The 57,671-nt window shown below is 61.5% G+C and carries 46 protein-coding genes (2 of these 46 only partly in view); 23 read left to right on the top strand and 23 right to left on the bottom strand.

Annotation, left to right across the window (positions count from 1 at the left end; all coding sequences use genetic code 11):
• The 4 genes in view from AC1RMD_RS01045 to AC1RMD_RS01030 are tightly spaced (at most 20 nt apart) and all read left to right on the top strand, a layout consistent with a single transcriptional unit that may run on beyond the window.
• Positions 1–214, top strand: the final stretch of a protein-coding gene (locus AC1RMD_RS01045; RefSeq protein ID WP_492922801.1) for an SGNH/GDSL hydrolase family protein. It extends 881 nt beyond the left edge of the window; only the last 214 of its 1,095 coding nucleotides appear in the window; its start codon lies beyond the left edge, outside the window; it ends in the stop codon at positions 212–214.
• Positions 215–234: 20 nt separating this feature from the next.
• Entirely contained in the window at positions 235–912 is a 678-nt protein-coding gene (locus AC1RMD_RS01040; RefSeq protein ID WP_492922799.1) for a hypothetical protein, read from the top strand.
• A gap of 5 nt (positions 913–917) precedes the next feature.
• Positions 918–3,374 (top strand): apolipoprotein N-acyltransferase, encoded by a 2,457-nt coding sequence (gene lnt / locus AC1RMD_RS01035; protein ID WP_492922797.1) that lies wholly within the window; start codon positions 918–920, stop codon positions 3,372–3,374.
• Positions 3,375–3,392: 18 nt separating this feature from the next.
• A complete protein-coding gene (locus tag AC1RMD_RS01030) occupies positions 3,393–3,521 on the top strand; it encodes a hypothetical protein (protein ID WP_492922795.1) in 129 nt (42 codons plus the stop codon).
• A gap of 25 nt (positions 3,522–3,546) precedes the next feature.
• Here the strand turns inward: AC1RMD_RS01030 and AC1RMD_RS01025 are convergent, their stop codons facing one another.
• Positions 3,547–5,712: a HAMP domain-containing methyl-accepting chemotaxis protein gene (locus AC1RMD_RS01025; RefSeq protein ID WP_492922793.1), complete on the bottom strand. Its 2,166-nt coding sequence runs from the start codon at positions 5,710–5,712 to the stop codon at positions 3,547–3,549.
• 165 nt (positions 5,713–5,877) lie between these two features.
• Between AC1RMD_RS01025 and AC1RMD_RS01020 the strand changes: the two genes are divergently transcribed.
• Complete coding sequence (locus AC1RMD_RS01020) at positions 5,878–6,702, top strand: arylamine N-acetyltransferase family protein (RefSeq protein WP_492922791.1); 825 nt, start codon at positions 5,878–5,880, stop codon at positions 6,700–6,702.
• Between the two features lie 118 nt (positions 6,703–6,820).
• On the opposite strand, the gene AC1RMD_RS01015 is transcribed toward AC1RMD_RS01020, so the two are convergent.
• From AC1RMD_RS01015 to AC1RMD_RS00960, 12 genes are all read right to left on the bottom strand, one after another.
• Positions 6,821–8,173 (bottom strand): TolC family protein, encoded by a 1,353-nt coding sequence (locus tag AC1RMD_RS01015; RefSeq protein WP_492922789.1) that lies wholly within the window; start codon positions 8,171–8,173, stop codon positions 6,821–6,823.
• A gap of 11 nt (positions 8,174–8,184) precedes the next feature.
• A complete protein-coding gene (locus tag AC1RMD_RS01010; protein ID WP_492922787.1) occupies positions 8,185–10,113 on the bottom strand; it encodes an ATP-binding cassette domain-containing protein in 1,929 nt (642 codons plus the stop codon).
• 2 nt (positions 10,114–10,115) lie between these two features.
• Entirely contained in the window at positions 10,116–11,225 is a 1,110-nt protein-coding gene (locus tag AC1RMD_RS01005) for an efflux RND transporter periplasmic adaptor subunit (RefSeq protein WP_492922785.1), read from the bottom strand.
• 144 nt (positions 11,226–11,369) lie between these two features.
• The gene (locus AC1RMD_RS01000; protein ID WP_492922783.1) at positions 11,370–12,044 is read right to left on the bottom strand and encodes a hypothetical protein; all 675 of its coding nucleotides are present in this window, start codon (positions 12,042–12,044) and stop codon (positions 11,370–11,372) included.
• A complete protein-coding gene (locus AC1RMD_RS00995) occupies positions 12,031–13,281 on the bottom strand; it encodes a glycosyltransferase family 4 protein (protein ID WP_492922781.1) in 1,251 nt (416 codons plus the stop codon). The genes AC1RMD_RS01000 and AC1RMD_RS00995 overlap by 14 nt, the downstream gene beginning before the upstream one ends.
• Before the next feature lie 9 nt (positions 13,282–13,290).
• Positions 13,291–14,823, bottom strand: a complete 1,533-nt coding sequence (locus AC1RMD_RS00990) for an alpha-amylase family glycosyl hydrolase (RefSeq protein ID WP_492922779.1) — start codon at positions 14,821–14,823, stop codon at positions 13,291–13,293.
• A 13-nt stretch (positions 14,824–14,836) separates the two neighbouring features.
• Positions 14,837–16,519, bottom strand: coding sequence for a protein adenylyltransferase SelO family protein (locus tag AC1RMD_RS00985; RefSeq protein WP_492922777.1), 1,683 nt, complete (start codon positions 16,517–16,519; stop codon positions 14,837–14,839).
• Positions 16,509–17,471 carry a toxin-activating lysine-acyltransferase gene (locus AC1RMD_RS00980; protein ID WP_492922775.1) on the bottom strand — a complete coding sequence of 321 codons (963 nt, stop codon included), beginning with the start codon at positions 17,469–17,471 and terminating at the stop codon, positions 16,509–16,511. The genes AC1RMD_RS00985 and AC1RMD_RS00980 overlap by 11 nt, the downstream gene beginning before the upstream one ends.
• The gene (locus tag AC1RMD_RS00975; protein WP_492922773.1) at positions 17,461–19,608 is read right to left on the bottom strand and encodes a peptidase domain-containing ABC transporter; all 2,148 of its coding nucleotides are present in this window, start codon (positions 19,606–19,608) and stop codon (positions 17,461–17,463) included. Before AC1RMD_RS00975 ends, AC1RMD_RS00980 begins: the two co-directional genes overlap by 11 nt.
• A gap of 104 nt (positions 19,609–19,712) precedes the next feature.
• Positions 19,713–19,955 (bottom strand): hypothetical protein, encoded by a 243-nt coding sequence (locus AC1RMD_RS00970; RefSeq protein ID WP_492922771.1) that lies wholly within the window; start codon positions 19,953–19,955, stop codon positions 19,713–19,715.
• A gap of 320 nt (positions 19,956–20,275) precedes the next feature.
• The gene (locus tag AC1RMD_RS00965; protein ID WP_492922769.1) at positions 20,276–21,460 is read right to left on the bottom strand and encodes a radical SAM protein; all 1,185 of its coding nucleotides are present in this window, start codon (positions 21,458–21,460) and stop codon (positions 20,276–20,278) included.
• Between the two features lie 593 nt (positions 21,461–22,053).
• Complete coding sequence (locus AC1RMD_RS00960) at positions 22,054–26,424, bottom strand: molybdopterin cofactor-binding domain-containing protein (protein WP_492922767.1); 4,371 nt, start codon at positions 26,422–26,424, stop codon at positions 22,054–22,056.
• 284 nt (positions 26,425–26,708) lie between these two features.
• Between AC1RMD_RS00960 and AC1RMD_RS00955 the strand changes: the two genes are divergently transcribed.
• The 3 genes from AC1RMD_RS00955 (at position 26,709) to AC1RMD_RS00945 (ending at position 32,414) form a co-directional block, all read left to right on the top strand.
• Complete coding sequence (locus AC1RMD_RS00955) at positions 26,709–28,208, top strand: glycoside hydrolase family 30 protein (protein ID WP_492922765.1); 1,500 nt, start codon at positions 26,709–26,711, stop codon at positions 28,206–28,208.
• Positions 28,209–28,282: 74 nt separating this feature from the next.
• Positions 28,283–29,653: a glycoside hydrolase family 5 protein gene (locus AC1RMD_RS00950; RefSeq protein ID WP_492922763.1), complete on the top strand. Its 1,371-nt coding sequence runs from the start codon at positions 28,283–28,285 to the stop codon at positions 29,651–29,653.
• Positions 29,654–29,696: 43 nt separating this feature from the next.
• Positions 29,697–32,414, top strand: a complete 2,718-nt coding sequence (locus tag AC1RMD_RS00945) for a TonB-dependent receptor (protein ID WP_492922761.1) — start codon at positions 29,697–29,699, stop codon at positions 32,412–32,414.
• Between the two features lie 34 nt (positions 32,415–32,448).
• On the opposite strand, the gene AC1RMD_RS00940 is transcribed toward AC1RMD_RS00945, so the two are convergent.
• From AC1RMD_RS00940 to AC1RMD_RS00915, 6 genes are all read right to left on the bottom strand, one after another.
• Positions 32,449–32,841 carry an EF-hand domain-containing protein gene (locus AC1RMD_RS00940; RefSeq protein WP_492922759.1) on the bottom strand — a complete coding sequence of 131 codons (393 nt, stop codon included), beginning with the start codon at positions 32,839–32,841 and terminating at the stop codon, positions 32,449–32,451.
• A 41-nt stretch (positions 32,842–32,882) separates the two neighbouring features.
• On the bottom strand, positions 32,883–34,487 hold the full coding sequence (locus AC1RMD_RS00935; protein ID WP_492922757.1) for a S10 family peptidase: 1,605 nt from the start codon (positions 34,485–34,487) through the stop codon (positions 32,883–32,885).
• A 58-nt stretch (positions 34,488–34,545) separates the two neighbouring features.
• Positions 34,546–35,025 carry a nucleoside deaminase gene (locus tag AC1RMD_RS00930; protein WP_492922755.1) on the bottom strand — a complete coding sequence of 160 codons (480 nt, stop codon included), beginning with the start codon at positions 35,023–35,025 and terminating at the stop codon, positions 34,546–34,548.
• A 107-nt stretch (positions 35,026–35,132) separates the two neighbouring features.
• A complete protein-coding gene (locus AC1RMD_RS00925; protein WP_492922753.1) occupies positions 35,133–36,215 on the bottom strand; it encodes a BMP family ABC transporter substrate-binding protein in 1,083 nt (360 codons plus the stop codon).
• Positions 36,216–36,238: 23 nt separating this feature from the next.
• Entirely contained in the window at positions 36,239–37,090 is an 852-nt protein-coding gene (locus tag AC1RMD_RS00920) for an outer envelope protein (protein ID WP_492923549.1), read from the bottom strand.
• A gap of 120 nt (positions 37,091–37,210) precedes the next feature.
• Entirely contained in the window at positions 37,211–37,963 is a 753-nt protein-coding gene (locus AC1RMD_RS00915) for a GntR family transcriptional regulator (RefSeq protein WP_492922751.1), read from the bottom strand.
• 288 nt (positions 37,964–38,251) lie between these two features.
• On the opposite strand from AC1RMD_RS00915, the gene AC1RMD_RS00910 reads away from it, so the two are divergent.
• The 5 genes from AC1RMD_RS00910 (at position 38,252) to AC1RMD_RS00890 (ending at position 43,950) form a co-directional block, all read left to right on the top strand.
• Positions 38,252–39,793, top strand: a complete 1,542-nt coding sequence (locus AC1RMD_RS00910) for an ABC transporter ATP-binding protein (RefSeq protein ID WP_492922749.1) — start codon at positions 38,252–38,254, stop codon at positions 39,791–39,793.
• Positions 39,780–40,868: an ABC transporter permease gene (locus AC1RMD_RS00905; protein ID WP_492922747.1), complete on the top strand. Its 1,089-nt coding sequence runs from the start codon at positions 39,780–39,782 to the stop codon at positions 40,866–40,868. The genes AC1RMD_RS00910 and AC1RMD_RS00905 overlap by 14 nt, the downstream gene beginning before the upstream one ends.
• Positions 40,865–41,791 (top strand): ABC transporter permease, encoded by a 927-nt coding sequence (locus AC1RMD_RS00900; RefSeq protein WP_492922745.1) that lies wholly within the window; start codon positions 40,865–40,867, stop codon positions 41,789–41,791. Before AC1RMD_RS00905 ends, AC1RMD_RS00900 begins: the two co-directional genes overlap by 4 nt.
• Positions 41,792–41,988: 197 nt before the next feature.
• Complete coding sequence (locus tag AC1RMD_RS00895; protein ID WP_492922743.1) at positions 41,989–43,635, top strand: methyl-accepting chemotaxis protein; 1,647 nt, start codon at positions 41,989–41,991, stop codon at positions 43,633–43,635.
• A 42-nt stretch (positions 43,636–43,677) separates the two neighbouring features.
• On the top strand, positions 43,678–43,950 hold the full coding sequence (locus AC1RMD_RS00890) for a 2Fe-2S iron-sulfur cluster-binding protein (RefSeq protein ID WP_492922741.1): 273 nt from the start codon (positions 43,678–43,680) through the stop codon (positions 43,948–43,950).
• A gap of 9 nt (positions 43,951–43,959) precedes the next feature.
• On the opposite strand, the gene AC1RMD_RS00885 is transcribed toward AC1RMD_RS00890, so the two are convergent.
• Positions 43,960–44,271 carry a hypothetical protein gene (locus AC1RMD_RS00885; RefSeq protein ID WP_492922739.1) on the bottom strand — a complete coding sequence of 104 codons (312 nt, stop codon included), beginning with the start codon at positions 44,269–44,271 and terminating at the stop codon, positions 43,960–43,962.
• 87 nt (positions 44,272–44,358) lie between these two features.
• On the opposite strand from AC1RMD_RS00885, the gene AC1RMD_RS00880 reads away from it, so the two are divergent.
• A complete protein-coding gene (locus AC1RMD_RS00880; protein ID WP_492922737.1) occupies positions 44,359–44,628 on the top strand; it encodes a ubiquitin family protein in 270 nt (89 codons plus the stop codon).
• 1 nt (position 44,629) lies between these two features.
• Positions 44,630–45,718, top strand: a complete 1,089-nt coding sequence (locus AC1RMD_RS00875; protein WP_492922735.1) for a WD40/YVTN/BNR-like repeat-containing protein — start codon at positions 44,630–44,632, stop codon at positions 45,716–45,718.
• 6 nt (positions 45,719–45,724) lie between these two features.
• Here AC1RMD_RS00875 and AC1RMD_RS00870 read toward each other — a convergent pair whose 3' ends face one another.
• Complete coding sequence (locus AC1RMD_RS00870) at positions 45,725–46,330, bottom strand: TetR/AcrR family transcriptional regulator (protein WP_492922733.1); 606 nt, start codon at positions 46,328–46,330, stop codon at positions 45,725–45,727.
• A gap of 87 nt (positions 46,331–46,417) precedes the next feature.
• Between AC1RMD_RS00870 and AC1RMD_RS00865 the strand changes: the two genes are divergently transcribed.
• Complete coding sequence (locus AC1RMD_RS00865; protein WP_492922731.1) at positions 46,418–47,482, top strand: MBL fold metallo-hydrolase; 1,065 nt, start codon at positions 46,418–46,420, stop codon at positions 47,480–47,482.
• A 3-nt stretch (positions 47,483–47,485) separates the two neighbouring features.
• Here AC1RMD_RS00865 and AC1RMD_RS00860 read toward each other — a convergent pair whose 3' ends face one another.
• Both AC1RMD_RS00860 and AC1RMD_RS00855 read right to left on the bottom strand, forming a co-directional pair.
• Entirely contained in the window at positions 47,486–47,827 is a 342-nt protein-coding gene (locus AC1RMD_RS00860) for a hypothetical protein (protein WP_492922729.1), read from the bottom strand.
• Positions 47,828–47,961: 134 nt separating this feature from the next.
• Positions 47,962–50,448 carry a TonB-dependent receptor gene (locus AC1RMD_RS00855; RefSeq protein ID WP_492922727.1) on the bottom strand — a complete coding sequence of 829 codons (2,487 nt, stop codon included), beginning with the start codon at positions 50,446–50,448 and terminating at the stop codon, positions 47,962–47,964.
• Between the two features lie 229 nt (positions 50,449–50,677).
• On the opposite strand from AC1RMD_RS00855, the gene AC1RMD_RS00850 reads away from it, so the two are divergent.
• From AC1RMD_RS00850 to AC1RMD_RS00820, 7 genes are all read left to right on the top strand, one after another.
• Positions 50,678–51,685, top strand: a complete 1,008-nt coding sequence (locus AC1RMD_RS00850) for a LacI family DNA-binding transcriptional regulator (RefSeq protein ID WP_036623020.1) — start codon at positions 50,678–50,680, stop codon at positions 51,683–51,685.
• Positions 51,686–51,792: 107 nt separating this feature from the next.
• Entirely contained in the window at positions 51,793–54,117 is a 2,325-nt protein-coding gene (locus AC1RMD_RS00845) for a glycoside hydrolase family 65 protein (RefSeq protein WP_492922725.1), read from the top strand.
• Positions 54,114–54,755, top strand: a complete 642-nt coding sequence (pgmB, locus tag AC1RMD_RS00840; RefSeq protein ID WP_492922723.1) for a beta-phosphoglucomutase — start codon at positions 54,114–54,116, stop codon at positions 54,753–54,755. Before AC1RMD_RS00845 ends, pgmB begins: the two co-directional genes overlap by 4 nt.
• A 30-nt stretch (positions 54,756–54,785) precedes the next feature.
• A complete protein-coding gene (locus AC1RMD_RS00835) occupies positions 54,786–56,054 on the top strand; it encodes an MFS transporter (RefSeq protein WP_492922721.1) in 1,269 nt (422 codons plus the stop codon).
• A gap of 10 nt (positions 56,055–56,064) precedes the next feature.
• A complete protein-coding gene (locus tag AC1RMD_RS00830; protein WP_492922719.1) occupies positions 56,065–57,078 on the top strand; it encodes a substrate-binding domain-containing protein in 1,014 nt (337 codons plus the stop codon).
• Between the two features lie 64 nt (positions 57,079–57,142).
• The gene (locus tag AC1RMD_RS00825; RefSeq protein WP_217941223.1) at positions 57,143–57,355 is read left to right on the top strand and encodes a FitA-like ribbon-helix-helix domain-containing protein; all 213 of its coding nucleotides are present in this window, start codon (positions 57,143–57,145) and stop codon (positions 57,353–57,355) included.
• Between the two features lie 14 nt (positions 57,356–57,369).
• A protein-coding gene (locus AC1RMD_RS00820) for a type II toxin-antitoxin system VapC family toxin (RefSeq protein ID WP_492922717.1) crosses the window boundary here: on the top strand, positions 57,370–57,671 show its 5' portion. 109 nt of this gene lie beyond the right edge of the window; 302 of the gene's 411 nt are visible here — the first part of the coding sequence; the start codon lies at positions 57,370–57,372; the stop codon falls past the right edge of the window.

Below are 57,671 nucleotides of genomic sequence, written 5' to 3'. Positions count from 1 at the left end.
GTCGGCCGGCAGCAGCTACGACTACATCCAGTCGGACGACACCCACCCGACCTACACCGGCGCCACCGTCACGGCCGGCCTGTTCGGCGGCAGCACCGGTTCCGGCGGGCCGCGCTACAGCTCTTTCAGCGGCGGCAAGAACCCGATCTGGAATCAGTACGGCCACGAGCGGATGGGCTGGGCGGTGTCGACCTACAACGTCGCGACGCCTTGATACACGGCTGAGTTGCTCCCTTGGCACAGCCTCCCAAGCGGCCTGAAGACGATAGCGGGACCTCGGGCGCGGGCCGCGCCTGGCGTCCGCGCGCCGGCTTGCTGGCGGTCGCGCTGGTGCTGGCCGTGATCGGCTTCGGCGTGCTGGTTTTCCTGGTCACGACGCCCGATCCCGGCATCCTCGCCGGCGCCGTGCCGCAGCCGCTCGCGGCCGGCGCGGCGCTGGCCTCCGGGCCGCCGCCATCGTCGTCCACCAACACGCCGCAGTCCGCGGCGCCGGATCCGCGGCGCGCGCCGGAAGGCGACGCCGACCCGACGCGCGACCTGAAAAGCTATGTCGCCCGTGGCGAGAAGCCGACCATGCCCGAAGTGATCGAACGGCTGCATGAGCGCGGCATTTATTCCGGCCTCGGCGCGTTTTCGCCGCCGGGCACCCGTCCGCCCATGGTCGGCCTGGCGGTGCCCGAAGACTTCGTGCTGCCGGAGGGCTACGTCCGCCACCACCAGGCCACCGACGACGGCCAGCGCATCGAAGCGATCCTGATGTTCGCGCCGGATTTCCAACTGTACGACGCCGCCCACAATCCGGTCGCCATGCCGAAGAACCGCGTCGTGCCGCCGGAGCTGGCGCCGACCGGACTGCCGATCCGGCGCATCGTCGTTCCCCCTCCCATTGAACCGGCCGGTCTCGGCCGTTGACCCGCATGCGACAACTTTTAACCTCTTCCACGGCGCGCATGGTTGCCGGCATCCTGGCGAGCGCCGTCCTGTCGGCGCTGTATGCGCGCGGCGGGCCGGCCTGGCTGCTGGGCTTGGTGATGCTGGCCCCGTGGTTGGCGACGCTGAACGCCAGCCGCTCGCTGGCCGCGACGCTGGGCTCGGCTTACCTGATGTCGCTGGCCTTCACGGCGGCCGTCTTCCCCTGGTTCGGCATCGCGCTCGGACGCTACACGCAGGTCGGCGCGGGCACCGGCCTGGCCGTGCTGCTGCTGGCCGCGCCCCTGTTCCAGCCGCAGTTCCTGGCGTTCGCGCTGGTGCGCCATGCGAGCGGACGCGGACATGGCCCGCTGCTGCGCGCGTTGGCGGCCGCTGCGGCCTGGGTGGCGGCCGAATGGCTGCTGCCCAAGCTGCTCGGCGACACGCTCGGCTACGGCCTGTATCCGTCGCCGCTGATGCGCCAGGGCGCGGCGGTGGGCGGCGGCGCCGGCCTGACCGTGCTGCTGTTGCTGGCCAACGAGGGCGTGGTGGCGGCCTGGGCGCAGCGGCGCGCTGGCTGGCGCGTGTTCGCCCAGCCGTTGGCGCTGGCGGCGCTGGGCCCGCTGCTGCTGGCGATCTACGGACTGGCGGCGCAGCCGGACAGCGGCACCGCCGCCACCGGCAAGCCATTGCGCATGGGCCTGGTCCAATCGAACATCGTCGACTACGAAGGTTTGCGGCGGCAGAAGGGCGCGGGCGCGGTGGTGCGCGAAGTGCTCGATGCCCACTTCGCCATGAGCTATGACGCGGTGGTGCGGCGCCAGGCGGACGCGGTGCTGTGGTCGGAGACCGCCTATCCCACCACGTTCGGCCATCCCAAGAGCGCAGCCGGCGCGGGCTTCGACCGCGAGATCGTCGCCACCGTCCGTGCCGCCGGCGTGCCCTTCGTGTTCGGCACCTACGACAGCGACGACGACGGCGAGTACAACGCGGCCGCCTTCGTGCAGCCCGGCGTCCCGCCGGCCTTCTATCGCAAGACGCATCTGTTCCCCTTCACCGAATACGTGCCGGCCTGGCTGGACGGGCCGCGCCTGCGAAGCCTGTTGCCGTGGACCGGCAACTGGAAGGCGGGCAATGGCGCGCGGGTGTTCCCGCTGCGCCTGGCCGACGGCCGCTCGATCCCGGTGCTGCCGCTGATCTGTCTCGACGATGTCGATGCCGGCCTGGCGATCGCCGGCGCCAGGCTGGGCGCGCAAGCCATCCTGACCATGTCGAACGATTCCTGGTTCAGCGACGCTCCCGAGGGCGCGCGCCTGCACCAGACGGTGGCGGCGTTCCGCAGCATCGAAACGCGGCTGCCGCAATTCCGCGTCACCAGCAACGGCTACAGCGCGGCGTTCGACGCCAGCGGCGCGCTGCTGGCGGGCACCCGCATGGGCGAGCCGGCGCTGGTGGTCGCCGACCTGGTGGTGCGCAAGCCGGCGCCGACCTTGATGGTCCGCTGGGGCGATTGGGTCGGGAAGGCCGCCTGCGCCTTCCTGCTGTTGCTGGCGGCCAGGGCGCTGATCCCGTCCTGGCGCTCGCCGGCGGCGGATGGCGTGTCGCCGGCGCAGCTGGCGATCACGTTCCCGGTGCGGGTCGCGGTGTTGCCGCCGGCGGCCCGGCTTGGCGCGGCGCTGTTGCGCATGCTGGCGCGCGCCGGCCTGCTCGGCATTTGCGTGGCCATGCTGTTGAACGAACCATTGAGGACCAACACCCTGGCGCAAATCCGCTGGTTCAGCGCCCTGTTCCTGGCGCCGGAAGCCGCCTCGTGGTGCGTGCTGCTGGCGTTCGCCGCGCAGGCGTCGATCAGCGACGGCGTGCTGGTGCTGACGCGGGGCGCCCAGCGGATCGAACTGGCGCTCGGCGAGATTGCCGCGGTCAGCTTGTGGCGCTTGCCGGTGCCGGCCGCCGGCCTGGCGTTGCGCCTGGCTTCAGGCCAGCGCTGGCGCTACGGACTGGCGCTGGCCAAGCCGCTGGCCCTGGCCGCCGCGCTGGCCGGCGCCGGCGGCCCCCAAGGGTTGGAACAGCCCGGCGCGACGATGGGGGTGTATGCGCGTGCCCGCCTGGCGCTGCACCGCCGCAAGCTCGACCGTCCACTGGTCAAGTTCGGTTTGCTGCCGCTGGCGCTGGCCATTCCCGCCTTCCACCTGCATCAGCACATCGCCTACGGCAGCGCCTTCGGCGAGTTCTACACCTTCGGCCTGAAGGCTTACCTGCTGGCGTTTGGCTTGTGGTGGGCGGCCTGGTCCATCGGCGTGGTGCTGAGCGCGGCCTTGCTGCGCGCGGCGATCGAAGCCGGCACGCTGCTGGCGGCCTTGCTGCATCCGGGGCGGGCGATCGCGGTGCGCCGCTGGCTGGAGCGCGCCGGCCGCGCGGCGCTGTACCTTGGCCTGCCAGGATGGCTGCTGGCGAACCTGTATTAACCGACCGCGCCGTTTTCAATGGCCGTGCGCCGGCGCTGCCATGCCAACACGGCCAACCCGGCGCCCAGCGGCAAGCCGGTGGCGGGTTGCGGCGCGGCGCTGACCGACCAGCGCGGCGTGTCGCCTATCAGGCCGGCGCAGGTATAGGGCGGGGTGGCCTGGCCGGTGATGCCTAGAACTTGGCGAACTTGCTCTCGTCGATTTCCTGCACGCTGCTGGACATGGTGTGGCGGTTCTGCGTCGGGCCCGGCCGTTGAGCGCCGCGCGCCGGCGGCGGCCGGCGGCCCTTGGCGGGCGCGCCGGCGCGGCCGCCACCTTCCAGCTTGAAGAAGGCCATCGCCGTTTGCAGCTGCTCGGCCTGGCCGCTCATTTCCTCGGCCGTGGCCGCCAGCTGTTCCGAGCTGGAGGCGTTCTGCTGGGTGGTCTGGCTCAGCTGGCCCACCGCGCTGTTGATCTGGCCCACGCCGGCCGACTGCTCCTCCGACGCGGCGGTGATTTCCTGCACCAGGTCCGAGGTCTTGCGGATGTTCGGCACCATCTGGTCGAGCAGGCGGCCGGCCTTCTCGGCCAGGTCGACGCTGCTGGTGGCGACCTGTTCGATCTCCTGCGCCGCCAACTGGCTGCGTTCGGCCAGCTTGCGCACCTCGGCGGCGACCACCGCGAAGCCCTTGCCGTGATCGCCGGCGCGCGCCGCCTCGATCGCCGCGTTCAGCGCCAGCAGATTGGTCTGGTAGGCGATGTCGTCGATGATCTGGATCTTCTTGGCGATCTGCTGCATCGCCGCCACGGTCGAGCGCACCGCGTCGCCGCCTTCGACCGCTTCCTTGGCGGCCTGGCTGGCCATGCCGTCGGTGATGCGGGCGTTCTCGGTGTTGGCCGAGATCGACGCCGTCATCTGCTCGATCGAGGCGCTGGTTTGCTCGGCGCCGGCGGCTTGCTCGCTGGCCGCCTGCGACAAGGTCTGCGCGGTCGCGCTGATTTGCTCGGAAGCGCTGGCCAGGGCCTCGGCGCTGCCGTTGACCTCGGTGACCACCTGGCCCAGCTTGTAGACGGTGTTGTTGCAGAACTCCTTCAGTTGGCCGAAGGAGCCCTCGTAGTCCTTGTCGATGCCGGTGCTGAGGTCGCCCTCGGACATGGCGCCCATCACCCGCACCACGTCGTCGATGCTGGCGCCGGTGGTGCTGACCAGGTTGTTCAATCCTTCGCCCATTTCTTTCTGGAAGCCTTGCAGTCCGGCCAGGTCGACGCGGTCGTTGAAGTTGCCGTGGTTGGCCGCCTCGACCACGCGGCGCTGGCCTTCGATCACTTGCTGGAGCTTGGCGATCATCTGGTTGGCGTAATCCTTCAGCTCGCCGAACGCGCCTTCATAGGGTTTCTCGATGCTCTTCGACAGGTCGCCGGCGGACAGCGCGCCCATCACCCGCACCACGTCGTCGATGCTGGCGCCGGTGGTTTGCATCAGCGCGTTCAGGCCGTCGGCCATGTCCTTCTGGAAGCCCTGCAGATCGGTGGCGCTGATGCGCATGGCGAAATTGCCGCGATTGGCCGCCTCCACCATGTTGCGCTGGCTTTCTATCATTTCGCGCAGCTTGACGATCATGTGCTTCATCGCCAGCAGCAGCTGGCCGGTCTCGTCGTTCGACTTGACCTGGATGTCCAGGTTGAGGTCGCCGCGCGCCAAGGTTTCGGCGGCCGTCACCGCCTGGCTGATCGGCCGGGTGATGCTGAGCGTGATGTAGATCCCGGCGGCGATGGTCAGCACCACGATCACCGCCAGCGTTTCGATCACCTTGGTCTGGGCGGCGGCGCTGACCTCGCTCATGACCTGGTCGGAATGCTTGAGGGTGGCCTCGGTCTTCTCGCGCAGGCTGGCGAGGGCGGCGCTGATCGGCTTGTCGGCGCCGGCCACCGCCTTGTCGAGCTCATTCGGATTGTCGGTCTTGGCGCGCAGCGCGACCAGCACCGCCATGTCCTTGCGGTAGGCGGTGGCGCCGTCGCGCAACTTGCTCAGCAGCTTGTCTTCGTCGGGCGTCAGGAAACCGGTGGCCTTGTAGTCGTCCAGCGTGCGGTCGACATCGGCCATGTCGGCTTCGAACTTCTTGTCGTAGTCGCCGCCGCGCAGGATGTAGTTCTTGAAATGGTGGATGCCGGCGCCCAAGGCGTTGGCGCCGCGGTTGATCGCGCCGCGCTTGGCCAGCGCATCCTCCTTGATGGTCTTCCACTGCTCGTTCATGGCGGAGGTCTCGTGGATGGCGATCCAGCCCAGCGCCACCGACAGCATAGTGAGCAGAAAAAATGCCAATCCTAAACGCGTGCCAACCTTTAAATTGGAAAACATTTACGCCTCCTCAGGGATTTGCGTTGCGCCAATAAGTGCAAGCTTGATACTACCTCCGTTTGACTTGCATTTGATATAGCGCCAGCAGGATCTGTGGGAATTGTGAAACGCCACAGCACTGTTATGATGATGGTTCTTTCGCTAACATTTCAAACAGGCGGGACCATGGAACTACTGGACGCATATTGCGCGCGCATCGGCTACACGGGCCCGCGCAGCCCCACGCTGGACACGCTGCGCGCCTTGCAGCAGCTGCACCCGGCCGTCATCCCTTTCGAGGCCATCGATGTGCTGCTGGAGCGGCCGGTGTTGCTGGCGCCGGAGGCGGTGGACGCCAAGTTGCTGCGGGCCGGGCGCGGCGGCTACTGCTTCGAGCAGAACAGCCTGTTCCAGCGCGTGCTGTGCGCGCTGGGCTACCAGGTCGAGCCCCTGATCGCCCAGGTGCAATGGATGGCCGGCCCCGAGGCGCGGCAGCGGCCGCGCACCCACATGGTGTTGCGGGTGACGGTCGACGGCCAGCCCTGGCTGTGCGACGTCGGCTTCGGCAGCTGCGTGTTGACGGCGCCGATCCGCTTCGACCTGGCCACGCCGCAAGCCACGCCGCACGAGCGCTTCCGCCTCACGCCGCAGGGCAACGAGCACCTGCTGGAAGCGCTGCTGGGCGACGACTGGATGCCGGTCTACCTGATCTCGCCGGCGCCCTGCCGCGACGGCGATTATGTGATGGCGAACTACTACTCGTCGACCTACCCGCAATCGCATTTCCGCCACGACCTGATCGTGGCGCGCAGCACGCCCGAGGCGCGCCACGCGCTGCTGCGCAACCGGCTGACGATACGCCGCGCGGACGGCGGCGGCGAGCGCCGCTTCCTGAACGCCGAGCAGATCGAGCAGGCGCTGGCCGAGGTGTTCCTGCTGCCGGTGACGCCGGACTGGCGACCCGTGATCGAACGCGCGGCGGCCGCGCTCTGGGACGAACAGGCCGGCTAGCGATCGTCCACTGGCCCGCGCTGAGCAGGTCGTTTTGCTCGGCACAACGACCTGCTACAACATCCCACTGACACGATTAATTAACCCAGTGTTGCGCTTGGTATTTGAAACCGCCCACTCAAACTGGACCACCTAACGCTCTTAAAGTATCCAGATAATTGAGCCAGTCCCTCAGTTCCAGATCGAGTTCGCTGATCTGGGTTTCTCGTAAATCTCTTTCCGCGCGTCTTACATTTTCGAGCGTTTCATATCCTACAGCATGCCTGACCGTGGCATCTTGAAGAACTTTTTGCGCTGCATTTTTACGAAGTTGGAGTCCGCCAAATTCCGCATCAATTTGTTTGGCTTCTGAGAAATAAATTTCAGTTTCCGCAATCGCGGAAAAAATGGTTTCCTTGAACCGCAAAAACGCAACCATGGCGTCAATTTTTGCCAGCTCGGAGGTTAGCCGGCTTCGCTCGGGAGAAAAATACGGGAGCGATAACGAGCCCGCGATAAATGAAATTGGATTTGCAAAAATACGCTTGACTATTGCCGCTCCGGTAGAGAGGCCCGCAGAGAGCTGTAAATCCGGGTAGCCGCTCCGTTGCGCTATTTTTTCCTGAACCAGGGCCGCGTCAAGTTGAAGGCGAGCAGCCATTACGTCGGGACGCCTATCGAGAACCAATGCTGGCGCCGAAATGCGCAATGTCGGCGATCGCGGCAAGGATAGATCGGAAGCTGAAAGACTGGAGCGAGATTCCGAACTACCCAGCAATATTTTCAATTGCTGACGCGCGTTTTCAAGCTGAACACCGATTGAGTGTATCTGCAACTGAATGTTCTCTTCCGCATATACCATGCTCTCGCGCTCGCTCGCACGCGCTTTCCCTGCCGCGTACCTGGATTCAAATGCGCGTAAGTCGGCCGCCGCGGCAGCCAGGTTTTCTTGCAAAAGCCGGGTTTTGCTAACGGCGGAATTTTGGATCCAATACTGCCCAGCAATCTCCGTGGATAACCACCACTTTATCTGGGACAAATTGGCGTTCGCCAGTTGTGTGTTTATTTCGTCCAGCTGGCGTGTGCGCTGCTGGTTTCCCCATAAGTCGGGAGCATAAGCCAGGGAAAGGCCTGCGCCGGCATTTGTCGTTCTGGCGTCTAAACGTGATCCGGTTGACCTCATAGAAAGAGACGATTGCGCAAGGGGGGCTTGTAATTGAATATCCATCTTGCCCTGCAAGATAGACCGCTGCAGCGTCAACCTTGCGCGCTCAACGGTGTAATTGCTATCCAATCCGGTCGTGATCAGTTTTTTAAGTTGCTCATCACTTATAGTTTGCCACCAGATTGAATCGTTGGTTGATGCTTCATTTAGTTGAGCATTCTCCCATTGCTGTGGCATCTGGACCGTTAATCGGGTCGGTTTATCGACATTAGCGCATCCAACAGCAGCAATGACGGCGGCGACAAAGCTCATGCGGCGTAACAGCATTGACAAGTCCTTTATTCGGTAGACAGCGCGTTCACAGGGCTGAGGCCTGAAGCGAGCCTTGCTGGCAGCCATCCAAAAATAACCCCGGTAGAAAAGCAAATTAATCCTGAGACGCCAACCGAAAGCACACTGAGTGAGGGATGAAGCTGATCAGACAAACCGCTAATCATTGCACAAACAATCGCCGCAAAAAGGAGACCTGCAAGGGTTCCCATCAAGCAAATAGTTACGGATTCGATCAGAAACTGCAGCACGATGTCCGCCGCTGTGGCGCCCACAGCCTTTCTTATACCAATTTCCTTTGTTCGCTCCACTACCGAAACAAGCATAATATTCATTACTCCGATGCCACCCACAAGTAATGAGATTGCAGCTATGCCGCCCAGCGCGGCGGAGGCGATGACGGCGATCTGAGAAAAACTTGCCCAGCTGGCGGCAGTATTAATTATGAAAAAATCCTTGACTCCATGAGACCTTAGCAACAGGTCCTGTATATTTTTTTCGGCAAGTAGGGGATCAAATTTTGGATCCAGCGATACCGTCATCCCGTCGAAGTGACTAATGCCCAGCAATTTGTTTTGGACCGTGGTGTATGGCGCATAAATCCTGTTATTTTGCAGGCCGGTTGTTTTGGATTTGACAGTGCCGATGATAACCAAAGGAACATCGCCAACGAGCACGACTTGTCCTAAGGGATCGGTGTGTCCGAATAGAAAATCCTGCGTGCCAACTTCAATCAGCGCGACATTGGCTGCAGCGCTAACGTCATGGTAAGAAATATCTCGTCCGAGCTCCACTTTCGAATCCGAACGCGCTATTCCTTGGACGTCCAGGCCTTCTACCCTCGCTTGAACGTCGTGTTGACGGTATCTGATACGTCGTTCTGTATCCACCGTTGGCGTGACTGAGCGAATAAACGGCAGCGACGAAAGCGCCTGAAGATCCCTCGCTGTGATGGATTGTATCGCCGCAGCCTGTGGGTCGTTCCAGTCCTTTCCTTTGCTCACTCGGAGAGAATTCGTGAACAGCTCTCCGGCATTTTGTGCGATGGAGTCTTGCGCCGCCTGTGACACCGCGATACTTATCGCGACTGCGGCGGTACCAATAAAAACACCCAAGGCAGTCAGGTAACTGCGCAAGCGGTGGCTCAGTATTGAACGTAGCGAGAGTAAGAAAAACTGAAGTAAATAGTTTTGAAAGACCCGTGGTTGAACGGCTTGGCTGATGGGAGCATGAGCCTTGACTTCAGGCTGGTTGACCTTGCCGGAGTCCCGAACAATTCTTCCATCCTGAACTTCGACTATGCGGGTTGCGGCAGAAGCGATATCAGGGTTGTGCGTTACCATGACGACCGTGTGGCCCGCGCGGTTCAAGTCCGTTAATATTGCTAGGACGGCTTGTCCGTTGGTGGTGTCCAGTGCCCCCGTCGGCTCGTCCGCAAATATGACGCGCGCATCGTTCATCAGCGCGCGGGCCACTGCAACCCGTTGCTGTTGCCCCCCCGATATCTGAGAGGGAAAACTCAGGTGCTTATGCGCTACATCCAAACCTTGAAGCAGCCGGCTAGCTTTTGCCTTACGTTCGCGAGCGGGCATGCCATCGTACAGCGCCGGCAGCGCGACATTTTCTATCGCGGTCAGTTCCGGTATCAGGTGATAGCGCTGAAAGATAAAACCCAACAGTCGACGACGTATAAGCGCCAGGTGATTCGGCGTGGCGAGCGCGGTGTCGACTCCGTCCAGGAAATATTGGCCGCCTGATGGGCTGTCCAAACAGCCTAAAATATTCAGCAACGTCGACTTGCCGCTACCCGAAGCACCAATTATTGCCACAAATTCCCCTTCGTCAATCGACAAAGAGATTTCGTGTAATGCGATCGCGTCTTCGTGCTCGTCGGCGCCATATTGCTTAGTTACCTTGCGCAACTCCAATAAAGCCATCGCTAATGACCTTTCCGTGTTGCGAAAGTCATCACCTTGTCACCGACTTGCACGCCTTGTGTTATTTCAACGTTTATCCCATCATCGATACCGATGCCGACCTCTTTTATGTGAACGGTCTTGCGGTCGTCGAGTAAGGTGACCGCGTAACGATCCTTGGCAACCCTATCGCCGAGGGCGGCCCATGGCAGGATCAGAACGTTTTTACGCTCAGCCATCACGAAAGCCACATTGACCGTCATCTCAGGCCACAGCTCATGGTTCGCGTTAGCCACCTCAAACAATGCGTTGTAGAATAAGGCGCCGTTGACCCGGTCCGGGGAGGGCTGAAGGGTTTCGAGCGTGCTCGCGACCTTCAAGTCCGGCTTGCCCAAGGTGTTATACATCACCGGTTGCCCGATTTTCAAACTCGCCACATCGGCCTCTGGCACCTTGGCGCGGATCGTCATCCGTTCCAGCTGCGCCAGCGTCAATACCGTCGGTACTTGCTGTACGGCGTTAACGGTTTGTCCGGGTTGCACTGATATATTGATCACCCGGCCATCCATCGGAGCGACGATGCGGGTGTAAGCCAATCTGGCGTTGGACGAGTCGATTACCGCCTTGGTTTGTTTTACCTGCGCGCGCAATCCTTTCAGCTCGGCGTGTGATTTTCTCAATTGATCTTTCGCGCGCTCAAGGTCATCCCCGGTCGTGGCATCCGCCGCCATCATCAGTTTCTGCTTTTTTAGCTCGCGTTCAGCCGCGGACACTTCCACTTCCTTTACCGTCAGCCCTGCCTCCTGTTGCTCCAGAAGGGCTAATTCTTGCTGAAGTTCATTCTGGGCCAAAGTGGGGTCAATTTCCGCGAGCAATTGCCCGCGTCTGACTGATTGTCCTAACTCCACGTAGAGATTCCGAATTTGCCCTGATACTTGGGCGCCGACGTCGACCTTTTTGACAGGAACCGCAACGCCAGACGCACGAACTAATTTATTTATATTTCCTCGGGTCACCATCACCGCTTGGAGTTCCGAACTATCAGAGGGTTTTGATTTGAAAAACAGTAACGCTACCCCTACGGATAAAACCCCGCCAGCAAGCAAGCACCATAAAAATATCTTATTGTTCAATCGAATCAAAATAAAACCTTCATCATAGAGCGGCCGGTGCCGGAAACTTCACGAAAACATATCTTCGGCGTGGAAATTCTGCGCGAAAAAATAGTCATGGTTAGATATTGCAACGATCAAGGCGTAAAAAATGTGACCATGTATTTAGAACTTTCCCCAGTCTTGCGACGAGGAAGGGCAGGTAATTTTCACCCCACCTCCCCCTGTGCCGGCCGGCGAATTTACGGCGCCGGTCATAAAACATTTTGCCTTGCCGCCTTGGGTAAACCGGTAATATACCGTGCCATCCGGTAACTCCATGCGCGAGCGCGATTCGTATCTCGAACGATCTATAAACGCATCCTCTACCGCTTGCGCAAATCGTGAAAATCTAGGAATCATTTTGTCGTCGAGAGGGACCGGTTTTCCATTGCGCAATTCCAAATCGATTTTGCCGGCAATCTTTATCGAGGAGGCAACGATATCCGTCGTTCCTGCTGTTTGATCGGTTTGCTGTAGGTCAGGCGGCGCAACCCCGTGGATACCGTTGTCGGAGCTCAAGGAGGAGGCGGGTTGAACTATCACGGAGGATTTATTTAAAAGTCGAGGCGAAATCTTGGCTTTTATAGAAGTGAATATGAACGGTTTTATTACATTTTTGCCCGCGATTTTACGTTCGGCAGGGAATAGAATCACCTCGGTGCGGTGCCCGGCCGCCTGGCGGACGGGCCATTTGTAAATTTTAGTCCCATAGGAAAAAAATAAAAAATGAACTGAAAACACGAATACTATCGACCAGAAATGTACATGCATACGAGAAGTATGGTTAGCCAACAACATGTACAGTCTCCTCAAGGGACGTGAGGTTAGCTGGGAGCACAGACAAAAGAGGAGTTAATTTCCCACACATTAACTTTCCATAGATATTGAAGAGTACATCGGCTGTTCTGTCCCATGAAATCTCTGATAACTCGGCCAGAGAGTTCTTGATAAGATGCTCCCTCCATTCCGGGTCACTAATTATTGCACGCACCGCGGCAGCAAACGCACTTGGACTATTCTCAACCTTCACCAAGCTCGGCATGACCTCGCACACCCCGGCCTCACGATTGATAACAACAGGGATACCGGCCTGTACTGCTTCCAATGCCACGATGCCAAACGGTTCGTGAACGGAGGGAACGATCAGAATATCCAGCCTGTCAAGCCAAACAAACACGTTTTCGGGAGGTAAAAATCCATCAAATGAGAAACAATCCCGTAACTTATGAGCGCGAACCAGCGATTGGACGGCAATAAGCAGATCCCCGGAGCCCGCCATATGATACCGTCCCTTGATACCACAGCGCTGTAAATGGGCTGCCATTTCGACAAAAATCTTCGGCCCCTTCTGTGCGGTAATCCTACCGAGAAACCCTATAACGGTGGCATCGCTTGGGGCAACGCCTGTTTCTGAAGGCACATCCGACTGTCTCCGCTTGACACCGTTATACACCACATCGATTTTCGCCAAACTTATCCCGTGGAGTAGAGCTATCCGCGACTTCGTTGCATTGCTGACCGTAAGCACGTAGTCTGATGCTCCCAGACCGTCTGCTTCGATCATGGTGATAGCAGCATCAGGGTGCAACGGCGAGCGATCCTGTTCCAAGGAATGCACGTGAAACAGTAGTGGACATTTTAACACCCGCTTTGCGGCGATGGCGGCCGTAATTGTCAGCCAGTCATGGGCGTGAATAAGATCAAAGTTCTCGCGCCGCACGATCATCATTACCGTTCTCTGGTAATCATTCAACAAGGCTCGCATCGCCGCATCCTGCCCGGAGTAACTACCGGAGACCGCCGCATCGAGGGGAGCACACGGTGTTCCAGGCACGTTATGTATCGCCAGAAATTCCTGTACTCCGACTATTTCGACACCTGGATAGTCGCGGCACCCACAGCGGCTGGGGAGCACAAATGTAATGCTGCACCTCGCGCCGGCAGGCAAATGGTCAAGAAAACCGTCGCAAGCCACGCCTAAGCCTCCAGTGATCAAGGGGGGCAGCTCCCAACCTAACATCAGTATTCTCATCATCTCGCCTCCTTATCCTTTCTCGATCAAAAGGAAGTCGGCTGGCGGTATTTCGACGCATCCATGAGTCACAATAAATATTTCCCCGGAAACATGATTCCTGAGTAATTGACCTTCCGTGAAAAATTGATCGACTTCGACCAAAATGGCGGTCTTGACTCCGATTGCAATAAGTACGATGTCTTCGCCAGGCATATGACGGCGTACAAAAATGAATGGGGACGACGAAATAGTAAAATGCGATCCCTTGGCAATCGCAATATGCTTGGCCCGAAAAGTTCCCAAGAGCTGCCAGTCGCGTAAATTTCTATTATCCATAGTATTCCAGTTCATGATCGAGCGGTTTTCCTGACTGACATCGCCGGCACATTTCGTTCCCGGTGGACGTCCGCTCTCATCCCCATAGAAAATCTCCACGCCCCCGGGCGCCAACATCAGGGCTATTGCTCCTTCTTTTATCTTTTTCCTGTCAAATAGGAATGTATCCTGGGATGAAATATAAGAAATCGGCATGCCGCCCTGCCTTCCCGACAACGCCGTGGCATATTCCGCATAGAGAGACGGGAGTGGCTTGCCGTTTCCGAGATCAGTTTGAAAGTCAAAATTTAACAATGCGTCAAATCCAAAGTCGTAGTATTCACTGCGAGAAATTCCTTGTCCCCAGACCTCACCGAGCATCCAAAATTTTCCATTGCGCGCGTAGCTGTCATTTCGTGAACGGTATTTTTCCTCGGAAACGACGCGTAGTTCAACCCAGGCATCCAATTCGACATGTTTAACTGAATCGCAACGGAAACCATCTACTTCGCACCGGACTATCCAATCCGTAATCCAGCTAATTAGATAGCCCCTTACGGAAGTAGTGGGCAAGTCGACCGCGCGGGTATCCGGCTTAGCCTTCAAGAAGGGCGGTATCGACACGAATTCGTGACACTCGGTTTTAAAGTCCGGCAACCCACTTAGCAGCATCGTTTGCTCATCGCTGCCGCCTGGATCGTGGCCCGGCAGGTTCGCTCTTATCCACTGCGGCCCCCACCACTGGCTGAAATTTGGGCTTGCATAGTCAATATGCTGGAAGCGCGCGGCTATTTCAGCGGTTTGCCAACCGTCCAACAGGACGTCGACTCCCGACGCAGCCAGTGCCTCAGGTTCTTCATACCCGGGGTGATTTAAGACGATGTCCATCAGCAAAGCGATTCCGCGCGCATGGCAACGACGGGACAGCTCGAGGAGATCAGATTCCGGGCCCAGCCTCGGCTCGGCAATTGTGAAATCGTGCGCATAATATCCGTGATACCCATAATGCCGGAATTGCCCTCCCGCGCCGGGAACCCATCCGAAAATTTGTTGATAGGGCGCCGAAATCAGGATGGCGTTCACTCCAAGGTCATTGAAGTATCCTGCATCTAGTTTTGCCGCGACGCCGGCGAAATTTCCGCCAAAGAATTGCCCCGTTTTGTGCTCGCATACCGATTCATCAAATGCCTGGCAAAAAAATCTGTCAACTATGAGGTGATAAATAATGGGATTATCTAAAAAATTCATTGTCGAGGTCGTTCTAGATGCAAAGGCGAATCGCGCTGGCGCCAGCCAGAAGCCCTGGCATAACTTCGCTGCCGCGTACGCTCACAGGGACGCGTCTGCGCTGACCATCCGTGCCCGGCGCTGAATCCTCGTCGATCGCGAACAATGACTGACTTTGACGACATTGAAACAGCGCCCAATTTGCTGATCCGTAGGCGAAGCCCCTCGGGACACCCTCCATTTCTTCTCTCGAGTCGCGCCGGTTCTCCACGACAGCTTTCGCGATAAAGTCTTTCACTAAATCAAGCACGAAGCGCGGATCGGCGTCTCGCTCCAGCGCGTCAAAAATGCTCGCCTTGAAGTGGTGCCGATAAAGTTTTGTCCGCGCTTCCGTCCGCAATACAGACACTCTTAGACGTTCCCTCATCGCCCCAGGCGCGGATAGCATCGACATCGCGCCCATGGTGGTTTGCAGCGTTTTGGCAAATGCAGCAAGATGTTGTGGCGGATCGGGTAGCCAAACCTTGTGAATATCGTACTCTTCTATACGTTCAGGTATTTTTTCGATGAACGACAGACGGTCGCGTTGATAATGGCTACGCAGCCGTAGGTAGGCAGTTTTCAGCTCGGGGAAATATTTGCTTTCGCATAGACTTGCCGCTTCGCGTGATGTCAATCCGGCTGTACGAAGGAGTTCACGCATTTCCGTCAGATAGTAGCGATCTTCTATGAGACGCTGGAGGCGCATTATTTGTCTATCACTGTCAAAGCCAGGGGACAAATATCTGGCGACGTAGCGCGCATGCACAACTAACGCTTGGGTGATCGTGAGCAGCTCTTCTCCTGCGCTAGGTCGGCCGTACATGGTGTTAATGTTAGCGAGAGAGGGAAGGGCCGTCATGCCACCAAAATCCAGAAGTTTGCCATCCAAGGCAATATTGGACGTCGAATTCGCTCCATGGCTAAGTCGATGGACGAAGCCATAAGCCAGTTGTTCTGCCCAACGACTCCAGAATCGGATGAAATGTTGCTGCAATTTTGCGGCGCCAATTTTTTCAGACGCCACTTCAAACATTCGGCTTACTCTGTTGCTATCGTCCGCGCCTTCTTTCGGATTATTGCTCAAGAAAAATGGCGCTCGTTCGAAATGGGCCGGACGTAAAAAAGGCTGCCTTACCAGCAAACATTTTCGTTCACGCTTGGGGCCATTATCCGTATTCCAGACGACCGACTCGCCCGTATCAATGATTGCAATGATCCCGACCGAGCCAAAAGGAAATTCTGCGTCGACGATTTCAGACATGATCGTTTCTCTCACGCATTCCTCGAGGTATGCCCCGCCGGAAGAGTGCGCCGCATCGGTTTTTCTGCCCACCAGCGGTGTACGGCCCACCCCCTTGATATGGTAGCCGTTTAAAAACAGCGCGCGTCCACTTCCGCCGTTATAGCCTATCCCACTACCTCCGTAGCGGTCCGATATTCCTTCAACTAAATCTGGCCGCGACAAATCCTCCACGCCGGCCACCGTATAAGCGCACTTACTAAGAATATGGGCGGAAAACGCAGAAGGATCAGTGAAATTTTCTGGAAACGACGGGTCACGCGCACTCAAACGTTCGTTAACCCATAGTATTCTTGCGCTCGGGAGAGGGCGTAGAAGAATAGATTGATGTCCGGTGTCCGCAGAAAAGTAATGAGGTACGTTATCAATAATCATTAGAATATTTATCAATTCCGGTTGAGATTTCCAGGTATCGCAATGCCGAGCGGTTTATCGCTTTATGTCTGGCATGCTGCCGATCAGCAGCTGAGCAAACAAGATATTTCTCTTCAGGATAAAGATCAGCAACAAAATCAGTCACAAGATTTTCATGCCCGGGCGAGGCGATTGCATCGCAAACACACAAAGTTCGCCCGAACGTCCATTCGTCGAGTGCGCGGGTGCCGGCATTGCGATACCAGTCCTCTTGGTCGTCAGTCACCCAGGCCCATGTAACAAAACCAATCACTCCGCCATGCTCATCGTAAAAAATCTTTGCTTGATCAAGCGTCATCGGGTGATGAATGCGATTGATAATATTGTCAGTCAAAGCATTTTTACAAAGAGGCTGTAATCGTAAAAATTGGGCCGCCGCTCCGAGCGACAACGCTTCCTCCGCAAAGAGTTTGATCGCGTGCTTGACGTTACTTCCCTCCATCGTCAAAAAAAAGGGGAGTTGTTCGACATGATCAGAAGTAATATCAGAGGTTCGACGAAGATATACGGTTCTTTGTTGCTTATATTTTTGAATTTTGTTGAAGCTCACCAAAGTGTCCTGGGAGACAGAAAAATTTTTGCGTAGAAAAAATAACGCATTCAAAGAAAATCGTCGGTCGACGCCAAAATCATGTACGGTTAATCTCTGCGAACTCGACGCCGCGCTAAAGTCCGAACGTGTGCTCAGGTGTCCGGCGAATTCACCCAGTGCGCTAAAAAAGACGTCCACATCCCACCCGAAGTTACCCGCGAGTTGATCGTGAATATCTACAAAAGATTGGCCACCCTTGGATTTGTCTTTCAGGAGGATGGCACCAAGTTTCATGGAGACCAATTCGGACCTGCTGCTTTTTATGCCGACGACTCTGAGCAGGTCCTGGAGAAAATACATTTTTTTATCGTTATATTTCATTCAACACTTCCTTTGCCGTATTGCTTTCACGGACCAAATCAACGCTGCTATTTTGTACGGAATAAACCTTGGTTCCATATCGCCTTACTTCAGGGCGGTGGGCGCACATGACGATGGTAATGCCCATGTTCCGCAAATTACTCAAGATGCGCGCCTCTCCCGGCACGTCCAAGCTCGATGTGGCTTCGTCCAAAATGAGAATTTTTGGTTGTGATAACAGCGCCCGAGATAGCAATAGCCGCTGGCGTTGGCCGCCCGACAGGCCGCTATGACCCTCGCCTACATAGGTGTCGAGCCGCATAGGTAGCGAAAGCACAAAACTCTTCAAATCGGCCTGGTCCAAGGCCTTCCAAATTTCCTCGTCATTAATCTGCCGACGGAAAACCGAAACATTATTCCGTATGCTTCCGCTGATCAAACGATCAGATTGCATTACCACCCCGACGCTTGAAGAATTTTGATTTGCCGGTTGCCCGTCCAGCGTGACGATGCCAGCGCTGGGCACCAGCAGGCCGCACATTAGTCTCGCTAAAGTGGTTTTTCCTGATCCTGATGGACCTACCAGGATTATGGTTTCGCCGGACGAAATACTAAGATTGACATTGCGCAATATATCCGCCTCAAGGGCGCCGTAGCGGAAACTCACATCGTTAACTTCGACAGCACCGCCCTGCAGTTTCTTCGGCATCTCATATGTATGAGCGTTACTTGAAATGAGCTCACTTAACTCTGCACGCTGGGGTTCGAGCGTACAATATTGTTGGTATAAATGGAAAATCGATTTCAGGGACTGGGCGAAGTGGTCCTTGTATGCGCCGACTGCCACGAACACGCCCAGCGAGAATGCCTCTTTCTGCATAAAATATGCGGCAAAACAAACAAAAACCACCTGTTCTACGCCCTTGATGGAAGCGGTAACCGCATCTCGCAGTCCGCTAATTGCGGTGTTTCCTTGGGTAGCGTCAGCCGTCTGCCTGGATATTTTGCGAAACTGCGTGCGCACGGACCACAAACTGCCGAATCGCGCAAGCATCGGTAATTGCGCCACTACTTCGCCCATAAAAGCTCGTTGTTTTTGATGCGCGTTCATTAGCCGCGCGGAGGACAGGGTTAACGCATTATTGAATTGCCAATCAAGAAATACTGACGTCAACATGGAAATTATGCCTGGAAGTATTAGCCATGGTGATATAAAAAATAAAGCGGCGATCCCGACGGCCAGCGTCAGCAATAACCCAATTCCATGAGTAAATAATCCTGAAATATAATGTGCCTGATCGACCGCAAGCATGACTTGATTATAGCCATGCCCATTTGCGCGTTGATCGAACCACGTGCTCGGCTTGTCCGCCAGTCGATCAAAAAGCATGCTGGACACCCGCAGTCCCACCCGGCGCTGCAGCTTTCCATTAAATATGGCCACGAGAATAGACGAGAAATTCGAAGTCAAGGTGATGGCTAAAAACCCGATCGCAACAGCTGCGCCAAAAGAAGTCGCGACAGCCGGCGCGATGGCATCCACTGATTGCTGACTGATGAGGGGGATACTCAAAATCGCCGTTTGTGCGATTGCGATCAGCGCGAGCAGCTGTCCTCCCAGCCTTGATCGTAAGGTGGACAGCGAGCTGACAAATATTTGGGATTGGAAAAATGATGAGGGTGCTCGCATTCGAGCACTGGCTGCCGGGAATACAGCCGGGTCTACCGCATCAATTGAAATACCCAAGCCGTTGGTAGAGGCACTTAGCCTTCTAAGGGATACCTTCGCCCATCCTTTTTCGGGATAAAACGCCTCGAACTGCTCGTTGTCACGCTTGAGCAAGGTAATGTAGTGTCCTTCGCCTAATAAAACGATGCCAGGAACAGGAAAGGAGTCAGCACGCCGGTGGTCGAAGCCGACGGCGGTAGCATGCACACCGCAAGCAGCAAGACAGTTTCGCAATTGCCTTAGGGTTAGTCCTCGGCTGGTTTCCCCTGCCACTTTTTTGACTTGCTCGACTGTCGCCATGACATTGTTGGCCCTTAGGATCGCGACCACGCAGACATACCCGCAATCCGACATTCCGTGCTGCAAGCTAACGACCGGCCGTTTTTTTTGCCGCATCCAGGCTAGCCTTGATTTCCATTTACTAAGCATTCGCGTATCCAGCCCAATTAACGCGCATAACCGAAGCGTTGACGTAACATCAACGTTTCGGTTGAATGCACTGTTCCTCGTTTAAGGGTTAGTGCTTATCCGCCTCAAATACAGTCGCGTCCGTTGGTCGAGCCGGAGCAGGAATAGTTGGAGCATGACGACGGATTATTGCTGTTGCCGCACCAAGTGTTTGAGGAACCGGGGGACGTCGTCCCGCCGCACCAGATATTGGTGCCTGCGGCCGACGCGATGTTATATTGGCTTTCCAGTGCCTGCAGCTGTGCATCGTCGAGTTCTACGCTGCCAGTCTCACTCAGTTTGATGGAATCAATGTCAAAATATTTCATGTCTTCTCCGAAATGGTTATGTGCCTTTGGATTAGAAAGCACAGTCGATTTACTGCAATGCTCCCGTTAACCGGGAACACGGTGCCAGCGCGTAGGATGATAGATCCGAGCCATCCGCGCACTCGAGAACTGAACAGTACGTTTGTTCATGGCATTCTTTCTTCATCTTTTTGAGCGGCACTGTAGCCTGGGAAATCTAATAACGAAATTTAAGCTAGGAATGGGATGATTTCATTGCATCAATAAAATACGGCTCCAATTAGCTTGATAGACTCAGATCAGCAGCGCCCGCCGATGAATAGTTCAAAAATTTATCGAATCTAATTCACACTACTTACTATCGGAATGATCTTTCCTGCCCGGGGAGATTCCAAGTTGAGCTGTGCCATATCCACCATTGGGCAACCACATTCGCTACCGGATAGCGTGGAGAGTCCCCTCATCCAAGGCAACAGTTTTTTATTGTCAATTTCAATTGTGCCGTCAGGTTTTATATATCCCAAGTCATTACGCTCGTCATTAAAGGCAACGGTACATTTTCCAATTCTTCCATTTGAGCGGATGAGTAGCGAGTTAGGTTTTGCCGCATAACAAATATACGGTTCATCGCCACTAATTTCTTCCGAACGGCGGCTGCCGGCGGATTCTCCTGCTGTTTTTGCGAACTTGCTATCCACGCCTAGGCCGAAGTTTCCGATCGGCTTGAGCAGCGTCGGTTCGGCATTCACTTGCGTTGCTGCAAGCGCTTGGTGATATTCGCTGCGGAGCATAGCTTCGATCCCGACCAACTCCTCGATCGAAACCGGGTCTGCTACTGTTTTCCCACCATCGCCGCCCATGTCGCGCAAATGCTGAAAATCTAGCCGAAAACGCGAGTCGCCCTGGAATTGCGTCGCAAATTCGCGCATTAATATCTTCAAGTTATCGTGATTATCGCGACGGACGTGAATTCGTACACAGACTTCAAACCGCTGGTGCAGGCTATGCATATCCAAGAGATTTTTCCAAATGACGCCAAATGTACCCTGTCCATCCGCTCTGCGTCGCAGCACATCGTGGGTATTTTCCCAGCCGTCAAGAGTGATTTGAAAAAAATTATGATTAATGCTTAACAATTCGCGTGCCAACTCAATATCCAAGTTGTACGCATTTGTCGTCATGTTGCCCATGAACTTCACGCCGTATTCCTCACACAGCTTATGGGCATGGTGGCCAATTCGCAGAATAACTTCCTTTGCCAGAAGTGGTTCTCCACCAAACCAGGAAAGGTTTAATACATCCAACTCCGGCGTTCGACGATCAATGAACTTTTCTATGGCGGCTTGTAATTCGTCGGACATCCGACCTAGTTCAAAATCCTCATAGCAGTAGGTGCACCGGAAATTACACTTTTCCGTCGGCAAAAGAATTAGTTCTTGCACTCGGGAAGTGATGGCATGCGCGATCTGTCTGCGTGAAAAACCGTTGGGGAGGATGTTTTCTTCCAGTTGTACTGTCTCGCTCATGGATATCCTTATAATAGTTAGCCGACCAATCGACATTTTCGGCAATGCAACACTGGCGTAGCGCTATCAAGGCCAGCGATCCATAAGAATTTTGCGTGAAATAATGCGACGAGAATATATCGAATTGTCACAAAGAGATATTTTTTTTCACAACCTTAGCTGAAGCTACATACTTCCTGTTGCGCCATGGTCTGAAGTGTTTCGTATTGGAATTTACCTCGCCCGACCACCGTGACCAGCCAGTCCGGGATCTGGTGCTCTGCAGCAGGTCTGGGGGGAGGGCGCCTGGCGAGACGTGTCTCCGCAAACGAAAGGTCACCTCTGGAAACCTGGCTCGCCGCAGCTTCCTGCAATTTCTAGGTTTAAACCTCGGCTACAAGCAGCTGCGCAAAATAGTCGTCACCATCGCCGCCGTAGCCTACACGACGGTGTTCGAGCCGCTCCTCGATCGCAGCAACACCAGTCGCGATGTCCATGCCGATCGCGGCTGCCGCGCCGCAGAGCGGGAAGCACACTAACGCAAGCCGGCTGGCGCGCCCTCATCCAGCGTAAAGGCCATGCTGTTCAAGGCGCGCGCGGGGGGAGACCAAGAATCAGAGCGCGCGCAAATCGGCCGTATCGACCAGGCAGGCCGCGCGCACCCGCTGCACCGTGGCCGGCGACTCCAGCTGGAACCACTCGTGGTGGCCGCGGTCCTGGCGCGCCGCCAGCACGGCGCGCTTGATCGCGAAGAACGCCGCCACCGCCAGCGTCATCGGCGGTTCGCCCACTTCCTTGGCCGACAGGATGTCGCCCTGGTCCGGCGGCGCGTTCGGCGCCAGCTCGCGCGGGAACATCATGATGTTCATCTGCAGCGGGATCGACTGCGCTGCCGGCGGTTTGTACTCCCAGGTGTTGGTGGTGTACAGCGCGCCCGGCGCCGGCCGCGTGGCGCTGGGCTCGGTGCTGGAATCGGCCGGCTGGTAGCTCAGCTCCTCGCTGGTCACATAGCCCAGGCCCTGCACGAAGCCGCCTTCCACCTGGCCGACGTCGATCGCCGGATTGAGGCACTTGCCGCCGTCGTACACCACGTCCGCGCGCAGGATGGTGGTCTCGCCGGTCAGCACGTCGAGCTCGACCTCGATGCAGGCCGCGCTGTAGGTGTAGCCGGTGAAGTAGTCGACCTCCTCCCTGGCCTCCTTGCCGTCCACCATCTTGAATTCCAGGTTGCCGTCGGGATGGGTGCCGCCGTCGATCGCCACCCGCGCCTGCGCCGACAGGTTGAGCCGCTCGTTGAAGGCGTTGCCGACGATGACGGCCCACATCGACATGGTCCTGCCGTTGTGGACCACCTCGGTGCGCCAGCCGTCCTTGTAGTCCCAGAAGTTGATCTGGTTGGCGACGCACCACTCGCTGCCGTTGGCGGTCAGCAGGCTCAGGCAATAGGCCTCGAGCCGGCCGCGCAGTTCGCCGCAGGCCTGCTGCGCCGCCAGGCCGTTGAACGAAGTGCCGGTGGAGGCGCCGGTGCTCTCCGGATTGGGCACCACGGCGGTGTCGTTTTCCGCCACCCGTATCATGCCGATCGGGACGTTGAGCGCGTACGCCACCACCTGCGCAATCTTGGTGTTCAGGCCCTGGCCCATCTCGATGCCGCCGTGCCGCACCAGCACCGTGCCGTCCTGCGAGTACACCTCGATCAGCGCGCCGCCCTGTTCCAGCAGCGCCAGGTTGAAGCCCGAGCCGTATTTCACCGGCAGCACCGAGATGCCGCGCTTGCGCCAGCGGTTGGCGGCGTTGAACCGCTCCACCGCCGCCGCGCGCCGGGTGAAGTCGGCCTTTTCCAGCGTGTAGTCCCACACTTCGCGCATGTAGCACGATTCCAGCGGTTCGGCATACGGCGTGACCTGGCCCTGCACGTACAGGTTGCGCGCGCGCACCTGCTCCGGCGTCAGGCCGACGCTGTGCGCGGCCGCCTCGATCGCGTCCTCGACGATGATGGCGCCCTGGATCATGCCCACCGTGCGCATCGAGGTGCTGGTGGTCTTGTCGGTGCGGCAGACGTCGGTGGTGCAGGACCAGTTCGGAATGAAATAGGCCGAGTCGCTGCGCAGCGCCATGCAGTCGCTGATGACGAAGCTGCAATCGTAGGTGCGGCCGCCGTCGAGCCAGTAGTCGACCTGGAAGCCGAACAGCTTGCCGTGCGTGAGCGGGTTGCTGGCGTCGCCGATGGCGACGTTGTAGTTGCCCAGCGCCGGGTGGCGGTGGCCGAACATGGCGGTGTCGACCTGGCGCAGCGCGGCCATGCGCAGCGGCCGGTTCAGCTTCCACGCGCCGACCGCGGCGATGGTGCTGGCGAAGGCCGACTGCCCGCACTTGCCGCCGTAGCCGCCGCCGATGCGGCGCACCCGCACGTCGACCTTGTTGAGCGGCAGTTGCAGCACGCTGGCGACCGCGCCCTGCACCACGTTGGCGTCCTGGGTCGAGGCGTAGACGCGTATCTGGCGGTCTTCCACCGGCTCGACGTAGCTCGACTGCGTCTCCATGTAGAAGTGGATCTGGCTGCCCACCTTCTGCTGGCTGGCGGTGCGGGTGCAGCTGACGGCGCCGTAGATGTCGCTGGCGATCGTCACCCGGTAGTCGACCACCGGCCGCTTCAGGTCCGGCTGCTCGGGCGTGCGCGGCGCCACCCAGTCCAGGCTGGTGCCGGCGCGGGTGATCTTCCAGATGTGCGAATACCACGGCGCGCCGGCCGGCTGGTCCAGGTAGACCAGCTGGTTGCGCGCGGCGTCGGTGTCCGGCAGCTCGATCTGCGGGCGTTCGGCGCTGAACCGGCAGAAATGCTGTTGCAGATAGAACGCCGCTTCCTGCGCCAGCTGTTCGTCGCGCGCCACCACCATGCCGATGCACTGGCCGTAGCCGGTCAGGATCAGCGGCGCGCGCGGGTCGTAGCCGGCGGGCAGCGCGCCTTTCGGACAGGCGCCGACCGCCACGCTGATGGCGAAGATGGGATCGTCCATCGCCATGCCGTCGATCACCGCGCCGGGCACGTCGATGGCGGTGATGTAGTCCTTCACGCCCGGATACACCGCTTGCAGCGCCGCCAGCACCTCGGCCGGCGAGGCGCGGCCTTCGATGCCGGGCACCTGGTAGACGCAGCTGCCCAGCGCGACCTGGCTTTGCACCGGCGCGCCGTTCATGCCGGTCGGCGGCATCGGGATGTCGTGGATGTACTGGGCCTCGCCGGTGGCTTGCAGCATGGCTTCGATTTTGACGTAGGGCACGTGCACCGGGAACTGGTCGGTGTAGGTGACGTAGGCCTGCGTGCCGGTCGACACCGGCCGCTCGCCGCGTTCGCCGGCCGAGCGCAGCGCCGGCGGCACCGGCAGGCCGCGCCATTCGCAGACGGCGATGAAGAATTTGTACAGATACGACTCGGCCAGCTGGCGCTTGTAGGTGGCACTGTAGCCCTCGTCGGGCAGCTGCGCGTAGTGGGCGGCGTGGCGGTCGGTCAGCGCGTCCAGCTCCTGGCGCAGCACCGGCATCGCCTGGGCCAGCGCGGCGGCGTCCCAGCGCTGGCCGCGCAACGCCTGCTCGGTGTGCGGCATGCGGGTGGCGGTGGGCGACATGCCGCCGAACACCAAGGTGATGTCGGCCACGCGTTGCCGGGCGTCGAGCTGGACCCGCATGCCGCCGTTGACGATGGCGTGGGCGTTGACCTCGCGCTGCGCGGTCTTGTAGGTTTGCGCGTATTCGTCGGCGCCGGTCAGGCGCAACTGGTAGGACAGCAGCACGCAGCCGTCGGCGTGCTGGCGCCAGTAGGCGGGCAGGTCCAGTAACGCCAGGGTTTTCGGCTCGGCCTGGTCGGGCGCGGCCACCGACACCGTCGCGCCCAGCGCGGCCAGCGCCGTGTACAGGTCGGAAGGGAAGGGCACGCCCTGGTCGGCGTGCGTGACCACCAGCATGGTGTTGCCGGCCAGGGTGGCGGCGTTGCGGACGATGCCGCCGGCGGTGCGGCCGGCCATATAGGCCAGCGCCTGCAGACCGGCGTTGGGCGCCTGCTCGTTGGCGGCGTCGAGGAAGTCCAGCAGCCTGGCGTACAGCAGGCCGCCGCCCAGGCGCAACTGGCCGTCCGCCAGGCTCAGCACGTGCAGCTCCGGCAGGTGCGAGATGTCGATGAACACATGCGGATTTTCCACCGTGCGCGGGTAGATGCCGATCGAGGTGTTGCCGCCGACCAGGCGCAGTTCGGCGCGGTCGTGGTAGTCGCGCATCAGGCCGATGGCGCCGGACACCGTCAGCGGCCGGAACCACCGATAGCCGTTGGCCGCGTAGTGCAGCGGGCGCGGCGGCTTGCGCAGCTCGGCGGGGAAGGCGATCTGCACCGGCGCGACCTGGCCCACCTGCTCGGCCGGGTCGACTTCGCACGTCATGCTGCCGGCCTCGTCGACCTTGGGGTCCCAGTCGGAGGCGAAGGTTTTCTTGAAGCCGTACAGGATGGGACGGTAGCCGGTGCAACGGCAGATGTTGCCGTCGAACATGGCCTCGATCTCCCGTTTGGTGCCCGGCTTGGGGCCGCGCTGGGCCACGGCGGCCGTCATGTTCATCACCCAGCCGGGGGTGCAGTAGCCGCACTGGGTGCCGTTGTTGCAGGCCAGCCCGTCCTGCACGGTGCTGATGCAGCCGGACTTGACGCTGCCCGTGCCTTCCACCGTGGTCACCAGCATGCCGTCCAGCGAGGCCACCGGCCGCAGGCAGGAGTTCACCGAGCGGTGTTCGACCTGCTGACTGTCCTCGTTCCAGCTCGACAGCATGACGGTGCAGGCGCCGCACCCGCCCTGCTTGCAGCCTATCTTGGTGCCGGTCAGGCCGACGTCGGGCGAGCGCAGGTAGTCGGCCAGCAGCACGGTCGGATCGACCGTGGGCAGCTGGATCCGCTCGCCGTTGAGATAGAACAGCAGGTCGGACGTTGGGGCGGCAGTGGACATCTAGGGCTCCTGTGGCGTGGGTGGTGGGGGGCCGGCGTGGCAAATTCGATACAGCGAAAAATCGCACATGGCGCACGGGGAGAATACTGGTTTTGCGATGGGCGGCCAACTTAATTTTGCGCACTTTTTGCCCGCAGAAAACTCACCAATTAACACCGACCAGGCTTTTCCCTGATTGACATCGCAGAATTCGCGGTGCTATAGTGAATTTAACAAGTGGAAGCGTTTCCACCCACGTAAGAACCACAGACGGACGGGCCACGACCCTTCTGCATGGAGACCGAATGTTCACAGCCAGACCCGCTGCGCCGGGCGATGCGGCCATGCGCCCTTCGCCAGTCCGCCTACCCCGGCCACCACTGTTGCGCCTGCTTGCCCTGCCGCTGTTGCTGCTGTGCGCGCACGGCGCAACCCAGGCTCAAGCGCAGGCCCCGGGCCGGGTGCAAGCCTGGATCACCACCGGCGACCAGAGCCAGCTGCTGGCGCGCGGCGCCGACGCCGCCTTCGGCGCCGGCGTCAAGGCCGCCATCGTCATCGACGTCGACCCGGCCCAGCGTTACCAGGAGATGGTGGGCTTCGGCGCCGCCATCACCGACGCCTCGGCCTGGCTGATCCAGAACCGCCTGAACCCGCAGCAGCGCGGCGCGCTGATGAACGAGCTGTTCGGCAAGGCGCCCGGCGCCAACTTCAGCTTCACCCGCCTGACCATCGGCGCCTCCGACTTCTCGCGCCACCACTACAGCTTCGACGACATGCCGCCCGGCCAGAGCGACCCGACGCTGGCGCATTTCTCCATCGAGCCCAACCGCGCCGACGTGTTGCCGGTCACCCAGGCCGCGCTGGCGATCAATCCCAATCTGCGCGTGATGGCCTCGCCGTGGAGCGCGCCGGGCTGGATGAAAAGCACCGACAGCCTGATCCAGGGCACCCTGAAGCCGGAAGCGTTCGCGCCGTTCGCCGCCTACCTGTCGCGCTATGTCGGCGCGTACGAGAAGGAGGGCGTGCCGATCTACGCGCTGACCTTGCAGAACGAACCGCATTTCGAACCCAAGGATTACCCCGGCATGCGGGTCGAGCCGGCCAAGCGCGCCGCCTTCATCGGCGGCCACCTGGGCCCGCTGCTGGCGAGGGAACATCCGCACACCCGCATCCTCGACTGGGACCACAACTGGGACGAGCCGGGCTCGCCGGCCGATGTGCTGAACGACCCGCTGGCCAGGCAATACGTCAACGGCGTGGCCTGGCACTGCTACGGCGGCGACGTGCGGGTGCAGGCCGCGCTGCACGACCGCTGGCCGGACAAGGACACTTATTTCACCGAATGCTCGGGCGGCAAGTGGGCGCCGGTGTGGTCGGACAATCTGCAGCACTTCGCCCGCACGCTGGTGATCGGCGCCACGCGCGGCTGGGCCAAGGGTGTGCTGTTGTGGAACCTGGCGCTGGACGAGAACGACGGCCCGCACCTGGGCGGCTGCAAGGATTGCCGCGGCGTGGTCACCATCGACAGCCGCGACGGCAAGGTCACGCGCAACGAGGAATACTACGCGCTGGCCCACGCCAGCCGCTTCGTGCGCCAGGGCGCGCGCCGCATCGCGTCCAGCAGCGGCTACAACGAGCTCGACACGGTAGCCTTCCGCAACGCCGACGACGGTTCGGTGGCGCTGCTGGTGGTGAACTCGGCCAAGGCGCCGCGCAGCTTCGCCGTGCGGCTGGCGCCGGGCCGGCGCAGCTTCAGCTACACCTTGCCGGCCGCCAGCGTAGCCACTTTCACCTGGAAACCGTAAGCAGAACTGCTGTGCAGGCGCACGGCAGTTTTTTCAGAACGCAAGTGGAAGCGCTTCCACAAAAGGAGAAACAGATGTCCAGGTTGCTGAGTGTGTTGTGCGCCGCGGGGTTGGTTGCAGGGTTGGCCGCTTGCGGCAGCGGCGGTGGCGCCAGCGTCGCGGCGCCGCCGGTGACGCCGCCCGCGCCGCCGGTGGCAGCGATCAAGCCGACCCCGGTGACGCCGGTGCCGGTGCTGCCGCTGACCATGCTGCACACGCAGGGCACGAAGTGGCTGAAGGCGGACGGCGGCCAGGTGGCGCTCAAGGGCACCAACCTGGGCAACTGGCTGATCAACGAATTCTGGATGATGGGGCAGGGCAGCGCCGGCATCGACGACCAGTGCAAGCTGGAGGCCAATTTCGACGCCCGCTTCGGCTACGCCGAGCGGCAGCGCCTGATGCAGCTGTTCCGCGACAACTGGATCACCAGCCGCGATTGGGACCAGATGCAGAAGTTCGGCCTGAACCTGGTGCGCCTGCCCTTCATCTACAGCGTGGTCGAGGATGAAAAAAATCCGCGCCAGCTGCGCGCCGACGCCTGGCGCTACCTGGACGACGCCATCGCCCAGGCCGAGAAGCGCGGCATGTACGTGATCCTCGACCTGCACGGCGCGGTCGGCTCGCAGGGCTGGGAGCACCACAGCGGCTGCGCCAACAAGAACCTGTACTGGACCACGCCGGAATTCCAGGAGCGCACCGTCTGGCTGTGGCAGCAGGTGGCCGGCCGCTACAAGGAGCGCGCGGCGGTGGCCGGCTACAGCGTGCTCAACGAACCGTGGGGCACCAGCGCCGCCAACCTGGCCGCCGTGGTCAAGACCTTGTACACGGCGATCCGCGCGGTCGATCCCAAGCACGTGGTGATACTGCCCGGCCACAACACCGGCGACATCGGCGCCTACGGCAAGCCGGCCGCTCAGGGCATGAGCAATGTCGCGCTGGAGATGCACTTCTATCCCGGCCTGTTCGGCTGGGGCCAGACCGGCCTGCAAGTGCACCAGGACTGGCTCACCTGCGGCGGCGGCAACAGCGGCGTGTGCGAATGGGACAACAAGATCAAGGCCGTCGACACCGCCTTCTTCATCGGCGAAACCCAGCCGTGGATGGGCCTCGGCCTCGACCTGGGCGGCCAGGTCGCCCGGGTCTCCTTCGATACCTACGCCAAGTATGGCTGGGCCACCACGGCGTGGAGCTGGAAGGTGGTCAGCAACGGCGGCGGCCAGGGCAACGGCAGCTGGGGCTTGGTCACCAACGCCGCCGGCGCCGCCGTGCCCGCCGTCGATTTCAGCAAGGCGCCGATCGCCGAGATAGAAAACCTGTTCAAGTCGTTTGCCACCCAGGCCTATGAGGTCCACCAGCCCGTGCAGGACTGGATGACCAGCAGCACCGCACCACAGCCGTTCCGTTAGCCGTTAGTATTTCCCACCCGTCTAAAAATACAAGAGAGACCAGATGATGAGCAAGCCAACCCAAACACTCGCACTGACACCGATCGCCGCCGCCTGCGCGGCGCTGGTGTTCGCTTCCGCCCCGACCTGGGCGCAGCAGGGACCGTCCGCCGGCGCGGACGACAAGGAGGTCCAGTCGGTGGTCATCACCGGCATCCGCCGCAGCATCGAAACCTCGATGGCGATCAAGCGCGATGCCGATTCCATCGTCGAGGCGATCACCGCCGAAGACATCGGCAAGCTGCCCGACGTCAGCATCGCCGAATCCATCGCCCGCCTGGCCGGCCTGACGGCGCAGCGCGTCCAGGGCCGGGCCCAGGTGATCTCGATCCGCGGCCTGGCGCCGGACTTCTCCGGCACCCTGATGAACGGGCGCGAACTGGTCTCGACCAGCAACAACCGCGGCGCCGAGTACGACCAGTATCCGTCCGAGCTGATCAACGGCGTCACCGTCTACAAGACGCCCGACGCATCGCTGGCGGGCGGCGGCCTGTCCGGCACGGTGGACCTGCACACCGTGCGTCCGCTCGACATCCGCGAACGCACCATCGTGTTCAACGCGCGCGGCGAGCACAATTCCAACGGCAAGCTGAACGCGAACACGCCGGCCAACGGCAACCGCGTCAGCGCCTCGTATGTGGACCAGTTCATGAACAACACGCTGGGCGTGGCGTTCGGCTACGCCCACCTGGATTCGCCGGGCCAGCAGCAGGAATACAAATCGTGGTGGTGGGGCAACGACAACAAGCTGCCCAAGGGTTTTGAAGACGTGGTGGCGCTGAAAGGCGCCGAGGTGACGGCCACCTCGCGCAAGCAGAAGCGCGACGGCCTGATGGGCGTGATCGAATACCGTCCGTCCAAGGAGTTCCGCACCTCGCTGGACCTGTACTATTCCGAATTCAAGGAAGACACCACCATGCGGGGCATGATGTGGAACTCGCACCAGTGGAGCGACGTCACCTATACCAACCCGCAAATCCAGACCATAGGCGGCACCCGCCTGCTGGTGGGCGGTTCGCTGGTCAACCTGGAACCCATCGTCCGCAACGACTTCAACACCCGCAAGGACCAGCTGGGCGCGGTGGGCTGGAACAACACCTACAAGAAGGACGGCTGGACCCTGGTGGGCGACGCGTCGTACTCGACCGCCAAGCGCCGCGAGCAGGTGCTGGAAACCTATGCCGGCCTGGGCCCGTCCGGCTCGCACGTCACCGACAACAACTTCCAGTTCAAGATTCCGACCGCCAGCGGCCTGCCGACCTTCACGCCCAGCGTCAACTTCGCCGACCCGGCCATCATCAAGCTGACCGACGTCGGCGGCTGGGGCAAGGATGCCGACATGCACCACCCGGTGGTGGAGGACAAGCTGGGTTCGATCAAGTTCTCGGCCAAGCGCGACCTCGAAGGCATGTTCCGCAGCATGGAAGGCGGCGTCAACTTCAGCAAGCGCGAGAAGACCCACGCCGACACCAACAACTACTGGAACCTGAAGAACGGCCGCGCGCCGGCGGTGGTCTCGTCCGACCTGATCCAGCCGTCCACTGCGCTGGCCTTCGCCGGCATCCCCAGCGTGCTGACCTATGACGTCATGGGCGTGCTGGGCAAGTACTACACGATGCAGCCGGCCCGTCCCGACGACCAGGCCCTGCAGGACTGGGGCGTGACCGAGAAAGTCACCACCGCCTACGCCCGGCTGGGCATCGACACCGACGTCGGCCCGTTCCCGCTGCGCGGCAACCTCGGCCTGCAAGCGGTCAACGTCGACCAGAAATCGCGCGGCGCCACCGTCAACGCCGGCAAGCTGGGAACCATCAGCGGCGGCGCCAACTACACCGACGTGCTGCCCAGCCTGAACCTGAACTTCGACCTCGGCAAGTACCTCGACACCACCAACCTGCGCTTCGGCGCCGCCAAGACCGTGGCCCGGCCGCAGATGCAGGACATGCGCGCCGGCGTGTCGGGCGGGGTCGACGCCACCACCCGCATGTGGAACGGCAGCGGCGGCAACCCGCAGCTGGAGCCGTGGCGCGCCAATTCCTACGACCTGTCGATGGAAAAATACATCGGCAAGCGCAGCTATATCGCCGCCGCGCTCTGGTATAAAAAGCTGCAGAGCTACATCTACAACCAGCAGACCGCGTTCAGCTTCGCCGGCTTCCCGAATCCGTCGGGCGTGGTGCCGCTGCAGGATATCGGCACGCTGAACCGGCCGACCAACGGCGCCGGCGGCCTGGTCAAGGGTATCGAGCTGTCGGGCGCGCTGGACGGCGGCCTGCTGTATGCGCCGCTGGAAGGCTTCGGCGTGACGGGCAGCATGTCCGGCACCGAAAGCTCGATCCATCCGAACGGTCCGGGCACCAAGGAGAAGCTGCCGGGGCTGTCGGGCGTGGTGTCCAACTTCACGGTCTACTATGAGAAATCGGGCTACCAGGCGCGCGCCAGCCGCCGCTACCGTTCGGCGTATCGCGGCGAGGTGACGGGACTGTTCGCACAGCGTTCCTTCAGCGAGATCCTGGCCGAGCGCCAGATCGACTTGCAACTTGGCTATGCGATCGAGGAGGGCCGCTACAAGGGGCTGTCCTTCCTGTTCCAGGTGAACAACCTGAACAACTCGCCCTACCAGACCCGCCAGGGCGACGCGTTCTCGGGCGGCTCGTACGCGCCCGAGCGCTACACCACCTACGGCCGCCAGTTCCTGCTGGGCTTGAACTACAAGCTGTAAGCCGGTGAATGTAAGCTGATGAAGCGCGCGCCGCTCAACGCGAGCGCGCTTCTTCGCGGCGCTGGATGATGAAGGTCTTCAGGTCCTCGAAGGAGACCACGCCGCGCTGGGCGCTGTCGATGTGGTCGAAGTTTTTCTCGACGAAGCCCAGGCCGGCCTTGCGCGCCTCATCGCGGCTCAGGCTGCCGCTACCGTCGAGGTCGGCCTCTTCAAAGCGTTTTTTCAGCTTTTGCATGGCCTGGAATTGCAATACCGGGCCGGAGGCGCCGTCGCGCGGCGGCTTGCGCATGGCCGGCGGGATGTAGGGATCGGGATGTAGCGGCGCCGACATCATGACCGGCGCGGCTTCCCGATTCGGCACCTGGGCGTACGCGCAGGCGCCGACCGTGGCGGCGGCCAGCATGGCAATGTGGACTGGCAGTTTCATGTTCGTCTCCCCCGCGCAGCAGATTGAGCCTGGCGCATGGCTTAAGGTGTCACTGTGACGCTGTTGAAGAAATTAATCAAATCCATTTGCTGGGCCCGCCGCGCAGTGTCGTCTAGATACGTCATATGGCCACTTGCATAGTATTTGAGCACAATTAAGGGATTGGCACCCAAACGCGCCAGATCGAGTTCGGTCTGGTGGAAGGGCGTGGCCAGGTCGTGGTAGCCGTTGACGGCCAACACCTTCATGCCCGGGTTCAGCGTCATGGCGGCGGCCAGGTCCGGGATGGTGTCCGGCAGCTGCTTGCCGTCGTGGCTGAAGTTCCATCGATCGACGATGTCGTTGTAGCCGGTGTAGCGCGAGCGGGCGCTGTAATGCAGTTCGTCGGACAGGTAGCCCGCGATGCTGTTGACGAAGGCGGCGTTGACGACCGTCAGCGAGGGATCGCCGTCGACCGTTAGCGCGCTGCCGTTGGGGGCGGAGACGCGGGCGTCGTAGCGGCCCACCAGTTTGCCCGGCAGCGCGTTGCGTCGATAGTAGTCCGGGCCCATGTCGAAGTTCTGCTGCCAGGTCAACACCGGCAGGCCGGTGTAGCCGACCAGCTGCGCGATCACGCCGGCCGGCGGTGCAACCTTGCTGGCCAGGTAAGCCGTCATGGCGCTGCGATAGTCGCCGGCGGCAAAGCTGCGCGCCAGCTGCACGTAGGCGCTGAAATCGGTGGGCAGCGGATTGCTGCGCTGGTGGTAGGCGCTGGTGGCGGCGTAGGTCGGGACGTAGCCCTGGCAGCTGATGGCGCCCGGATCGAGCACGCCGCAGTTGCTGTTGTAGTCCATGATGGACGACTGCAACACCACCGCGGCCACCTGCACGCCGGCCAGTTCCAGCAGGTTGGCCAGCACCGCCGTGCGCGGCGTGCCATACGATTCGCCGAACAGGATCTTGGGCGAGGCCTCGCGCTGGTTGACGGCCACGTAGCGCTGCACGAAATCGCGAAAGGCGGCGGCGTCCGCGTCCACGCCCCAGAAGGTCTGGTTGGTGTTGGGCGCGATGGCTTGCGAGTAGCCGGTGCCGATGGCGTCCACGAACACCAGGTCCGATTGCGCCAGCAGGGTTTCCTGGTTGTCGACCAGTTGCGCCGGCACGATGGTGGCGCTGGGTATGGTGCTGACCAGCCGGCGCGGCCCGAAGGAACCCAGGTGCAGGTAGGTGGAGGCGGAACCGGGACCGCCGTTGTAGAAGAAGGTGACGGGCCGCTTGGCCGGACTGGTGCCGGCCACGGTGTAGGCGACGTAGAAGAACGAGGCCGAGGCCTTGCCGGTGCGGACGTCGGTGGCGGTCAGGTGGCCGGTGGTGGCGGTGTAGTTGAATTGCTGGCCGTTCAGCTGGATATGGCTGGCGATGACGGCGGCGCTTTCGTTGGGCGCGGACAGCGAGGCGTTGGCGAGGCTGGAATAAGCCAGCGTGTCGTCGAAGGCGCCCGGCACCGCCGGCGCGGTGGGCGTGAGCGGTGCGCTAGGCCCGGAGGGAACGGTGGCAACACTGGAACCGCCACCACCGCCGCAAGCGACCAATAACGCGGCGCAGGCGGCGACCGCCGCGGCACGCCATTCAAACCGCCACCCGTGCAATTTTGTAGGATTTGCCACTGTGCTCTCCACCAGGCCGGATCACAATTATGATCTCGACTTGTGTGAAATGCATCAGCTATTTTCTCCAGAATCCGGCGTGCGCCAGCCGCGCCTCGTCCTCTCGCAGCGGCCCGATGACTTCAGTCGGACGCTGGCCGCGCGCGAACACCTCGCGGCAGGGCAGCGACAGCGTCGGATTTTCGGGATCGCTGCCGGTCAGTGCCAGCAGGCTTGCTTCCGACATCGCATACACCACCCGTCCGACGCCGCTCCAGTAGGTGCCGCCGGCGCACATGGCGCAGGGTTCGGCGTTGGCGTACAGCGTGGCCGTCGCCAGTTGCTCCGGGCCGTGGCGCTGCGATGCCTGGCGCAGCGCGTTCATCTCGGCGTGCGCGGTGCGGTCGCTGCTGGAGGCATTCATCGCTTCGGAGATCACCGTGCCGTCGGCGGCGACCACCATGGCGGCAAAGGGATGATGGCCCTCGTCGCGCGAGCGCTGCGCCAATGCCAGCACGCGGGTGAGGAATTCGTGATCCTGATCGGTGGCGTTGTGCATACAGTCTCCTGCGGAGGGTCAAGTCTGACATTCGGACACGAGCTCTGCCGTATCCGCTGTTACGGCAGAGCTCGTGTCCGAATGTCAGACTTGACCCCAGGTGGGGCTTACTTTGGAATCGAGCCTTCCACGCCTTGCACGTAGAAGTTCATCGACAGCAGGTCCTTCAACGGCACCACCACGCCGGCAGCGTACTTGACGGCGCCCGACTGGTCCTTGATCGGACCGGTGAACGGCGCGAAGCTGCCGGCGGTCAGCGCGGCCTTCTTCTCTTCGAACACTTTGGCGGCTTCGGCAGGCACCACGGCATTCAAGGCCGACATCTTGACCATGCCTTCCTTCATGCCGCCGTGGTAATCGCCGGTTTTCCAGGTGCCGGCGATGACCGCTTTGGCGGTCTCGATGTAGTAGGGCGCCCAGTTGTTGGTGGCCGCCGTCAGGTGCGCCTTCGGCGCGAACTTGGACATGTCCGAATCCCAGCCGAACGCGTACACGCCTTTTTCCTGCGCCACTTGCAGCGTGGCCGGCGAGTCGGTGTTCTGCGCCATCACATCCGCGCCCTGCGCCACCAGGGTTTCCGCCGCCTGGCGTTCCTTGGCCGGGTCGTACCACGAGTTCACCCAGATCACCTTGGTCTTGATGCCGGGATTGACGCTCTGCGCGCCCAGCGTGTAGGCGTTGATGTTGCGGATCACCTCGGGCACCGGGAAGGAGGCGATGAAGCCCAGCGTCTTGGACTTGGTCATCTTGCCGGCGATGACGCCGTTCAGGTAGGCGCCTTCGTACAGGCGCGATTCGTAGTTGCCCAGGTTCTTGCCGGTCTTGACGCCGGTGGCGTGCAGGAACACCACGCCCGGCGTGGACTTGGCGACTTTCTCGGTCGGATTCATGTAGCCGAAGGAGGTGGTGAAAATCAGCTTGTTGCCGCCGGCGACCAGCTTGCGGATCACGCGCTCGGCGTCCGCGCCTTCCGGCACGTTCTCGACGTAGGTGGTCTTGACCTGGGCGCCGAGTTCCTTCTCCATCGCCAGGCGGGCCTGGTCGTGGGCGTAGGTCCAGCCGGCGTCGCCGACCGGGCCGACGTAGACGAAGCCTATCTTCAACGGCTCGGCCGCGAAGGCGGAGGCGGACAGGCCGATGCTTGCGGCGGCCAGCGCGGCCAGTGCCAGTACTTTGCGACGATTCATCATACGGTTTCCTTTGGTGGTCATGGTTAGAAGTGGTACTCGGCGCGCACCATCGGGGTTTTCGCCGTGGCGCCCGGATTGTTGGTGTCGGGGTTGCCGAACTTGTTTTTCCAGAACTGGTATTCGATGCCGACCTTGAAGGTGTTCTTCGGCGCGCTGATCACGGCGCTCATGTCGTACATGATCTGCATGTCGATGTTGGTCTCGCGCGCGGTGTCGCCGCCGAATTCGTTCTTGCCCTTGGTGCCGATGAAGTTGGCGAAGCCTTCGAACGACAGCGGAATGCCGATGTCGAACGGGATGCCCCAGGCGGCGGTCAGCATAGGATGGGTCTTGTAGGCGTAGCGCGGCGTGGCGGCGCCGGTGAAGGAGTTGTACGGCGCGTTGCTCTCCCACAGCGCGAACAGGCTAACGTCGAGGAAGCCCGGCACGTCCAGCATCAGCGTCGGGCCGGCCACGATCATGCGCTTCTTGGAGTTGTAGCCGGCGTCGGTCTTGCTGTTGTAGTCAAAGCCGGCGGTGGCGCCGACGCCGCGCACCGGACCGAAGGCCCAGCTTTTGCCGGTGACTTTGCCCAGGTCCAGCGTGTGCCGGTACAGCGCATAGGCTTCATGCGCGCCGCTCTTGGCGCCGGCCGACGACGGGTCCACTTCCGACGACATCAGCAAGTCGACGCTGAAGAAGTTCTTGCCGTACTTGTAGCCGGAGACGCTGCTCAGGTTGACGATGTTCTTGGTGATGTCCTGGTTGTTGAACGGCTCGGCGAACTTGGTGCCGTAGCGGTAGCTGAGCGAGGTGTCGCTCCAGTCGGCGGCATGGGCGGCGCAGGCGCAGCAGGTGAGGAGGGCGAAGGCGGTGCGGGAGGCGAGACGGGACATCATGAACTCCATTCAGTGAGATAAGTGGACAGCGTTTGTAAAAACTTCTTTTGTATCCAATTCGTTAAGGCGATTGGATTCAATCTCATCGACTTCTCTAGCAATTCCCGGGCCACGCCGCTAGTACCCGGACAGCGCCTCGGCCAGATTCACTTTCTTGTCCTGCTCATTCAGGTGCAGGCGCGCTTCGATTTCCAGCAGGTGGTGCTCGATCAAATGGATGGCCTCCTTGGTTTTTCCCTGTTCGATCAGGGTGGCCAGGTCCTGGTGCTCGTCGTTCTCGCACATGGTGGCGCCGGGCGCTTCGTACAGGGCGATGATCAGCGAGCAGCGCGACACCAGTTCCGCCATGAAGCGTTGCAGCACCTGGTTGCCGGCCAGTTCCGCCAGCAGGATGTGGAACTCGCCGCCCAGGCGTATCCAGCCGGCGCGGTCGCCGGTGCGGCGCGCCTGGTCCTCTGCGTGCAGCGCGGCGCGGATCTGCTTGAGCGAGGCGGGGGTGGCGTTGCGTATCACCAGCGGCACGATCTCCCTTTCGATGGCGCGGCGGGCGGCGAAGATGTCGCGCGCCTCCTCCGGCGTGGGCGAGGCGATCACCGCGCCGCGATTGGGCCGCAGCTCGATGATGTGGTCGTGCGCCAGTCGTTGCAGCGCCTTGCGCACGGTGGTGCGACTGACTTGATACAGTTCGCAGAAATCTGCTTCGCCCAAATGGGTGCCGGGCGGCAGGCGGTGGCTCATGACGGCGTTGACGACCGCGCGATAAATGCGCAGGTCGACGGCGGTGGTGCCGCGCTTGGTGGCGGCAGGCGCGCCCACGGCGACGGCCGCTGGCGCGGCCTTGCGAGGTTTGCGTTTGCCTGGTGATGGCATCGATCGATTCTCCGTGAGGGTGGTACTCACACTGCATAAAGCAGGAACCATGCTAACTACATCGTGTACAACTGACGCTGCGGATCTGTCTTGTATTGTGTACGAAAGTACTTTGTTTTGTCCTCATTTTTGAGCGCCGCGCACGTTTTTGGTGAGGAAGTGTGTCATATTTAGTGCACTCTTCCGCCCAAAACAGAGCGTTCCGGCGGATTCTGACTGGCATGCTAATTGCGTCTGTTTTGGTATTCAATTTGTATACGATGGGGGAAGCCGATGAGGGAAGCGCCGATGACAGAGCCGCGCCTGAGGATGCTGGGCATCTCCAAGATCTACCCTTCGGTGGTGGCCAACGCCGCCGTCGACCTGACCGTGATGCCCGGCGAAATCCACGCCGTGCTGGGCGAGAACGGCGCCGGCAAGAGCACGCTGATGAAGATCATCTACGGCGTGACCAAGCCCGATGAAGGCCAGATCATGTGGGAGGGGAAGCAGGTCCACATCCATTCCCCGCACGACGCGCGCAAGCTGGGCATCGGCATGGTGTTCCAGCACTTCGCGCTGTTCGAGACGCTGACCGTGGCCGAGAACATCGCGCTGGCGCTGGACGAGAAGATCGCGCCGGCCGCGCTGGCGCCGCGCATCCGCGCCGTCTCCGAACAATACGGTTTGCCGCTGGACCCGCAACGGCTGGTGCACAGCATGTCGGTGGGCGAGCGGCAGCGGGTGGAGATCGTGCGCTGCCTGTTGCAGTCGCCGCGCCTGCTGATCATGGACGAGCCGACCTCGGTGCTGACGCCGGACGCGGTGCTCAAGCTGTTCGAATCGCTGCGACGCCTGGCCTCCGAAGGCGTCAGCATCCTGTATATCAGCCACAAGCTCGATGAAATCCAGTCGCTGTGCGACAAGGCCACCGTGCTGCGCGCGGGACGCGTGTCCGGCACCGCCAATCCGAAGGAGGAAAGCGCCAGGTCGCTGGCGGAGCTGATGATAGGCCGCGAGCTGCCGGTGTGCGTGCACCGGCCGCGCGAGCCGGGCGAAGTGCTGCTGGCGCTCGACCAGCTCAATGTGCGCAGCGACGATCCGTTCGGCACGCGCCTTAAGGACGTCAACCTGGAACTGCGCAGCGGCGAGATCGTCGGCATCGCCGGCATTTCCGGCAATGGCCAGCAGGAGCTGTTGAAAGCCATCTCCGGCGAGCGCCCACTGGCCGCTGGCGGCGGCGCGATCCGTCTGCGCGGACAGGACGTGGGCAAGCTCGATGCGGCGCAACGCCGCCAGCTGGGACTGGGCTTCGTGCCGGAGGAGCGGCTGGGACGCGGCGCCGCGCCCGACCTGTCGCTGGCCGACAACGCGCTGTTGACCGGCTATCTGCCGGCCGCCAACACCGGCATGGTCAGGCGCGGCCTGATACAGCGCGGCGCGGTGCGCGAGTTCGCGCGCAAGGTAATCGAGCGCTTCAACGTCAAGTGCGGCGGCGAGCAGTCGGCGGCGGCCAGCCTTTCGGGCGGCAACCTGCAAAAATTCATCGTCGGCCGCGAGATCGCGCTGGCGCCCAAGGTGATGGTGTTCGCGCAGCCGACATGGGGCGTGGACATCGGCGCCGCCATGCTGATACGGCAGGCCATCATCGACATGCGCGACCAGGGCGTGGCGGTGCTGGTGTTGTCGGAGGAGCTGGACGAATTGTTCATGATGAGCGACCGCATCGCCGTGCTGGCGGACGGCCGCTTGTCGCAGGTGGTGCCTGCTGCCGGCACCAGCATCAACCAGATCGGCGTGTGGATGAGCGGCGATTTCGACTACCAGGGAGCGCAACATGTCGCGGCTTGAACGACGTCCCGAACCATCGCGTTCGATGATGCTGGCGTCGCCGCTGATCGCGGCAGCGGCCATGCTGGTGACCGGCTCCATGCTGTTCTTCTTTTTGGGACAGGAGCCGCTGCATGCCTTCTACGTCTACTTCATCAAGCCGTGGACCACACTGTACGGCGTCGGCGAGCTGCTGCTGAAGGCGACGCCGCTGATCCTGTGCGGCGTGGGCCTGGCGATCGGCTTCCGCGCCAACGTCGCCAACATCGGCGCCGACGGCCAGCTGACGGTGGGCGCGATCGCCGCCGGCGCGGTGGCGCTGTACTTCGACGAAGTGCAGGCGTGGTGGGTGCTGCCGCTGATGCTGCTGGCGGGTGCGCTGGGCGGCATGTTGTGGGCGGCGATCCCCGCGCTGCTGCGCACGCGCTTCAACACCAGCGAGATTCTCGTGAGCCTGATGCTGGTGTACGTGGCGTATCACTTGCTGAGCTATCTGGTGCACGGGCCGATGCGCGATCCGGCCGGCTTCAACTTCCCGCAGTCGAAGATGTTCAGCGACTCGGCCACCTTGCCGCTGCTGGTGGAAGAATTGCGGGTGAACGCCGCCTTCATCCTGTCGCTGGTCGCGGCGCTTGCCGCCTGGTTCTTCTGCAAGCACACCTTCGCCGGCTACCGCATGCAGGTCAGCGGCATGGCGCCGGCCGCCGCGCTGTACGCCGGCTTCAGCGAGCCGCGCAATGTGTGGCTGGCCTTCATGGTCAGCGGCGCCTTGTCCGGCATCGCCGGCGTCGGCGAAGTGGCGGGGCCGCTGGGGCAGATGCAGCCGTCGGTGTCGGGAGGGTACGGCTTCGCGGCCATCATCGTCGCCTATGTCGGACGTTTGCATCCGCTGGGCGTGGTGTTGTCGGCCTTGTTGATGTCGCTGCTGTACATCGGCGGCGAGACGGCGCAGATCGAGTTGCAAGTGCCGTCGGCGATCACCGGCATGTTCCAGGGCCTGCTGCTGTTCTACCTGCTGGCGGCGGACCTGTTCATTCATTATCGCTTCAAGCCGCGCAAGCGCCACTTGCCCGTCAGCGCCGGAGAAACCGCATGATCAGCACCGAACTGTTAATCGCCTTCCTCGCCAGCACGGCGGGCGCCGCCACGCCGCTGGTGGTGGCCTCGATGGGCGAGCTGGTGACCGAGCGTTCCGGCGTGCTCAATCTGGGCATGGAGGGCATGATGCTGGTCGGCGCGGTGGTGGGCTTCGGCGTCACCCTGGGGACGGGGCAGATGTGGCTGGGGCTTTTGGCGGCGATTGCGGCCGGTATGCTGATGTCGCTGATCTTCGGCTTCCTGGTGCTGACCCTGCAGACCAACCAGGTTGCCACAGGATTGGCGCTGACCCTGTTCGGCCTCGGGCTGTCGGCCTTCATGGGGCGCGGGCTGGTGGGGCAGACGGTGGAGCCGATGCCGCACCTGCACTTCCCGCTGCTGTCCGATCTGCCGTTTGTCGGGCCGCTGCTGTTCCGTTTTGACGCGATGGTGTACGGCTCGGTGCTGCTGGTGGTGCTGATCGGCTGGGTGCTGGCCCGTACTCATATCGGGCTGGTGATACGCGCGGTGGGCGAGTCGCCGCACAGCGCCCATGCGATCGGCTATCCGGTGATCGGCCTGCGCTACGGCACGGTGCTGTTCGGCGGCGCCATGGCCGGCCTGGGCGGCGCCTACCTGTCGCTGGCGCTGACGCCGATGTGGGTCGAAGGCATGACGGCGGGGCGCGGCTGGATCGCGCTGGCGCAGGTGGTGTTCGCGACGTGGAAGCCGCGCGGCGTGATGGTGGGCGCCTATCTGTTCGGCGGCGTGACGGTGCTGCAGTTCCATGGGCAGGGCATGGGGCTGGACATTCCGTCGGAGTTCCTGTCGATGCTGCCCTACCTGGCGACGATCGTGGTGCTGGTCGTCATTTGCCGCAATCCGCAAACAATCTTGTTGAATAAACCAATGTCGCTGGGCCAGAACTTCAAGCCGGACTGACAGCTGTTGCGTTCGCGCACGGCAAAATTGATGTAGATCAAAAATCGACAATAAAAACCGGCAGTAAAAATTCCCTGCGACAATTGGTGACTTTGTCGCAGGGATATCCCATTTATTCTGGACTCGTTGGCCACTGGCCGATGGCGCTCCCCAAACTCCGGCACGCCCTTTCCCCAAATACAAAAAAAGGAATGGCCATGCGCATCAACAGTCCAATCACTCAAAACGAATTCCTGATGGAGGACGGCAAGACGATCGTCTCCAGCACGGATTTGCAGGGCAACATCAACTATGCGAATCCCTATTTCATCGAGGTCAGCGGCTTCACGGAGCAGGAGTTGATCGGCGCGCCGCAGAACATCGTGCGCCATCCCGATATGCCGGCCGAAGCGTTTGCCGATCTGTGGCAGACCATCCGCGACGGCATGCCGTGGACCGGCCTGGTGAAGAATCGCTGCAAGAACGGCGACTACTATTGGGTGATGGCGAACGTGACGCCGGTGATCGAGCAGGGCAAGCCGGTCGGCTACCTGTCGGTGCGGACCAAGCCCAGTCGCGAGCAGGTGCGCGAGGCGGACGAGCTGTATCGCCAGTTCAAGGCGGGCAATCCGCGCCGGCTGCGCATCGTCAACGGACGCGTGGTGGCGACCGGCGTCGTCGCGCGGCTGTCGGGCATGTTGAAGATGTCGCTGGCGCGCCAGATCGGCGCGGCCACGCTGCTGACGGGTGGCGTGCTGGCCTTGCTGGCCTTTGCCCTGCTGGGCCTGGACGATGCGGGCATCAGCGCGGCGCGCAGCTGGATGGGAGCGCTGGCGCTGGGCGCCATGCTGGGCATGGCGTGGTTCGGCCGCAGCCTGTATCTGAACGTGGCGCTGCCGTTGCGCGTGGCGACGCGTGCGGCGCGCATGATGGCGGGCGGCGACCTGACGGCGACTTTCGCCATCCAGCGCGACGATGAAATGGGGCAGCTGCTGGCGGCGTTGCGGCAGTCGAATATCAACCTGCACAGCATCATCGGCGACGTGCGCGCCAACTTCGACGAGATCTCGGTGGCAACCGATGAAATCGCCGACGGCAATATGGATCTGTCGGGGCGTACCGAGTCGCAAGCGTCCAGTTTGCAGCAGACGGCGGCCAGCATGGAGCAGTTGACGTCGACCGTCCAGCAGAGCGCCAGTAGCGTGGCCAGCGCCAATGAGCTGGCCGAGCAGGCGTCGGTGGTGGCGGCGCAGGGCGGCAGTATCGTGTCGCAGGTGGTGTCGACGATGGTCGACATCAGCGCCTCGTCGAACAAGGTGCTCGACATCATCGGCCTGATCGACGGCATCGCGTTCCAGACCAATATCCTGGCGTTGAACGCGGCGGTGGAGGCGGCGCGCGCCGGTGAACAGGGACGCGGCTTTGCCGTGGTGGCCAGCGAAGTGCGCCACCTGGCGCAGCGCTCGGCCACGGCCGCCAAGGAAATCAAGCTGCTGATCGACCAGTCGATCCTGAAGGTGCAGGCCGGCACGGCGCTGACCGCCAGCGCCGGCGTGACGATGACTCAGGTGATCGAATCGGTGGACCGGGTGTCGCGCGTGATGGAAGAGATCTCGAACTCGACCCGCGAGCAGAGCGACGGCATCGTCCAGGTCAACCAGGCGGTGATACAGATCGACGACATCACGCAGCAGAACGCGGCGCTGGTGGAGCAGGCCGCCGCCGCCGCCGGCAACCTGGCGCAGCAGACGCGTTGCGTGTCGCAGGCGATGGCGGTGTTCAAGTTGCAGGGCGGGCTGGCGGTACGGCGCCCCGCTGCGGCGCCGGCGATCCAGGCGAAGCCGAAACTGAAGCTGCTGGCCTGAGGGGCTATCATGCTGGTTTGAGGCGGCAATTCGGGAACCAGCATGGAGCAAGCGGTACGGGTGACACTGGCGGGGCGGGGACTGAGCTTCGACGCGCAAGCGCCGGCGACGGTGCTGCAAAGCGCCGAACGCGCCGGCGTGCGCCTGCCCAGCTCATGCCGCAACGGCACCTGCCGCACCTGCATCTGCCTGAGCACCAGCGGCACGGTGCGCTACCTGATCGAGTGGCCGGGCCTGAGCCTGGACGAAAAGCGCGAAGGCTACATCCTGCCGTGCGTAGCCATCGCCGTCACCGACCTGGTGATCGTGCGCTAACCCCGGGTTTTAGCCGTCGTCGCGTTTGCGCAGGCGGCTCAGTAGCGCGTCGGTCGATTCGCTGAGCGGCACGCCGTGGCGCCGCAGCAGCTGGATGTTCAGCACCATGTTTTCCAGCACCAGCTTGGCCGCCACGGCCAGCAGGGTCAGGTGCTTGTCTTCCTCGCTGAAGCATTCCATCGCTTCGGCCATCTCGCACAGGTGGTTGGAGATCAGACCGCGCAGATCGTGCTCGTCGAACGGCAGGTCGGCGAAATCGATCGGATCTTCCTTCTCCACTTCTTCCATCAGCAGTTCCAGCTCTTGCGGTGTGATCGTCATGCGCTGCTCCGTTAGTTGATGCGTTTTCATTTTATGCGAAACCGGACTAGAATCTGAATTCCGTCGATCAAACCAACAAGCATAACGATGGCGCAACTTGTTTTTACCCAGCAACTGGGCCGCTTCATGACCGTGCCGCAGGTGGAGACCAGCGCGGCCGATCTGCGCAGCGCCCTCGACGCCGCCTTTGCCGACCACCCCCGGCTGCGCGGCTACGTGCTCGACGAGCAGGGCCGGCTGCGCGAGAACGTCGTCATCTTCATCGACGGACAACGCACGCGCGAGCGAAAAATATTGAACGATGCGCTCGCGCCGCATTCCAAAGTCTATATCTTGCAAGCTCTTTCTGGAGGTTGACATGTCCGACCGCGCCTACATCGGCACTCGCAAAGGATTGTTTGAAATCTACCGCACGCACGAGGCGTGGCATATCGACCAGCAGCATTTCCTGGGCGATCCGGTGTCGATGGTGTTGTCGGACCGGCGCGACGGCGCTTTGTATGCGGCCCTGAACCTGGGCCACTTCGGCGCCAAGCTGCACCGGCGCGATGCGGGCAGCGACAGCTGGGTCGAGGTGGCGGTGCCGGCCTTCCCCACCAAGCCGGCCGACTCCGCCGATCCGGTCGAGTGGACGGTGAAGCAGATCTGGTCGCTGGCGGCGGGCGGGCCGGACCAACCGGGCGTGCTGTGGGCGGGCACCCTGCCGGGCGGCCTGTTCCGCTCGAACGACCGGGGCGCGAGCTGGAAGCTGGTGGAGCCTCTGTGGAACGTGCCGGAGCGCGCGCAATGGATGGGCGGCGGCTATGACGTGCCGGGCATCCACAGCATCTGCGTCGATCCGCGCGACAGCAGGGCGCTGCTGGTCGGCGTCTCCTGCGGCGGCGCCTGGCAGACCAGCGACGGCGGCGAGAGCTGGTCGCTGCGGGCCAAGGGCATGGTCGCCAACTACATGCCGCCGGACATGGCCGACGTGCAACAGATACAGGACCCGCACCGTATCGTGCGCTGCCCGGGCGAACCGGACAAGCTGTGGTGCCAGCATCACAACGGCATCTGGCGCTCGGTCGACAACGGCGCCAACTGGACCGAGGTGCACAGCGCGCCGCTGTCGAATTTCGGTTTCGTGACGGCCGTGCATCCCCAGGATGGCGAGACGGCCTGGTTCGTGCCGGCCGAGGCGGACAGCAAGCGCATCGCGGCGCACGCGGCGCTGGCGGTCACCCGCACCACCGACGGCGGCCAGACCTTCACTGCCTGGCGCGGCGGCCTGCCGCAGCAGCACTGCTACGACCTGGTCTACCGGCACGGGCTGGCGGTCAGCGATTGCGGCCAGATCCTGTTGATGGGCTCGACCACCGGCGGCGCCTGGCTGTCGGAGGATGGCGGCGGCCAGTGGCAGACCATCTCCACCACCTTGCCGCCGATTTATTCGGTCAGCTTCGCTTAACCGAGCCTAGTGGGCATAGGCCAGGAACATATCGACGGTCGCCTCGACCACTTTTTTCTGCATGGCAGTGTCCAGCGGCGGCTGGTTCAAGGTCACTTGCGGCCAGAAGGCGAAGGTCTTCAGCTGGCCGGTCAGCATTTGCGGGGCCAGCACCGGGTCGGCCCTGAGCAGCTTGCCGTCGGCCTGGGCGGCGCGCAGCCAGACCACGGCTTCTTCTTCCTTGCGGGTCAGCCGCGTCACCATCTCCTGTGCCCGCTCGGGCGAGTGGATCGATTCGGCGATCGCCACCCGCGCCAAATCCAGGAAGTAACTGTCCTGCAGCATGGCCATCTTTTTCCACAGCAAAGCCAGTAATTGCTCGCGCAGCGGCGCGGCCGGATCGTAGGGCTGCTGCTGCTGGGCCATCGAACTATTCCACAACTCATGCAATATCTGCGCGAACAGTTCGTCTTTACTGGGGAAGTGGTTGTACACCGTGCGCTTGGACACGCCGGCGGTGGCGGCTATCTTGTCCATGCTGGTCGATTCGAAACCGCTGACGCGGAATTCTGCGATGGCGGCTTCGACGATGGCCTGGCGTTTGCGGTCGGTCAGTTTGAGGGGCGTGTTCATGCCTTTATTTTACACCGAGTAGTTTACTTTTCAAAAAATAAGAACTACACTGTGCAGTGTACATTCTCAACCTTGGAGTTGCCCGTCATGACTTATCAATCCGCCATCGCCGAATCCGACCTCGACGGCCTGTCCGTGCCCAGCGCGCCGCGTAGCCGCGACGGCAAGTTCCGCAATCCGGTCAAGATGCATCAGATGGGTTTCCTCAAGTCGCTGGGCGTCATGTTGCGCTTTGCTTTCGATAAACCCAAGGATACCGTGCCCCGTCAAGCCATTCCCGTTCATGCGATCACGCAGCAGCAGTTATTGGATGCTCCGGATCGCAGCCTGTTCCGCCTCGGCCACTCGACGGTGCTGCTCAAGCTCAACGGCCATTTCTGGCTGACCGATCCCGTGTTTTCCGAGCGCGCGTCGCCGGTGCAGTGGGCCGGGCCGCAGCGTTTCCACCAGGCGCCGATCAGCATTGAGGAGCTGCCGCCGATCAAGGGCATCATCCTGTCGCACGACCATTACGACCACCTGGACTACGCCGCCGTGATCAAGCTGGCCGCCAAAACCGAGCACTTCATCACACCGCTGGGCGTGGGCGACCGCCTGGTTGCCTGGGGCATACCCGCCGCCAAGGTGCAGCAACTGAGCTGGTGGCAATCGACCCATGTTGCCGGCGTGAAGCTGGTGGCGACGCCGGCCCAGCACTTTTCCGGCCGCGGCCTGAGCGACCGCAACAAGACGCTGTGGGCGTCGTTCGTCATCGAAGACCGCGACGTGAAGGTGTTTTTCAGCGGCGATAGCGGCTATTTCGACGGTTTCAAGGAGATCGGCCGCCGTCATGGCCCGTTCGACCTGACGATGGTGGAGACCGGCGCCTACGATCCGCAGTGGCCGGATGTGCATATGCAGCCGGAGGAATCCTTGCAGGCCCACATCGATCTGCGCGGCAAGGTGATGCTGCCGATTCATAACGGCACCTTCGACCTGTCGCTGCACGCCTGGCACGACCCGTTCGACCGCATCGCCGAGCTGGCTGCGGAACGCCGCCTGCCGCTGGCTACGCCGGAAATCGGCAAGGCGCTCGATATCCGCTTGCCGCTGGCGGATGGCCGCTGGTGGGATGGCGTGAAGGAACTGGAAGCGGCGATGCAGGCCGCCTGAGATTCAGGCGATGACGTTGATCAGCTTGCCGATGGTCTCGCCTTGCGCGTTGATCTGCGGCCTGGGCGGCGCCTGCAGGTCGGCCGGCAACACTTGCTCGGCGCGGGATGGTTTTTCTATCGCATTATTCAGATTCGGGGCTGGCGCCGCTTTCAACGGCGGCGCGGACGCCTGATCGCTCTCCTGCTGGGTATCGCTCAGCGTCTGCTTATCCTTGGTCAGCTGCACCCGGCTTTGCTCCAGCCGGCTGGCGTCCTGGTTCACGCGTGACTGGTCCGATTGCACCTGCCTTTCGGCCTGTGCAATCGATGCTTGCAGCGCGCTGACGGACGTTACGGAAGCCACGATCTAACCCCTAGGCAATAATTCCAGGCATGGTAAGGCAGGATCGTATTGAGTACGATCAATTGCAGAGTAGGCCACAAAAACAAAAAAGGCAAGGCTAACCGCGCCTTGCCTGTGAGGGAGGGATCTGCAGTTTAGAAGCGGTACAGCAACGACGCTTCCCAGGTGCGGCCAAACAGCGGACGCGCGTTGATCGGACCGGAGCCGCCGGCGGTCAGGCGGGAATTGCCTTCGGTCAGGCCGAGCTCGTTGTTGAGGTTGGTGCCGGCCAGGCGCACTTCGATCTTCTCACCCAGCGAGAACAGCACACCGGCATCGATGGTGCGGTAGGACGGCAAGTACTGCTGGTTGGCCTGGTCGGCCCAACGCTCGCCGATCGAGGTGTAGGTGGCGTAGATCTTGGCCGAGTTGCCGTCGCCCATAGGAATCCTGTAGGTCGGCGTGAAGCGGAATTGCAGCTTCGGCTGGCGCTGGACGGTTTTGCCTGCGGTGTCAGGATTGTCGCGGTATTCCGATTTCTGGTAATCGCCGGTCAACGCCAGTTGCAGGTTGGGGATAGGACGCACCGCCAGTTCGAATTCCAGGCCGTTGCCCTTGGAGCCGCTGATCGAATGCAGCTCGCGGCCGTCGGCCAGGATCTGCGTGAAGGCGATGCCGTCGAATTCCGTGTGGAAGGCATTGATGTAGGCGCTGTACAGCTGGTTCGCGGTCTTGAAGCCGATTTCGTACTGGCTCACTTTCGGCGTCGGCAGGATGCCGCGGTCGTTGACGGCCTTCTGGCTGCCGGCGCCGCGCAGGTCGTCGAAGGAGATGAAGGTGTGGCCGCGGTTGGCGCGCACGAACACCGCCGTATCCTTGGCCAGCTTGTAGTTGCCGCCGATGGTGAAGGAGTTGGCGCTGTCGGTGCGGCTCAGGTAGGTGTTGGAACCGTCAGGCATCGAGGTGCCGTTGTTGTACACGGTCAGCGGATTGTTGTCGGTGTCGCCCGAGGTCAGGTTGGAGATCGTGCCGCTGATCTTCTGCTGTTCATGGCGCATGCCGAAGTCGACCTTGATGCGGTCGTTGACTTTCCACTCGTCCGAGATGAAGGCGGCTGTGTTGCGGCCGTCATACGAGGCGACCGGTGCGTAGAACACATTGCCGTCGGTGCCGTTCTTCGACACCACCACGCCGTTGTTCAGGGTCACGTTGATCAGGCTGGCCTGCGGCACGGCCGACATCAGGTGGCTGTTGCCCAGGTACCAGACATCGCGCGACGAGTAGTCGGCGAAGTAGCCGCCCACGGTGATCGTGTTGTCCTTGCCGATTTCCTTGCTGACGCGCAGTTCGTCGGTGAACGACGTCAGTTTTTTCTCCACCGACCACAGGCCGGCCTGCACCACCTGCTGGTTGCCGTCGACCGCGCCGCCGCGCACATAGGTGGCGGTGCCGGCCGTGGCCAGCCTGCCGCCGGCCGCCGCGACGGTCGCCGCGTTGCCGTTGGCCGAGGAGATGGCCGCCTTCAGGTAGTCGTTCATCGACAGCGGGTTGTTACCGGTGAACATGGCGTTGGTATTCAGGTTGCCGTCGAAGCGGTTGAACTTGTTCGACACGCTCCACTCGCCGATCTTCTGGTCGAAGTCCGCGCCGAACACGGTGGCCTTGAGGCCGCGGCCGTCGGCCAGGTCGCGGTTCAGCGTCTTGCCGGGCGCCGCTTCGATGGTGAAGTTGCGCATTTCGCCGCTCATCAGGGTGCCGGTCAGCGGATTGAAGCCCGGGAATTCCGAGATCGTGTGGCCGTTGTTGCTGGAGATCAGCGGCACGCCGGTGTAGAAGGCGTTCTTGTCGTCGGTGTTGCGGACGTACATGGTCAGCTTGCCGTCGTCGAGCTTGCGGGTCAGGGTGGCGGTCAGCTGGTGGCCGTCGTCCGCCGGGAAGCCGGCGTCGCGCACGCCGTCGGTCTTGCGGTAGAAGCCGCCGACCGAGCCGTACCAGCCGTCGCTGATCTTGCCGCCGTAGTACATGTCGACGCGGCGCAGGCTGCCGGTGCCGGTGGAGAAGCGCACCGAGCCTTCCGGCGTGTCGCCGCCTTCTTTGAGGATGAAGTTCATGGTCGCGCCGGGCTGGGCGTTGGACCAGATGGTGGACGGGCCGCCGCGCAGCACTTCAACCCGCTCGACGGTGTCGTCCAGGCGGAAGGCCGACGAGCCTTCGAAGAACGACAAGGTCGGCGGCGGGAAGATCGGGTTGCCCATCAACTGCACCGAGACGAAGGGCGAATCGCTGCCGGACGGGAAACCGCGCACTTCGATGTTGGCGCCGGACTGGCCGCCGGTCGATTCCGCATACACGCCCGGCACCAGTTTCATGATGTCGGCGGTGCTGCTGGGCGAGGCTTGCTTCAGTTGCTCTTCGTTGGCGGTGGTGATCGAGAAGGCCGAGTCGACCTTGCGCACGCCGCGCGCCGAAGCGACGCCGGTGACGACGACTTGCTGGACTTCGGCGGCCACTTCCTTGGAGGTGGCCGAAGGTGCTGCAACTTCGGTCGGGGCGGCGCTTTGGGCGTGCGCGGCGGTCTGGTTGACGAGCGTGAGGACGGCAGCCGTGACTGCGGATAACAAGAACGGATTCTGGCTTTTCATGTGGTCTATGCTTTCTTATGGTGTAAATCGTCTCCTGGACGGTGCGCCACCAGCCAAAACAGCTTCCGGTAGTTCCATCCCCATCTTCCACGATTCGTGAAGATGAGTCATTGAAACAAGAAATGATATCGATGTCAATCGAAATGTTATCGATGTCATTTTTCGCGACAACTTAAAAATTTCTGTCATAATGCGTGCGCACCCCCTGTTTTCAACCTATGAGCGATCAATGCCTTCGAATAAGTCTGTAGCCCGCAAAGCCGAAACAGCATTGACGATGGAAGACCTGGCCAAGCTGGCCGGCGTCTCCAAGATCACCGTTTCCCGCGCGCTGCGCGATAGTCCGCTGGTGACCGCGGAAACGCGGGAGAAGATCCGCATCCTGGCGAGCGAGCAGGGCTACCGTTTCAATGTGAGCGCGCGCAATCTGCGCATGGGCCGCAGTTATTCGGTGGCGGTTGTGGTGGAAATGACACCCGTGCGCGGCCGGCCGATGTCCGATCCGTATCCGCTGGAGCTGTTGGGCGGCATCACGCAGGAACTGACGACCGCCGGCTACAGCGTGGTGCTGACGTCCAAGCAGTTGATGAACACGGCGCCGGTGCAGGGCGCCGACGGCTTGATCCTGCTGGGCCAGGGCTCGCACGGCGAAGCGGTGCGCACCTTGCAGCAGACCGGCATGCCGCTGGTGGTGTGGGGCGCGCCGGAAGCCGACACCGACTACATCGTGGTCGGCTCGGACAATCGAAAGGGCGGCATCAGCGCCGCCGAGCGCTTCATCGCGCAGGGCCGGCAAAAGCTGGTGTTCCTGGGCGACGTCGACCACGCCGAGGTGCAGGAACGCTGCGCCGGCTTCATCGACGCGATGGGCGGGCGGGCGACGGTGCATATCATCCGTCCCAAGGCCTTCACCTTCGAGGCGGGCTTCGACAGCATTTCGGCGCTGTTGAAAAAGAAGGGCGCCAATTTCGACGGCGTGTTCGCCGCCAGTGACTTGCTGGCCATGGGCGCGATCCGCGCGCTGGCCGAGAAGAATTTGCGGGTGCCGGAGAATGTCTCCGTCATCGGCTACGACGATACGCCCGGCGCGGCCAGTTTCGTGCCGCCGCTGACCAGCGTGCACCAGTACCTGCGCGATGGCGGCGTGTTGTTGGCCAAGAAGATGTTGGGCCTGATCGAAGGCCACCCGGTCGCATCCGAAATGCTGCCGACCACCCTGATGGTACGCCAGACCTAGTTTTCCCCGCTTTTCCCGTTTTCCCCTTGAATTAAGCCAAAAACGTCCAGAAACCGGCTTTTTTCAAAATTCAAACCGCTTTGAATCGCATTTTTAAGGAATACGCTGTGCAACAACACACCTATCCCCTCGAAGCCTGGTGCATCCGCGAGACCAGCTTCGACACCGACTCCCATTTTCTCGACGAGACCCTGTTCGCGCTGGGCAACGGCTACATCGGCCTGCGCGGCACCGGCGAGGAGGGCTACAGCGGCCCGGCCGGCAGCTCGCTCGACGGCACCTACCTGAACGGTTTCTACGAGTCGGAGCCGATCCAGTACCCGGAGGCGGCCTACGGCCTGGCCAAGGTCAACCAGTTCATGCTGAACGTGCCGAATGCGAAGGGCGTCGAGCTGTGGCTGGAGGATGAGCGCTTCGATTTGCTGAGTGGCTCGGTGCAATCGTACGAGCGGGTGCTGGACTTCCGCACCGGCGTGCTGACGCGCAGCGTGGAGTGGACTTCGCCGCAAGGCCGCAGCGTGCAGCTGCGCAGCCGCCGTCTGGTGTGCTTCGAGAACAAACATCTGTTCGCGATCGAGTTCGCGGTGACGCCGCTGAATTTCAACGGCCGCCTGCGGCTCGTCTCCGCGCTGGATGGCGCGGTGAAGAACCAGGAAGCCGGCGACGATCCGCGCGTGGGTTCGGCGGTGTCCGGCCAGTCGCTGCACATGGTGGGCCACGAACAGAACGTCGGCTTTGCGGCGCTGGTGCAGCGCACGCACAACAGCGGCTTCATGCTGGTCAGCGCCACCGACACCGAACTGACGGGCGCCGATGCCACCATCGAGATCGCCCAGGTGGAGCAGCGCCTGACGCAGACCTATGAGCTGCAAGCGCGGACCGGCCAGACCATCACGCTGAACAAGTACGGCAGCTATTTCTCGTCGCGCGACTACGCCGAGGCGGAGCTGATGTGGCGCAGCAAAGACACGCTGGCCACCGCCAAGGCGGCCGGCTTCGACGACCTGCGCCTGGCGCAGGAGCAGTACCTGGCCGATTTCTGGCAACAGGCCGACGTGCAGATCGCCGGCGACGACGCGCTCCAGCAAGGCATCCACTTCAACCAGTTCCACCTGCTGCAATCGGTGGGCCGCGACGGCAAGACCAACATCTCCGCCAAGGGCGTGACGGGCGAGGGCTACGAAGGCCACTATTTCTGGGACACGGAGATCTACATCTTCCCGTTCTTCCTGTACTCGAAGCCGGAAATCGCCCGCAAGCTGCTGGAGTACCGCTACGCCGGCCTGCCGAAGGCGCGCGAGCGCGCGCGCCAGATGTCGCATGCCACCGGCGCGCTGTACCCGTGGCGCACCATCGCCGGCGACGAATGCTCGGCCTACTTCCCGGCGGGGACGGCGCAGTATCACATCAACGCCGATATCGCCTATTCCATCAAGCTGTACATGGAAGCGACGAACGACCAGGAATACCTGGTCAAGCACGGCGCGGAAATCGTCATGGAAACGGCGCGCATCTGGATGGGCATCGGCAGCTACGACCGCGAAGGTCGCTTCTGCATCAACCAGGTGACGGGCCCGGACGAATACACGGCGCTGGTCAACAACAACTACTACACCAACGCGATGGCGCGGATGCACCTGAACTTCGCGGCCTCGATCGCGGAGCAGTTGCAGGCGCGCGAGCCGGCGGAGTTTGCCCGCATCGCCGCCGCCACTGTGCTGGATGCGAACGAGCCGGCCGCATGGCGCCGCGCCGCATCGCTGATGAACCTTCCCTACGACGCAGCGCTGCAAATCCACGCGCAGGACGACAGCTTCCTGTCCAAGAAAGTGTGGGATTTCGCCAACACGCCGAAGGAGAACTACCCGCTGCTGCTGAACTACCACCCGATGGTGATTTACCGCCACCAGGTGTGCAAGCAGGCGGACGTGGTGCTGGCGCTGCTGCTGCTGTCCGACCAGTTCACGCTGGAAGACAAGCGCCGCGACTTCGATTACTACGAGGCGGTGACCACGCACGATTCGTCGCTGTCGTCCTGCATCTTCAGCATCATCGCGGCGGAAGTGGGCTATCAGGACAAGGCCTACGACTACTTCATGGAGACCGCGCGCCTCGACCTGGACGACACCCACGGCAACACGCACTACGGCGTGCACACGGCGGCCATGGCCGGCACCTGGATGGGCGTGGCGTATGGCTTCGCCGGCATGCGCGTGGTGGGCGGCGAGCTGCACTTCGCGCCGTCGGTGCCCAAGCAGTGGCAGCACTACACGTTCAAGATTCATTTCAAAGGCGCGCTGCTGGAAGTACACGTGGAGCCGGGCCGCGCGGATTACCGCCTGCTGCAAGGCGAGGCGCTGAACTTTACCCACGGCGGCGAACCTGTCGCACTGACGCTGTCGCAACCGACGCAATCGAGGAGTTTTGCATGAGCCGCTTTAAAGCCGTTATCTTTGACCTGGACGGCGTCATCACCGACACCGCCCACTATCACTATCTGGCGTGGAAACGCCTGGCGGAATCGCAGGGCGTGCATTTCGACCACGCCTTCAACGAGAACCTGAAGGGCATCGACCGTATGGGATCGCTGGACCTGATCCTGGCGTCGTCCAAGCGGGCGTACACTAAGGAAGAAAAGCTGGCGTTGGCGGACGAGAAAAACCTGCACTACCAGGAATTGATCTCCACCATGTCCGCCGCCGATCTGCTGCCGGGCGCGGTGCGGGCACTCGATACGGTGCGCACGCGGGGCTTGCACATCGGCCTGGCCTCGGTCAGCAAGAACGCCTTTACGGTATTGGGGCGCCTGGGGATCACCGATAAATTCGACTACGTGGTCGATGCGGCGACCATCGCGCGCGGCAAGCCGGACCCGGAGATTTTCCTCAAGGCGGCGCGGGAACTGGGCGTGGCGCCGGAAGACTGCCTCGGCGTCGAGGACGCGGTGGCGGGCGTGGCGTCGATCAAATCGGCCGGCATGTTCGCACTGGGCATAGGCCATCCCTTTGTGCTCACTCAGGCCGACGTGGTCATCACGAGCCTGAGCGACTTCAATCTCGAATCATACTAAATTATATAAATAATAAAATTCGGAGACAGTATGAAGAACAATCGCATTCTATTTGCGCTATTTCTGATTTACTTTGTATTTGCGATCCTGCTCAATAGCGTGGGCACGGTCATCCTTCAGGTCATCAACAACTACGGCATCAGCAAATCCGGCGCCAGCGTGCTGGAAGGGTTCAAGGATTTGCCGATTGCGGCGGTGTCGTTCCTGATCGCGTCCTTCCTGCCGCGCCTTGGCTACAAGAAGGCCATGCTGGCCGGGCTGGCCATCGTCACCGCAGCCTGCGTGGCGATGCCGGTGCTGCCGTCGTTCGCCACCACCAAGCTGTTGTTCTTCTGCGTCGGCGTAGCGTTCGCGCTGGTGAAGGTGTCGGTGTACTCGACGCTGGGCCTGATCGCCGCCGACCGCAAGCAGCACGCCAGCATCATGAACCTGCTGGAAGGCTTCTTCATGGTCGGCGTGTTGAGCGCCTACTGGGTGTTCGGCTACTTCATCGATTCGTCCGATCCGCTGTCGCACAGCTGGTTGCAGGTGTACTGGGTGCTGGCCGTGCTGTGCGCGTTGACGTTCGTGCTGCTGCTGACCACGCCCTTCAACGAGGACATGGCGGCGCTGCCGCAGGGCCGCAGCATCGCGCAGGATTTCGCCGCCATGCTCAAGCTGTTCTTCAAGCCGTTGGTGTGCGTGTTCGTCATCACGGCGTTTTTGTATGTGCTGATCGAGCAAAGCGTGGGCACCTGGCTGCCGACCTTTAACAACGAGATCCTGAAACTGCCGGCGGCGATGAGCGTGCAGGTGACCAGCATCTTTGCCGCCTGCCTGGCGATCGGGCGCCTGTCGGCCGGTGTGCTGATGCGGAAGTTGAACTGGTACCCGGTGATGAACGCCTGCGTGATCGGCATGGCGGCGATGGTGCTGCTGGCGCTGCCGTTGACGCACGACGTGGTGGCCGATCCGAACATCAGCTGGTCCAGCGCGCCGCTGGCGACCTTCCTGTTCCCGCTGATCGGCTTGTTCATGGCGCCGATCTACCCGGGCATCAATTCGGTGATGCTCAGTTCCTTGCCGAAGAATCAGCATTCTTCCATGACCGGCCTGCTGGTGATTTTCTCGGCACTGGGTGGCACCACCGGCTCGCTGATCACCGGCTACGTGTTCGGCAACTTCAGCGGTCACTTCGCCTTCTACCTGACGCTGGTGCCTATTTCTATCGTCTTGATTATGTTGTATTTTTTCAAAAAAGCAGTCGATGATGGTGGTGGTGGTTTCGACCCGTCCGCTATAATCAGCGGTCAACATTGAGCAATTGTCTATGAACCTGGAGCGCCTCGCGAATCTACTCGGCATGTCGAAAACCACGGTGAGCCGCGCATTAAACGGTTACCCTGAAGTCAACGGCCGGACTCGCGAGCGTGTGCTGAAGGCGGCCAAGGAGAACGGTTACCAGGCCAATCCGATGGCGCGCTCGCTGGCGCTGGGGCGCACCAATGTGTTCGGCATCATCTACCCGCTGCTGCCGGCGGACCTGGGCGATCCGATGTTCCTCGACGTGGTGGCCGGCATGTCGGCCGCGCTGGAGGCGGTCAGCAAGAACCTGATCATCGCGCCGGTGTCGCCGGCGGCGGAGCAGCCGTCGTACCAGCAGATCGTGCGCGGGCGGCGGGTGGATGGCCTGGTGGTCAGCCGCACGCTGGTGCGCGACGAGCGCATCGCCTTCCTGAGCAAATCCAAATTCCCCTTTGTCGCGCATGGCCGCACCCAGCTCGATGCGCCGTATGCGTGGTTCGACTATGACAACGCGGCGGGCATACGCATGGCGATGGAGCGCTTGCTGGGATTGGGCCATCAGCGCGTGGCGCTGGTCAGCGCGCCGCTGGAATTGAACTTCGCCCGCCAGCGCAAGGACGCCTTTGTGGCGGCGATGGCGTCGGCCGGGCTGGAAGTGGATACGCGCTACCTGATCGACAACACGCTGGACCGCCGCAGCGGCTACCAGGCGATGCAGCAGTTGCTGGCGTGTTCGCCGCGGCCTACCGCGGTCATCGTCGACAATCACCTGTCCGGCGTGGGCGCCGTGCGCGCGCTGCTCGACGCGGGCATCGACATCGGCAAGGAGATGTCGGTGATCGTCTGGGGCAGCATGGCCGACACGCTGGCCGGCGTCGACGTCACAACCATCGACCAGCCGGACGCCCACAAAGCCGGCGCCCGCATGGTCGACATGCTGCTGGCGCTGGTGGACGGCAAACCGGCCAGCGAACTGCAAGAGCTGTGGCAGCCGGTGCTGCTGGCGGGATCAACCGTTGGGCTTGCTCAACCGGGATAGCTCTTGATGTGCGTTTCCTTTTTCGTTGATGTATGATGAAATCGATGATCTTGGGGAGACCGCAATGGCCACCAATCTAATTGTGCGCAATGTCGATGACGACGTCGCGCTGGCGCTCAAGCAAAGAGCGGCCGCTCATGGCCGCAGTCCCGAAGCTGAACATCTGGAAATTTTAAAAGAAGCACTGCAACGCCCTCAACGGCGTTCGTTTGCCGACGTGCTGGCGAGCATGCCCAATGTGGGTGAAGATGACGATTTCAATGTCCGCAAGAATTAGTGGGCGAAGTATCTATGTATCTGATCGATACCAACGTCATCAGTGAAGCACGCAAGGGAAGACAGGCGAACCCTGGTGTCATGAGGTTCTTCCTTACGAATCGGCCCAGCGACCGCTATCTTTGCGTACAGACTATTGGAGAAATCAGGCGGGGTATCGAAAACGTCCGCAAACACGGCGACCCAAACAAAGTAATGCGGCTCGAAACCTGGCTCGATCTGGTTATTCGTGAGTATGCGGATCGCATATTGAATTTTGACGTGGACTGCGCTCAGGTGTGGGGCGGTTTAATGTCACCACAGGCGGTCCACCCAGT

The sequence above is a fragment of the Duganella sp. GW822-FHT06D06 genome (assembly GCF_058799615.1).
The sequence above is the reverse complement of the archived record's forward strand: the minus strand, read 5'-3'. Positions and strand labels throughout refer to the sequence as shown.

Coding starts and splice junctions, on each gene's coding strand:
- lnt (WP_492922797.1), top strand. CDS start 918: ATGCGACAACTTTTAACCTCTTCCACGGCGCGCATGGTTGCCGGCATC.
- AC1RMD_RS01030 (WP_492922795.1), top strand. CDS start 3,393: ATGGCCGTGCGCCGGCGCTGCCATGCCAACACGGCCAACCCGGCGCCC.
- AC1RMD_RS01025 (WP_492922793.1), bottom strand. CDS start 5,712: ATGTTTTCCAATTTAAAGGTTGGCACGCGTTTAGGATTGGCATTTTTT.
- AC1RMD_RS01020 (WP_492922791.1), top strand. CDS start 5,878: ATGGAACTACTGGACGCATATTGCGCGCGCATCGGCTACACGGGCCCG.
- AC1RMD_RS01015 (WP_492922789.1), bottom strand. CDS start 8,173: ATGCTGTTACGCCGCATGAGCTTTGTCGCCGCCGTCATTGCTGCTGTT.
- AC1RMD_RS01010 (WP_492922787.1), bottom strand. CDS start 10,113: ATGGCTTTATTGGAGTTGCGCAAGGTAACTAAGCAATATGGCGCCGAC.
- AC1RMD_RS01000 (WP_492922783.1), bottom strand. CDS start 12,044: ATGTTGTTGGCTAACCATACTTCTCGTATGCATGTACATTTCTGGTCG.
- AC1RMD_RS00995 (WP_492922781.1), bottom strand. CDS start 13,281: ATGATGAGAATACTGATGTTAGGTTGGGAGCTGCCCCCCTTGATCACT.
- AC1RMD_RS00990 (WP_492922779.1), bottom strand. CDS start 14,823: ATGAATTTTTTAGATAATCCCATTATTTATCACCTCATAGTTGACAGA.
- AC1RMD_RS00985 (WP_492922777.1), bottom strand. CDS start 16,519: ATGATTATTGATAACGTACCTCATTACTTTTCTGCGGACACCGGACAT.
- AC1RMD_RS00980 (WP_492922775.1), bottom strand. CDS start 17,471: ATGAAATATAACGATAAAAAAATGTATTTTCTCCAGGACCTGCTCAGA.
- AC1RMD_RS00975 (WP_492922773.1), bottom strand. CDS start 19,608: ATGCTTAGTAAATGGAAATCAAGGCTAGCCTGGATGCGGCAAAAAAAA.
- AC1RMD_RS00970 (WP_492922771.1), bottom strand. CDS start 19,955: ATGAAATATTTTGACATTGATTCCATCAAACTGAGTGAGACTGGCAGC.
- AC1RMD_RS00965 (WP_492922769.1), bottom strand. CDS start 21,460: ATGAGCGAGACAGTACAACTGGAAGAAAACATCCTCCCCAACGGTTTT.
- AC1RMD_RS00960 (WP_492922767.1), bottom strand. CDS start 26,424: ATGTCCACTGCCGCCCCAACGTCCGACCTGCTGTTCTATCTCAACGGC.
- AC1RMD_RS00955 (WP_492922765.1), top strand. CDS start 26,709: ATGTTCACAGCCAGACCCGCTGCGCCGGGCGATGCGGCCATGCGCCCT.
- AC1RMD_RS00950 (WP_492922763.1), top strand. CDS start 28,283: ATGTCCAGGTTGCTGAGTGTGTTGTGCGCCGCGGGGTTGGTTGCAGGG.
- AC1RMD_RS00945 (WP_492922761.1), top strand. CDS start 29,697: ATGATGAGCAAGCCAACCCAAACACTCGCACTGACACCGATCGCCGCC.
- AC1RMD_RS00940 (WP_492922759.1), bottom strand. CDS start 32,841: ATGAAACTGCCAGTCCACATTGCCATGCTGGCCGCCGCCACGGTCGGC.
- AC1RMD_RS00930 (WP_492922755.1), bottom strand. CDS start 35,025: ATGCACAACGCCACCGATCAGGATCACGAATTCCTCACCCGCGTGCTG.
- AC1RMD_RS00925 (WP_492922753.1), bottom strand. CDS start 36,215: ATGATGAATCGTCGCAAAGTACTGGCACTGGCCGCGCTGGCCGCCGCA.
- AC1RMD_RS00920 (WP_492923549.1), bottom strand. CDS start 37,090: ATGTCCCGTCTCGCCTCCCGCACCGCCTTCGCCCTCCTCACCTGCTGC.
- AC1RMD_RS00915 (WP_492922751.1), bottom strand. CDS start 37,963: ATGCCATCACCAGGCAAACGCAAACCTCGCAAGGCCGCGCCAGCGGCC.
- AC1RMD_RS00910 (WP_492922749.1), top strand. CDS start 38,252: ATGACAGAGCCGCGCCTGAGGATGCTGGGCATCTCCAAGATCTACCCT.
- AC1RMD_RS00905 (WP_492922747.1), top strand. CDS start 39,780: ATGTCGCGGCTTGAACGACGTCCCGAACCATCGCGTTCGATGATGCTG.
- AC1RMD_RS00900 (WP_492922745.1), top strand. CDS start 40,865: ATGATCAGCACCGAACTGTTAATCGCCTTCCTCGCCAGCACGGCGGGC.
- AC1RMD_RS00895 (WP_492922743.1), top strand. CDS start 41,989: ATGCGCATCAACAGTCCAATCACTCAAAACGAATTCCTGATGGAGGAC.
- AC1RMD_RS00890 (WP_492922741.1), top strand. CDS start 43,678: ATGGAGCAAGCGGTACGGGTGACACTGGCGGGGCGGGGACTGAGCTTC.
- AC1RMD_RS00885 (WP_492922739.1), bottom strand. CDS start 44,271: ATGACGATCACACCGCAAGAGCTGGAACTGCTGATGGAAGAAGTGGAG.
- AC1RMD_RS00880 (WP_492922737.1), top strand. CDS start 44,359: ATGGCGCAACTTGTTTTTACCCAGCAACTGGGCCGCTTCATGACCGTG.
- AC1RMD_RS00875 (WP_492922735.1), top strand. CDS start 44,630: ATGTCCGACCGCGCCTACATCGGCACTCGCAAAGGATTGTTTGAAATC.
- AC1RMD_RS00870 (WP_492922733.1), bottom strand. CDS start 46,330: ATGAACACGCCCCTCAAACTGACCGACCGCAAACGCCAGGCCATCGTC.
- AC1RMD_RS00865 (WP_492922731.1), top strand. CDS start 46,418: ATGACTTATCAATCCGCCATCGCCGAATCCGACCTCGACGGCCTGTCC.
- AC1RMD_RS00855 (WP_492922727.1), bottom strand. CDS start 50,448: ATGAAAAGCCAGAATCCGTTCTTGTTATCCGCAGTCACGGCTGCCGTC.
- AC1RMD_RS00850 (WP_036623020.1), top strand. CDS start 50,678: ATGCCTTCGAATAAGTCTGTAGCCCGCAAAGCCGAAACAGCATTGACG.
- pgmB (WP_492922723.1), top strand. CDS start 54,114: ATGAGCCGCTTTAAAGCCGTTATCTTTGACCTGGACGGCGTCATCACC.
- AC1RMD_RS00835 (WP_492922721.1), top strand. CDS start 54,786: ATGAAGAACAATCGCATTCTATTTGCGCTATTTCTGATTTACTTTGTA.
- AC1RMD_RS00830 (WP_492922719.1), top strand. CDS start 56,065: ATGAACCTGGAGCGCCTCGCGAATCTACTCGGCATGTCGAAAACCACG.
- AC1RMD_RS00825 (WP_217941223.1), top strand. CDS start 57,143: ATGGCCACCAATCTAATTGTGCGCAATGTCGATGACGACGTCGCGCTG.